At 68.5% G+C, this 56,318-nt stretch carries 62 protein-coding genes; 49 read left to right on the forward strand and 13 right to left on the reverse strand.

The window, feature by feature from the left end:
• Nucleotides 1-245 precede the first annotated feature (245 nt).
• The 13 genes from AB0A63_RS25035 (at nt 246) to AB0A63_RS25095 (ending at nt 19,360) form a co-directional block, all read left to right on the forward strand.
• Nucleotides 246-1,313: an ABC transporter ATP-binding protein gene (locus AB0A63_RS25035; protein ID WP_360395680.1), complete on the forward strand. Its 1,068-nt coding sequence runs from the start codon at nt 246-248 to the stop codon at nt 1,311-1,313.
• A complete protein-coding gene (locus AB0A63_RS25040) occupies nt 1,310-2,092 on the forward strand; it encodes an ABC transporter permease (RefSeq protein ID WP_360395681.1) in 783 nt (260 codons plus the stop codon). The genes AB0A63_RS25035 and AB0A63_RS25040 overlap by 4 nt, the downstream gene beginning before the upstream one ends.
• A complete protein-coding gene (locus AB0A63_RS25045; RefSeq protein ID WP_360395683.1) occupies nt 2,092-2,901 on the forward strand; it encodes an ABC transporter permease in 810 nt (269 codons plus the stop codon). The genes AB0A63_RS25040 and AB0A63_RS25045 overlap by 1 nt, the downstream gene beginning before the upstream one ends.
• Nucleotides 2,898-4,214 (forward strand): MCE family protein, encoded by a 1,317-nt coding sequence (locus AB0A63_RS25050; protein WP_360395685.1) that lies wholly within the window; start codon nt 2,898-2,900, stop codon nt 4,212-4,214. The genes AB0A63_RS25045 and AB0A63_RS25050 overlap by 4 nt, the downstream gene beginning before the upstream one ends.
• Nucleotides 4,211-5,242 carry an MCE family protein gene (locus AB0A63_RS25055; protein ID WP_360395687.1) on the forward strand — a complete coding sequence of 344 codons (1,032 nt, stop codon included), beginning with the start codon at nt 4,211-4,213 and terminating at the stop codon, nt 5,240-5,242. Before AB0A63_RS25050 ends, AB0A63_RS25055 begins: the two co-directional genes overlap by 4 nt.
• The gene (locus AB0A63_RS25060; RefSeq protein WP_360395689.1) at nt 5,230-6,240 is read left to right on the forward strand and encodes an MCE family protein; all 1,011 of its coding nucleotides are present in this window, start codon (nt 5,230-5,232) and stop codon (nt 6,238-6,240) included. Before AB0A63_RS25055 ends, AB0A63_RS25060 begins: the two co-directional genes overlap by 13 nt.
• Nucleotides 6,237-7,403, forward strand: coding sequence for an MCE family protein (locus tag AB0A63_RS25065; protein ID WP_360395691.1), 1,167 nt, complete (start codon nt 6,237-6,239; stop codon nt 7,401-7,403). The genes AB0A63_RS25060 and AB0A63_RS25065 overlap by 4 nt, the downstream gene beginning before the upstream one ends.
• A complete protein-coding gene (locus tag AB0A63_RS25070) occupies nt 7,400-8,542 on the forward strand; it encodes an MCE family protein (protein ID WP_360395693.1) in 1,143 nt (380 codons plus the stop codon). The genes AB0A63_RS25065 and AB0A63_RS25070 overlap by 4 nt, the downstream gene beginning before the upstream one ends.
• Nucleotides 8,539-9,765: an MCE family protein gene (locus AB0A63_RS25075; protein WP_360395695.1), complete on the forward strand. Its 1,227-nt coding sequence runs from the start codon at nt 8,539-8,541 to the stop codon at nt 9,763-9,765. Before AB0A63_RS25070 ends, AB0A63_RS25075 begins: the two co-directional genes overlap by 4 nt.
• A complete protein-coding gene (locus tag AB0A63_RS25080; RefSeq protein ID WP_360395697.1) occupies nt 9,765-10,265 on the forward strand; it encodes a hypothetical protein in 501 nt (166 codons plus the stop codon). Before AB0A63_RS25075 ends, AB0A63_RS25080 begins: the two co-directional genes overlap by 1 nt.
• A 47-nt stretch (nt 10,266-10,312) precedes the next feature.
• Nucleotides 10,313-11,218: a hypothetical protein gene (locus AB0A63_RS25085; protein ID WP_360395699.1), complete on the forward strand. Its 906-nt coding sequence runs from the start codon at nt 10,313-10,315 to the stop codon at nt 11,216-11,218.
• Between the two features lie 644 nt (nt 11,219-11,862).
• Nucleotides 11,863-15,348 carry a DNA-directed RNA polymerase subunit beta gene (locus tag AB0A63_RS25090; RefSeq protein WP_360395701.1) on the forward strand — a complete coding sequence of 1,162 codons (3,486 nt, stop codon included), beginning with the start codon at nt 11,863-11,865 and terminating at the stop codon, nt 15,346-15,348.
• A 115-nt stretch (nt 15,349-15,463) separates the two neighbouring features.
• Nucleotides 15,464-19,360, forward strand: a complete 3,897-nt coding sequence (locus AB0A63_RS25095) for a DNA-directed RNA polymerase subunit beta' (protein ID WP_360395703.1) — start codon at nt 15,464-15,466, stop codon at nt 19,358-19,360.
• Between the two features lie 60 nt (nt 19,361-19,420).
• Here the strand turns inward: AB0A63_RS25095 and AB0A63_RS25100 are convergent, their stop codons facing one another.
• The 12 genes from AB0A63_RS25100 to AB0A63_RS25155 form a co-directional block, all read right to left on the reverse strand.
• Nucleotides 19,421-19,702 carry a DUF4287 domain-containing protein gene (locus AB0A63_RS25100; protein ID WP_360395705.1) on the reverse strand — a complete coding sequence of 94 codons (282 nt, stop codon included), beginning with the start codon at nt 19,700-19,702 and terminating at the stop codon, nt 19,421-19,423.
• Nucleotides 19,703-19,777: 75 nt separating this feature from the next.
• Complete coding sequence (locus AB0A63_RS25105; RefSeq protein ID WP_360395707.1) at nt 19,778-20,344, reverse strand: histidine phosphatase family protein; 567 nt, start codon at nt 20,342-20,344, stop codon at nt 19,778-19,780.
• A 19-nt stretch (nt 20,345-20,363) separates the two neighbouring features.
• A complete protein-coding gene (locus tag AB0A63_RS25110; protein WP_360395709.1) occupies nt 20,364-20,801 on the reverse strand; it encodes a hypothetical protein in 438 nt (145 codons plus the stop codon).
• A gap of 8 nt (nt 20,802-20,809) precedes the next feature.
• On the reverse strand, nt 20,810-21,256 hold the full coding sequence (locus AB0A63_RS25115; RefSeq protein WP_360395711.1) for a hypothetical protein: 447 nt from the start codon (nt 21,254-21,256) through the stop codon (nt 20,810-20,812).
• 93 nt (nt 21,257-21,349) lie between these two features.
• Nucleotides 21,350-21,661 carry a zf-TFIIB domain-containing protein gene (locus AB0A63_RS25120; protein ID WP_360395713.1) on the reverse strand — a complete coding sequence of 104 codons (312 nt, stop codon included), beginning with the start codon at nt 21,659-21,661 and terminating at the stop codon, nt 21,350-21,352.
• A 40-nt stretch (nt 21,662-21,701) separates the two neighbouring features.
• Complete coding sequence (locus AB0A63_RS25125) at nt 21,702-22,526, reverse strand: phosphotransferase (RefSeq protein WP_360395715.1); 825 nt, start codon at nt 22,524-22,526, stop codon at nt 21,702-21,704.
• 35 nt (nt 22,527-22,561) lie between these two features.
• Nucleotides 22,562-24,082 (reverse strand): hypothetical protein, encoded by a 1,521-nt coding sequence (locus AB0A63_RS25130; protein WP_360395717.1) that lies wholly within the window; start codon nt 24,080-24,082, stop codon nt 22,562-22,564.
• A complete protein-coding gene (locus tag AB0A63_RS25135; RefSeq protein ID WP_360395719.1) occupies nt 24,079-24,771 on the reverse strand; it encodes a hypothetical protein in 693 nt (230 codons plus the stop codon). Before AB0A63_RS25135 ends, AB0A63_RS25130 begins: the two co-directional genes overlap by 4 nt.
• Nucleotides 24,768-29,345 carry a hypothetical protein gene (locus AB0A63_RS25140; RefSeq protein ID WP_360395721.1) on the reverse strand — a complete coding sequence of 1,526 codons (4,578 nt, stop codon included), beginning with the start codon at nt 29,343-29,345 and terminating at the stop codon, nt 24,768-24,770. The genes AB0A63_RS25135 and AB0A63_RS25140 overlap by 4 nt, the downstream gene beginning before the upstream one ends.
• A 21-nt stretch (nt 29,346-29,366) precedes the next feature.
• On the reverse strand, nt 29,367-29,675 hold the full coding sequence (locus AB0A63_RS25145; protein WP_360395723.1) for a WXG100 family type VII secretion target: 309 nt from the start codon (nt 29,673-29,675) through the stop codon (nt 29,367-29,369).
• Nucleotides 29,672-30,232: a YbaB/EbfC family nucleoid-associated protein gene (locus tag AB0A63_RS25150; protein ID WP_360395725.1), complete on the reverse strand. Its 561-nt coding sequence runs from the start codon at nt 30,230-30,232 to the stop codon at nt 29,672-29,674. The genes AB0A63_RS25145 and AB0A63_RS25150 overlap by 4 nt, the downstream gene beginning before the upstream one ends.
• A gap of 45 nt (nt 30,233-30,277) precedes the next feature.
• Nucleotides 30,278-30,760 (reverse strand): hypothetical protein, encoded by a 483-nt coding sequence (locus AB0A63_RS25155; RefSeq protein ID WP_360395727.1) that lies wholly within the window; start codon nt 30,758-30,760, stop codon nt 30,278-30,280.
• Between the two features lie 456 nt (nt 30,761-31,216).
• Here AB0A63_RS25155 and rpsL point away from each other — a divergent pair, with 456 nt between their 5' ends.
• From rpsL to truA, 36 genes are all read left to right on the forward strand, one after another.
• Nucleotides 31,217-31,591, forward strand: a complete 375-nt coding sequence (gene rpsL, locus AB0A63_RS25160; protein WP_030473471.1) for a 30S ribosomal protein S12 — start codon at nt 31,217-31,219, stop codon at nt 31,589-31,591.
• Complete coding sequence (gene rpsG / locus AB0A63_RS25165; RefSeq protein ID WP_030478293.1) at nt 31,591-32,061, forward strand: 30S ribosomal protein S7; 471 nt, start codon at nt 31,591-31,593, stop codon at nt 32,059-32,061. Before rpsL ends, rpsG begins: the two co-directional genes overlap by 1 nt.
• Nucleotides 32,062-32,139: 78 nt before the next feature.
• Entirely contained in the window at nt 32,140-34,242 is a 2,103-nt protein-coding gene (gene fusA, locus AB0A63_RS25170) for an elongation factor G (RefSeq protein ID WP_360395728.1), read from the forward strand.
• A 144-nt stretch (nt 34,243-34,386) separates the two neighbouring features.
• Nucleotides 34,387-35,580 carry an elongation factor Tu gene (gene tuf, locus AB0A63_RS25175; protein ID WP_360395730.1) on the forward strand — a complete coding sequence of 398 codons (1,194 nt, stop codon included), beginning with the start codon at nt 34,387-34,389 and terminating at the stop codon, nt 35,578-35,580.
• Between the two features lie 590 nt (nt 35,581-36,170).
• Nucleotides 36,171-36,476 carry a 30S ribosomal protein S10 gene (rpsJ, locus tag AB0A63_RS25180; protein ID WP_003938093.1) on the forward strand — a complete coding sequence of 102 codons (306 nt, stop codon included), beginning with the start codon at nt 36,171-36,173 and terminating at the stop codon, nt 36,474-36,476.
• Between the two features lie 27 nt (nt 36,477-36,503).
• Entirely contained in the window at nt 36,504-37,154 is a 651-nt protein-coding gene (gene rplC / locus AB0A63_RS25185) for a 50S ribosomal protein L3 (protein WP_360395731.1), read from the forward strand.
• Nucleotides 37,154-37,840 (forward strand): 50S ribosomal protein L4, encoded by a 687-nt coding sequence (rplD, locus tag AB0A63_RS25190; RefSeq protein WP_360395732.1) that lies wholly within the window; start codon nt 37,154-37,156, stop codon nt 37,838-37,840. The genes rplC and rplD overlap by 1 nt, the downstream gene beginning before the upstream one ends.
• Nucleotides 37,837-38,136 carry a 50S ribosomal protein L23 gene (gene rplW, locus AB0A63_RS25195; protein WP_065915972.1) on the forward strand — a complete coding sequence of 100 codons (300 nt, stop codon included), beginning with the start codon at nt 37,837-37,839 and terminating at the stop codon, nt 38,134-38,136. Before rplD ends, rplW begins: the two co-directional genes overlap by 4 nt.
• A gap of 19 nt (nt 38,137-38,155) precedes the next feature.
• On the forward strand, nt 38,156-38,989 hold the full coding sequence (gene rplB, locus AB0A63_RS25200) for a 50S ribosomal protein L2 (protein WP_065915973.1): 834 nt from the start codon (nt 38,156-38,158) through the stop codon (nt 38,987-38,989).
• Between the two features lie 18 nt (nt 38,990-39,007).
• Nucleotides 39,008-39,289: a 30S ribosomal protein S19 gene (gene rpsS, locus AB0A63_RS25205; protein ID WP_030478300.1), complete on the forward strand. Its 282-nt coding sequence runs from the start codon at nt 39,008-39,010 to the stop codon at nt 39,287-39,289.
• A 34-nt stretch (nt 39,290-39,323) separates the two neighbouring features.
• Complete coding sequence (rplV, locus tag AB0A63_RS25210; RefSeq protein WP_285643061.1) at nt 39,324-39,722, forward strand: 50S ribosomal protein L22; 399 nt, start codon at nt 39,324-39,326, stop codon at nt 39,720-39,722.
• Nucleotides 39,722-40,555 (forward strand): 30S ribosomal protein S3, encoded by an 834-nt coding sequence (gene rpsC / locus AB0A63_RS25215; RefSeq protein WP_360395734.1) that lies wholly within the window; start codon nt 39,722-39,724, stop codon nt 40,553-40,555. The genes rplV and rpsC overlap by 1 nt, the downstream gene beginning before the upstream one ends.
• A gap of 3 nt (nt 40,556-40,558) precedes the next feature.
• Nucleotides 40,559-40,978 (forward strand): 50S ribosomal protein L16, encoded by a 420-nt coding sequence (gene rplP / locus AB0A63_RS25220; protein WP_030473461.1) that lies wholly within the window; start codon nt 40,559-40,561, stop codon nt 40,976-40,978.
• Entirely contained in the window at nt 40,978-41,220 is a 243-nt protein-coding gene (gene rpmC, locus AB0A63_RS25225; RefSeq protein WP_053733144.1) for a 50S ribosomal protein L29, read from the forward strand. The genes rplP and rpmC overlap by 1 nt, the downstream gene beginning before the upstream one ends.
• Nucleotides 41,217-41,498 carry a 30S ribosomal protein S17 gene (gene rpsQ / locus AB0A63_RS25230; protein ID WP_089949051.1) on the forward strand — a complete coding sequence of 94 codons (282 nt, stop codon included), beginning with the start codon at nt 41,217-41,219 and terminating at the stop codon, nt 41,496-41,498. The genes rpmC and rpsQ overlap by 4 nt, the downstream gene beginning before the upstream one ends.
• A gap of 70 nt (nt 41,499-41,568) precedes the next feature.
• Nucleotides 41,569-41,937: a 50S ribosomal protein L14 gene (rplN, locus tag AB0A63_RS25235; protein ID WP_089915281.1), complete on the forward strand. Its 369-nt coding sequence runs from the start codon at nt 41,569-41,571 to the stop codon at nt 41,935-41,937.
• 2 nt (nt 41,938-41,939) lie between these two features.
• Nucleotides 41,940-42,254, forward strand: a complete 315-nt coding sequence (gene rplX, locus AB0A63_RS25240; RefSeq protein WP_045309812.1) for a 50S ribosomal protein L24 — start codon at nt 41,940-41,942, stop codon at nt 42,252-42,254.
• 2 nt (nt 42,255-42,256) lie between these two features.
• A complete protein-coding gene (gene rplE, locus AB0A63_RS25245) occupies nt 42,257-42,820 on the forward strand; it encodes a 50S ribosomal protein L5 (protein WP_360395736.1) in 564 nt (187 codons plus the stop codon).
• Nucleotides 42,821-42,824: 4 nt separating this feature from the next.
• Nucleotides 42,825-43,010, forward strand: a complete 186-nt coding sequence (locus AB0A63_RS25250; protein WP_030473455.1) for a type Z 30S ribosomal protein S14 — start codon at nt 42,825-42,827, stop codon at nt 43,008-43,010.
• 115 nt (nt 43,011-43,125) lie between these two features.
• Nucleotides 43,126-43,524: a 30S ribosomal protein S8 gene (rpsH, locus tag AB0A63_RS25255; protein ID WP_030473454.1), complete on the forward strand. Its 399-nt coding sequence runs from the start codon at nt 43,126-43,128 to the stop codon at nt 43,522-43,524.
• Nucleotides 43,525-43,536: 12 nt separating this feature from the next.
• Nucleotides 43,537-44,076 carry a 50S ribosomal protein L6 gene (gene rplF / locus AB0A63_RS25260; RefSeq protein WP_090094708.1) on the forward strand — a complete coding sequence of 180 codons (540 nt, stop codon included), beginning with the start codon at nt 43,537-43,539 and terminating at the stop codon, nt 44,074-44,076.
• Between the two features lies 1 nt (nt 44,077).
• Entirely contained in the window at nt 44,078-44,479 is a 402-nt protein-coding gene (gene rplR, locus AB0A63_RS25265; RefSeq protein WP_360395738.1) for a 50S ribosomal protein L18, read from the forward strand.
• Nucleotides 44,480-44,513: 34 nt separating this feature from the next.
• A complete protein-coding gene (gene rpsE, locus AB0A63_RS25270) occupies nt 44,514-45,122 on the forward strand; it encodes a 30S ribosomal protein S5 (protein WP_030473451.1) in 609 nt (202 codons plus the stop codon).
• Nucleotides 45,123-45,124: 2 nt separating this feature from the next.
• A complete protein-coding gene (gene rpmD / locus AB0A63_RS25275; RefSeq protein WP_045309828.1) occupies nt 45,125-45,310 on the forward strand; it encodes a 50S ribosomal protein L30 in 186 nt (61 codons plus the stop codon).
• A complete protein-coding gene (gene rplO / locus AB0A63_RS25280; protein ID WP_360395741.1) occupies nt 45,307-45,747 on the forward strand; it encodes a 50S ribosomal protein L15 in 441 nt (146 codons plus the stop codon). The genes rpmD and rplO overlap by 4 nt, the downstream gene beginning before the upstream one ends.
• Before the next feature lie 591 nt (nt 45,748-46,338).
• Nucleotides 46,339-47,652, forward strand: a complete 1,314-nt coding sequence (gene secY, locus AB0A63_RS25285; RefSeq protein WP_360396061.1) for a preprotein translocase subunit SecY — start codon at nt 46,339-46,341, stop codon at nt 47,650-47,652.
• Entirely contained in the window at nt 47,652-48,212 is a 561-nt protein-coding gene (locus AB0A63_RS25290) for an adenylate kinase (protein ID WP_360395742.1), read from the forward strand. Before secY ends, AB0A63_RS25290 begins: the two co-directional genes overlap by 1 nt.
• 53 nt (nt 48,213-48,265) lie before the next feature.
• On the forward strand, nt 48,266-49,039 hold the full coding sequence (gene map, locus AB0A63_RS25295) for a type I methionyl aminopeptidase (RefSeq protein ID WP_360395744.1): 774 nt from the start codon (nt 48,266-48,268) through the stop codon (nt 49,037-49,039).
• 342 nt (nt 49,040-49,381) lie between these two features.
• Nucleotides 49,382-49,603: a translation initiation factor IF-1 gene (infA, locus tag AB0A63_RS25300; RefSeq protein ID WP_005166804.1), complete on the forward strand. Its 222-nt coding sequence runs from the start codon at nt 49,382-49,384 to the stop codon at nt 49,601-49,603.
• A 25-nt stretch (nt 49,604-49,628) separates the two neighbouring features.
• Nucleotides 49,629-49,742, forward strand: coding sequence for a 50S ribosomal protein L36 (gene rpmJ / locus AB0A63_RS25305; protein ID WP_010148647.1), 114 nt, complete (start codon nt 49,629-49,631; stop codon nt 49,740-49,742).
• A 217-nt stretch (nt 49,743-49,959) separates the two neighbouring features.
• Nucleotides 49,960-50,340 carry a 30S ribosomal protein S13 gene (gene rpsM, locus AB0A63_RS25310; RefSeq protein WP_053733134.1) on the forward strand — a complete coding sequence of 127 codons (381 nt, stop codon included), beginning with the start codon at nt 49,960-49,962 and terminating at the stop codon, nt 50,338-50,340.
• A 37-nt stretch (nt 50,341-50,377) separates the two neighbouring features.
• Nucleotides 50,378-50,785 (forward strand): 30S ribosomal protein S11, encoded by a 408-nt coding sequence (rpsK, locus tag AB0A63_RS25315; protein WP_086669042.1) that lies wholly within the window; start codon nt 50,378-50,380, stop codon nt 50,783-50,785.
• A 23-nt stretch (nt 50,786-50,808) separates the two neighbouring features.
• A complete protein-coding gene (gene rpsD / locus AB0A63_RS25320) occupies nt 50,809-51,414 on the forward strand; it encodes a 30S ribosomal protein S4 (protein ID WP_089915251.1) in 606 nt (201 codons plus the stop codon).
• A gap of 148 nt (nt 51,415-51,562) precedes the next feature.
• A complete protein-coding gene (locus AB0A63_RS25325; protein WP_053733132.1) occupies nt 51,563-52,621 on the forward strand; it encodes a DNA-directed RNA polymerase subunit alpha in 1,059 nt (352 codons plus the stop codon).
• A 47-nt stretch (nt 52,622-52,668) separates the two neighbouring features.
• The gene (gene rplQ, locus AB0A63_RS25330) at nt 52,669-53,277 is read left to right on the forward strand and encodes a 50S ribosomal protein L17 (RefSeq protein WP_360395745.1); all 609 of its coding nucleotides are present in this window, start codon (nt 52,669-52,671) and stop codon (nt 53,275-53,277) included.
• 56 nt (nt 53,278-53,333) lie between these two features.
• Entirely contained in the window at nt 53,334-54,125 is a 792-nt protein-coding gene (gene truA, locus AB0A63_RS25335; RefSeq protein ID WP_360395747.1) for a tRNA pseudouridine(38-40) synthase TruA, read from the forward strand.
• Nucleotides 54,126-54,208: 83 nt separating this feature from the next.
• Here the strand turns inward: truA and AB0A63_RS25340 are convergent, their stop codons facing one another.
• The gene (locus AB0A63_RS25340; RefSeq protein ID WP_360395748.1) at nt 54,209-55,771 is read right to left on the reverse strand and encodes a S8 family serine peptidase; all 1,563 of its coding nucleotides are present in this window, start codon (nt 55,769-55,771) and stop codon (nt 54,209-54,211) included.
• Nucleotides 55,772-56,318: the final 547 nt, after the last annotated feature.

The raw sequence follows: 56,318 nt of genomic DNA on the forward strand, positions 1-56,318 counted from the left end.
TGACCAGGCCGACCCGGCCAGCCCGGTGGTGATCCACCCACCGGCACAGGGAAACGCGGGGCCCCCGCGTGACTTCCGGTATGCGGAAGTTGGGGTTGGGTGACCGTTTCACGAGGTCACGCTCAGTGCTGTTATCCGAACGCAACCGCCATTAACCCAACTGGTGAGTAACCTCCCGCGAACGAACTCGTTGCCCAGGTGTGACGCCGGTCCCGTCGGCGTCGTCGGGCTGTGCGGAGGTGCGGATGGGCGTCGAGGTGGTCGTCGAGGGTCTGACCAAGTCCTTCGGCAAGCAGACCATCTGGCAGGACGTCACGCTCACGTTGCCGCCGGGTGAGGTCAGCGTGATGCTCGGGCCGTCGGGCACCGGCAAGAGCGTGTTCCTGAAGTCGCTGGTGGGACTGCTCAAGCCGGAGCAGGGCAAGATCGTCATCAACGGCACGGACCTCGTGCGGTGCTCCGAGCACAAGCTCTACGAGATCCGGAAGATGTTCGGCGTGCTGTTCCAGGACGGTGCGCTGTTCGGGTCGATGAACCTGTACGACAACATCGCCTTCCCGCTGCGGGAGCACACCCGCAAGAGCGAGGCCGAGGTCCGCAGGATCGTCCTCGAGAAGATGGAGATGGTCGGTCTCGTCGGTGCGGAGAAGAAGCTCCCCGGTGAGATCTCCGGCGGCATGCGCAAGCGGGCCGGTCTGGCCCGCGCGCTGGTGCTCGACCCCGAGATCATCCTGTGCGACGAGCCGGACTCCGGGCTCGACCCGGTGCGCACGGCGTACCTGAGCCAGCTGCTGATCGACCTCAACGCGCAGATCGACGCGACGATCCTCATCGTCACGCACAACATCAACATCGCGCGGACCGTGCCGGACAACCTCGGCATGCTGTTCCGGCGGGAGCTCGTCATGTTCGGGCCGCGGGAGGTCCTGCTCACGAGCGACGAGCCGGTGGTCGAGCAGTTCCTCAACGGGCGGCGGCTCGGGCCGATCGGCATGTCCGAGGAGAAGGACCAGGCGACCATGGCCGCCGAGCAGGCGCACGCGGACGCCGGGCACTCGGACGGGTCGCCGGACGAGGACATGCGCGGGGTCGTGCCGCAGCTGGAACCGACGCCGGGGTTGCCGCACCGGGACGCGGTGCGCCGGCGCAAGGACCGGGTCATGTCGATCATCCACCGGCTGCCGCACGAGGCGCAGCAGGGCATCATCGCCAGCCTCACCACCGAGGAGCAGGTGCGGTACGGGGTGCACGTCGGGACGCCGGTCGCGGCTCCCACGCCGAGCCCGTGGCCGCGGACTGGTGGTGTGCTGTGAGCACCCAGACCTTTCCCGGCGCGGGCGCGCTGCGGGAGACCGGGAAGCTGTGCCAGCTCGGCATCGACGTGGTGCGCACGTCGTTCCGGCGGCCGTTCCAGCTGCGGGAGTTCATCCAGCAGAGCTGGTTCATCGTCAGCGTCACGGTGCTGCCGACGGCACTGGTCAGCATCCCGTTCGGCGCGGTCATCGCGTTGCAGCTGGGCAGCCTGACCAGGCAGATCGGCGCGCAGTCGTTCACCGGTGCCGCCAGCGTGCTCGCGATCATCCAGCAGGCCAGCCCGATCGTGACGGCGCTGCTCATCGCCGGTGCCGGCGGCAGTGCGATCTGCGCGGACCTCGGGTCCCGCACGATCCGCGAGGAGATCGACGCCATGGAAGTGCTCGGGGTGTCGCCGATCCACCGGCTGGTCGTGCCCAGGGTGCTGGCGGCGATGCTGGTGTCCGTGCTGCTCAACGGCATGGTCAGCGTCGTCGGCGTGCTCGGCGGCTACTTCTTCAACGTGATCATGCAGGACGGCACGCCCGGTGCCTACCTCGCGAGCTTCAGCGCGCTGGCGCAGCTGCCGGACCTGTGGATCAGCGAGCTCAAGGCGCTGATCTTCGGGTTCATCGCGGGCATCGTGGCCGCCTACCGGGGGCTCAACCCCGCGGGTGGCCCGAAGGGCGTGGGCGACGCGGTCAACCAGGCCGTGGTCATCACGTTCCTGCTGCTGTTCTTCGTCAACTTCGTCCTCACCACGATCTACCTGCAGGTCGTGCCCGCGAAGGGGAGCTGATGGCGAACAAGGTGCTGTCCACCCTGGACGGGTTCGGCGACCAGCTGTCGTTCTACCTCAAGGCGCTGGCGTGGACGCCCCGCGCGCTGAAGCGGTACTCGAAGGAGACGCTGCGGCTGCTGGCCGAGGTGAGCTTCGGGTCCGGTGCGCTCGCGGTCATCGGCGGCACGATCGGCGTGATGGTCGGGTTGTCCGTGTTCACCGGCACCGTCGTCGGTCTGCAGGGGTTCACGGCCCTCAACCAGATCGGCACGAGCGCGTTCGCCGGGTTCGTGTCCGCCTACTTCAACACGCGTGAGATCGCGCCGCTCGTCGCCGGGCTGGCGTTGAGCGCGACGGTCGGAAGTGGGTTCACCGCGCAGCTCGGCGCCATGCGGATCTCCGAGGAGATCGACGCGCTGGAGGTCATGGGCATCCCGAGCCTGCCGTTCCTGGTCACCACGCGGATCATCGCCGGGTTCGTCGCGATCATCCCGCTGTACGTGATCGGCCTGCTCACCAGCTACCTGGCGGCCAGGACGATCACCGTGGAGTTCTACGGGCAGTCGGCGGGCACGTACGACCACTACTTCAACCTGTTCCTGCCACCGGTCGACGTGCTCTGGTCGTTCGGCAAGGTGCTGGTCTTCGCGGTCGTGATCATCATGACCCACTGCTACTACGGCTACCGCGCCTCCGGCGGGCCGGCGGGGGTCGGTGTGGCCGTCGGACGGGCGGTGCGCACCGCCATCGTCACGACCGCGCTGCTCGACTTCTTCCTGAGCCTCGCGATCTGGGGCGCCACGACGACGGTGAGGATCGCCGGATGAAGAAGCGCGTGCTGGGCATCGCGTTCCTCCTCGCGATCGCCATGTTCCTGTCGCTCACGGTGGCGCTCTACAAGGACGCCTTCAGCGACTACGTGAAGGTGACGCTCAAGACCGACCACATCGGCAACCAGCTGCTGACCGCGAGCGACGTCAAGGTGCGCGGGCTGATCGTCGGCTCGGTCAAGGCCATCCGCACCACCGGCGACGGCGCCGAGCTGGAGCTCGCGCTGCTGCCGGACAAGGTCGAGCAGATCCCCGGCAACGTCTCCGCGCGCCTGCTGCCCAAGACGTTGTTCGGCGAGCGGTACGTGAACCTCGTGCTGCCGCAGCGCAAGGGCGCCGCCATCAGGGAGGGCGCGGTCATCGAGCAGGACCGCACCAGCAGCGCCATCGAGGTCGAGCGCGTGCTGAACAACCTGATGCCGGTGCTGCAGGCGATCCAGCCGGAGAAGCTCGCCACGACGCTCACGGCGTTGTCGCAGGCGCTCGACGGCCGCGGCAAGCCGCTCGGCGAGACGCTGGTGTCGCTCGACGCCTACCTCGGTGAGCTCAACCCGCAGCTGCCGGCGCTCAAGGAGAACATCTCCAGGCTCGCCGACGTCGCGAACGTCTACTCCGACGCCGCTCCCGACCTGCTCCAGGCGCTCAACGACATGACCACGACGACCAAGACCGTGGTCGACCAGCGGGACAACCTGCTCGCGCTGTACGGCTCGCTCACCACGACCTCGCAGGACCTCACGGGCTTCCTCGCGGTCAACAAGAACAACATCATCCAGCTCGCGGACACCAGCCGCCCGACGCTGGAGCTGCTGGCCAAGTACGCGCCCGAGTACCCGTGCCTGCTCAAGGGCCTCAGCGAGTTCAAGCCGGTCATCGAGAAGGCGTTCGGTGTGGGCACCAACGAGCCCGGCCTGCACATCACGCTGGAGATCACGAACACCCGCGGCAAGTACAAGCCCGGCATCGACGACCCCGAGTACCGGGACAAGCGCGGGCCACGCTGCTACGACCTGGTCCCGCGGCCGGACCCGTTCCCGCAGTACCCGCCGGAGGGTCCGGTGAAGGACGGCTCCAGCTCGCCGCCGCCCGCCCGCGTCGCCAACGACGGGATCCTGCCGCCCGCGACCGCCGGGAACGCGACCTCGCCGTCGTCGGCCACCGCGGTGAACCTCGCGAACTCGCCGGAGGAGGCCCGGATGATCGCGGCGCTGTTCGGCCCGCGGATGGGCGTGGACCCGCAGGACGTGCCGGGCTGGTCGAGCCTGCTGCTCGGACCGCTGGTGCGCGGAACGGAGGTGACGGTCGAGTGAAGGGTGTGCTCGCCCCGCTGCTGAAGCTGATCACGTTCGCCGTGGTCACGATCCTCGCCACGACCCTGCTGGCGATCACCATCGCGAACGTCAACCTGGCCGGCGCCACCGGGTACAAGGCGCGGTTCACCGACGTCACCGCCCTGAACGAGGGCGACGACATCCGCATCGCCGGCGTCCGCGTCGGGCAGGTCGACGAGATCAGGGTCGTCGACCGCAAGACCGCCGAGGTCGAGTTCTCGATCGACGGCGACCGCCGGCTGCCCGACGCGGTGACCGCGACCATCAAGTACCGCAACCTGGTGGGCCAGCGGTACATCGCGCTGGAGGCCGGCACCGGCGACACCAGCGCGGTGCTGCCCGAGGGCGGCACGATCCCGCTGGAGCGCACCAGGTCAGCGCTCGACCTCACGGTGTTGTTCAACGGCTTCAAGCCGCTCTTCCAGGCCCTGTCGCCGGACGACGTGAACAAGCTGTCGTTCGAGATCGTCCAGGTGCTGCAGGGAGAGGGCGGCACGATCGACAGCCTGCTGCGGCACACGGCGTCGCTGACCAGCACGCTCGCCGGCAAGGACAAGGTCATCGGCCAGGTCGTCGACAACCTCAACGTCGCGCTGGACACCGTGAACTCGCGCGGCGACGACCTGAACAACCTCGTCGTCACGTTGCAGCAGCTCGTCTCCGGGCTCGCGCAGGACCGCCAGCCGATCGGCGAGGCCATCACCGCGCTCGGCGACCTCACCAACGCGACCGCCGGCCTGCTGGAACAGGGCCGTGAACCGTTGCGCAACGACATCGCTCAGCTCGGCATCGTCTCGAAGACGCTGGGGGACAACGAGGTGCTCGTCGAGGGCGTGCTCCAGCGGCTGCCGAACAAGCTGGAGACGATCACCAGGACCGCGACCTACGGCTCGTGGTTCAACTTCTACCTGTGCGAGGCCAGCGGCCAGATCGCCGTGCCGCCGGTCATCACCAACCCCGTCCCCATCACGGCGTTGCCGGTGACACAGCAGAGGTGCCGCCGATGAAACAGCGCAACCCCATCGCCACCGGCGCGATCAGCCTGACGTTGATCGCACTGCTGCTGCTCGCCGCGTTCTACTCCGACGACCTGCCGATCGTGGGCGGCGGCACGAGCTACGCGGCGGACTTCAGCGAGGCCGCGGGCCTGGTGCCGGGCAACGAGGTCCGCGTCGCCGGCGTGAAGGTCGGCAAGGTCACCAAGGTCGGGCTGAACGGCGACCGGGTGCGGGTGACGTTCAAGGTCAAGGACGCCTGGGTGGGCGACCGGTCGACCGCGATGATCCGCATCAAGACGTTGCTGGGCCAGAAGTTCCTGGCGCTCGACCCGCAGGGCTCGCAGCCGCTCTCGCCCGGTGACCCGATCCCGAAGGAACGCACGCTCGCGCCGTACGACGTGAACGAGGCGTTCAACGGGCTCGCGACGACGGTCGGCCAGATCGACACCAAGCAGCTCGCGGACAGCTTCACCGTGCTGTCCGAGACGTTCAAGAACTCGCCCGAGCACGTCCGCGGCGCGCTGGACGGCCTGTCCGCGCTGTCGAAGACGATCTCCTCGCGCGACGAGCAGCTCGCGAAGCTGCTCGACAACACCCGGCAGCTGACCGGGACGCTGGCCGACCGCAACGCCGAGTTCGAGAAGCTGATCGCCGACGGCAACCTGCTGCTGGGCGAGCTGCGCAAGCGGCGGGAGGCCATCAGCGCGGTGCTCGGCGGCACGCGCGACCTGGCCAGGCAGCTCTCCGGGCTGGTCGCGGACAACCAGGACCAGCTGCGGCCGGCGCTGCAGCAGCTCGACCGGGTCACCACGATCCTGCAGCGCAACCAGGACAACCTGGACCGCAGCCTGGCGCTGCTGGCCCCGTTCTACCGGGTGTTCGCGAACACCCTGGGCAACGGGCGCTGGTTCGACACCTACATCTGCGGTCTGCTGCCGCCCTCGGTGAACCTCGGCGTCGTCGGGTTCAACGAGGAAGGCTGCCTGCCTCCGGGGGTGGCGCGATGACGACTGTGGTGCACAGCAGGGCCGGCCGGTTCATCGCGATCGCGTGCGTGCTCGCGCTCGTGCTGACCGCCGCGCTCTGGTGGGTGTTCAACGGCATGAACGGGCGCAAGGTCACCGCGCACTTCGCGGCGGCCGTCGGCGTCTACCCCGGCGGTGACGTGCGGGTGCTGGGCGTGAAGGTCGGCACGATCGACGAGGTCACGCCGGAGGGCAAGACGGTGAAGGTGGTGTTCACCGTCGACCGCGACGTGCGGGTACCGGCGAACGCGCAGGCCGTCGTGGTCTCGCCGAGCGTGGTCAGCGACCGGTACGTGCAGCTCTCGCCCGCCTACACCGGCGGGCCGGCGATGGCCGACGACGCCGTGATCCCGCGCGAGCGCACCGCGACACCGGTCGAGCTCGACGAGCTGTACTCGTCGCTGGACAAGCTCACGACCGCGCTGGGCCCCAACGGCGCGAACGCCGACGGCGCGCTCGCGGACCTGCTGAACTCCGCGGCGAAGAACCTGGAGGGCAACGGCCAGGCGCTCAACGACACGCTGAAGAACCTCGGCCAGGCCACCCGCACGCTGTCGGGGTCGAAGGAGGACCTCTTCGCGACCGTCGACAACCTGCAGAAGTTCACGGCGATGCTGGCCGCGAACGACAGCCAGGTGCGGGACCTCAACAAGCAGCTGGCTGACGTGGCGAAGCTGCTCGCCGACGAACGCGGCGACCTCGGTGCCGCGCTGAGCGAGCTGGCGACCGCGCTGGGGCAGGTGCAGGGGTTCGTCAAGGACAACCGCGCCGGGCTGAAGTCCAACGTGGACAAGCTGGCGTCGATCACGCAGGTGCTCGTGAACCAGCGGGCGGCACTGGCCGAGACGCTGGACGTGGCACCGCTGGCGCTGGGCAACCTGCAGAACTCCTACAACGCGGCGTCCGGCACGCTCGACACCCGCGCGAACATCAACGAGCTCAACCAGCCGCCGATCGTGCTGATCTGCAAGCTGGTGCAGCAGGCGACGCCGAACAACGTGCCGCCGGTGCTCGCGAACACGTGCAAGCAGCTGGAGCCGCTGCTGAGCGGTGCGATCCCGTTGAAGTCGCCCGCAGAGGTGCTCGGCGACCTCAACGCGGGCAAGCTGCCGCTGCCCCTGCCGCTCGCGGGGGTGCCCCGGTGAAGAAGCTCGTCGTGGGTCTCGCGGCGGTGTTGCTGGTCTCCGGCTGCGGTTCCGGTGGCTTCGACGGCGTCTACAACATGCCGCTGCCCGGTGGCGCGGACGTGGGCGACCACCCGTACCGGGTGAAGGCGCACTTCAAGGACGTGCTCGACCTGGTGCCCCAGGCGGGCGTGAAGGTCAACGACGTGCCGGTCGGCCGGGTGGAGCGGATCGACCTCGCTCCCGGCGGCTGGACCGCCGAGGTCACGCTGCTCGTCAACGGCGACGTGCAGCTCCCGGCCAACGCGTACGCGAACCTGCGCCAGTCGGCGTTGCTCGGTGAGAAGTTCATCGAGCTGGGCAAGCCGAAGGACGCGAGCGGCAAACTCGCGGACAACGCGACCATCCCGATCGAGAAGACCAACCGCAACCCCGAGGTCGAAGAGGTCTTCGGCGCGTTGTCGTTACTGCTCAACGGTGGCGGTGTCGCGCAGCTGCAGAACATCACCAAGGAGCTCAACGCGACGTTCGAGGGCAACGAGCAGGAGATCAGGTCGCTGCTCGGCAACCTCGACACGTTCGTCGGGCAGCTGGACGAGCACAAGGCGGAGATCGTCCGCGCGCTCGACTCGATGAACCGGCTCGCCGCCACCCTCGCGCAGCAGCGGGACCGGATCACCGTGGCGCTGACCGACCTGGAACCCGGCCTGAAGGTGCTGGCCGAGCAGCGCACGCAGCTGGTGACGTTGTTGCAGTCGCTGACCAGGCTGTCCGACGTCGCCGTGGACACGGTCAACCGCAGCCGCGACGACATCGTGGCCGACCTCAAGGCGTTGCAGCCGACGCTGACGAAGCTCGCCGAGTCGGGGCAGAACCTGCCGAACGCGTTCGAGCTGCTGCTGACCTACCCGTTCCCGGACGCGGCGGTCGACGGCATCAAGGGCGACTACACCAACGCGTTCATCGACCTGGACCTCAACCTGGGCAACGTCCTCGACAACCTGGGCCGGTCGCGGCAGACCCCGCTCGAAGGCGTTCTGCCGCCGAGCCAGGGCACTCCGCTGCCGCTGCCGAACCTCCCGCTGCCCGGCATCGGCCAGGGCACCGGGTCGGGCCTCGGCGACATCCTCGGCGGTCTGCTGGGAGGGGGGCGCAAGTGATCACGCGGGGCACGAAGCTCAAGGTCGTGGCGTTCGTCCTGGTGGCGTTGCTGGGCATCTCCTACGTCAGCGCGAACTACGTCGGGCTCTTCCGCTCGTCGTCGACCGTCGTGACGATGCAGCTCGCCGACTCCGGCGGCATCTTCTCCAACGCCGAGGTCACCTACCGCGGTGTCACGATCGGCCGGGTCGGGCAGCTGCGGCTGACCGCCGACGGCGTCGAGGCCGACCTGGAGCTCGACGCCGACGCACCGCGGGTGCCGGCGTCGGCCGAGGCCGTCGTCGCCAACCGGTCGGCGGTCGGCGAGCAGTACGTGGACCTGCGGCCGAAGACCGACGGCGGCCCGTTCCTGGAGGCCGGGTCGGTGATCCCGCGGTCGGCGACGAAGACACCGCCGCCGGTGGACGGGCTGCTGACGAACCTCGACGCGTTCGCCACCTCGGTGCCGACGGACTCGCTGAAGATCGTGGTCGACGAGCTGCACACGGCCTTCAACGGCACGGGCGGCGACCTCCAGGTGCTGATCGACAACACCGCGGCGTTCACGGCAGCGGCGCGCGAGCACCTGCCGCAGACCACGCGGCTGCTGCAGGACGGGCGGATCGTGCTGGCCACGCAGGCCGCGTCCGGCGGCGCCATCCGGTCGTTCAGCGGTGACCTGCGGTTGCTCGCCGAGCAGCTGAAGGCCTCCGACGGCGACCTGCGGCGGCTCATCGTCGCGGTGCCGCCGGCGTCCGAGCAGGTGTCGGCGCTGCTCAGGGAGAGCGGGCCGAACCTGGGCGTGGTGTTCGCGAACCTGCTGACCACCTCGAACATCCTGGTGACGCGGCGCGACGGCCTGGAGCAGATCGCCGTCACCTACCCGATCGCCGTGGGCGGTGGCTTCACCGTGGCGCCGGGCGACGGGTCGGCGCACTTCGGGCTGGCGCTGAACGTGTTCGACCCGATGCCGTGCACGGTCGGGTACGAGGGCACGCGCATCCGCACCGGTGCCGACACCGCGCCCGTGCCGCTGAACACGCAGGCCTACTGCGCGCTCGCGCCCGGAAGTGCCACCTCGGTGCGCGGGTCGCAGAATGCTCCGTACGGCGGGACACCGGTGGGCACCGCGGTGACCCAGCCCGGCCAGGAGCCCACCACCGGGTCGCAGACCACCGTGCCCGAGGTGCCGTTGCTGACGTCGCTGGGCCAGCTGCTGGGCCTGCCAGAGGGGAAGAAGTAGTGCGGACCTTCACCACCGTCGCCGCCGTCCTCGCGGTCCTGACCTTCGGCTTCGCCGCGTACGCGGGCGTGACCTGGTACGCGGCGGCCCATTCCTCCGAGTCGTCGTTCGCCTCCGCGCGCGACGAGGCCCGGCGCGCGGGTGAGGTCGGCATCACGAACTTCCTGACGCTCGACTACCGCAAGGTCGACGAGGACCTGCAGCGCTGGCTGAGCTCGTCGACCGGCGAGCTGCGCGCGGAGATCGACAAGGACAAGGACGCGCGCAAGAAGCAGCTGGTCGACGCGAAGTCCGTGACGACGTCAAAGGTCCTCGACGCCGCCGTGTCCGAGCTGGACGACCGCGCGGGCACCGCCGAGATGATCGCCGTGGTCGAGAGCACCGTGACGCCCGACGGCGGCCAGCAGGTCACCAAGATCAACCGGTACCTGACCAAGCTCACCCGCACGGACGACGGCTGGAAGCTGAGCCAGCTGGGCCCGCTGCGGGCGGGCGTCTGACCCGGTCCCGGTCCCGGCTTCGGCCAGAGTTGATTGGACGAGAGCACGTGCCCCCACCCCGCCGCCGCCCCATCCCCACGCCGCCCGCCGGTGGCCGCCCGCGCGTGGCCGGTCTGAACCGCCGTGCCGCCGCGCCCGAGGCCGGTGAGGCGACCGAGGTGGTGACGCCGGAGACCGCCGCTGCGAAGCGGGCCGAGGCGACTGAGGCCGTCGAGCGGGCCGAGGCGGCCGGTGCGGGTGAGGTCGTCGAGGCTCCGGATGCCGGGCAGTCCGCCGAGACCGTCGAGCCGGAGGAGTCCGGGCTCAAGGCGCCCGAGGCGGTGGACTGGACGCCGTCGGCCGCTCCGAAGCCCGCGAAGTCAGAGCCTGCGGAGGCCGAGCCGGAGGGGCTCCCGGTCGAGGTCGCCGGTACGAGGTCAGCGTCCGGGGGCTGGGTGCTGCCGGTCGCGCTGGTCGTGGTCGCGCTGCTGTTCGCGGGCCTCGGCACGTTCTTCCTGGTCAAGTCCAGGTCGGGTGGCTACGACTCGGCGCTGGTCGACTCCGCCACCACGTCCTCGGTGAACGGCCAGGTCCGCGAGGCCGTGGAGAAGTCGTTCTCGTACAACTTCGCCGACGTCACCGCCACCGAGAAAGCCGCGAAGGAGCTCCTGACCGGCAAGGCGCTCTGCCAGTACAACGCGGTCTTCGGCCCGGTCCGCGAGATCGCCCCGCAGCAGAAGCTCGTGGTCAGCGTCCGCGTCGTCTCCTCCGCCGTGTCGTCCCTGCGCGACGGCCGCGCCACCGTCTTGGTCTTCGCCGACCAGGTCACCACCCGCACCACCGACAACCAGACCGGCGGCGGCACCGCCATGCTCCAGGTCGGCGCCGTGGAGGACGGCGGCCGCTGGAAGGTCGACAACCTGAGGATGTTCGGCGCGACCGCCGACCAGGACCGCCAACTCCAGTCCTGCTGACCGGCACGCGGGCCCCCCGCGTGCCCTCCTGGGGGTACGCGGGGACCCCGCGTGCGGTCCTGGAGTACGAAAGCTCCCCGCGTGCACTTGCCGAGGGGGTGCGGACGTTCGGTTCGGGCTGCCTCGCTGCCCTTCGCCGGGAGCCACATACCCGGTGGATGGTCGGTGCCAAACGCTTCGGCGGGGTCGAGTAAGATCAACAACCTCGTCCAAGGCCCGCAAAGGGCTTGGAAGCACCCCAAAGGGCCCCTTCGCCAGACCCGACACGCGTGATCTCGGTCACACGGTTTCTTGTGGCGCTCTGTAAGAGCGCTTGAGGCCGTCAACTTCCCACCAAACCGGGCGTACACGTGTTTGTGCAGGTCAACTGGATGACGGTCGGTGAACGGCGCTCCATCCAGAGAGTGGATAAGCGCTCGACATCTTGACTGCGCGCTCATGCAGGGTCACTCTGTCGGTGAGCAAGAGGAGGGTCCTTCCAGGTGCCTCTCGACAGTCGCCGTGCGTGTGGCTAGACTGCCCCTTTGCGCTGCCCATTTTCCGCTTGCCCTTCGCCGAGAGCGTGGATTAGTCGAGCAGCGCCGCACCCTAGACAGCCGTGCTAGTTCGCTCTAGCCAGCTATTTGTCCCTGGAAGGACGCATCTTGGCGATCTCTCGCGCGACCAAGGCCACTGCTGCGACCAACTCCACGTCGGGGATCCCTGGAGCGCCGAAGCGAGTTTCCTTCGCGAAGATTCACGAGCCGCTTCAGACGCCCAACCTGCTCGACCTGCAGATCCAGTCCTTCGAATGGCTCACCGGTGACGAGGCGTGGTTCCAGCGCCGCGTCGACGCCGGCGACGAGACCCCGACGGGCGGCCTCGAAGAGGTCCTCAACGAGATCTCGCCGATCGAGGACTTCTCCGGCTCCATGTCACTGTCCTTCTCCGACCCGCGCTTCGACGAGGTCAAGGCCTCGACCGAGGAGTGCAAGGACAAGGACATGACGTACGCGGCACCGCTGTTCGTCACGGCGGAGTTCACCAACCACACCACTGGCGAGATCAAGAGCCAGACGGTGTTCATGGGTGACTTCCCGATGATGACGAACAAGGGCACGTTCATCATCAACGGCACCGAGCGCGTGGTTGTCTCGCAGCTCGTTCGCTCGCCTGGTGTCTACTACGACACCGCGGTCGACAAGACGACGGACAAGGACGTCTTCAGCGTCAAGATCATCCCGTCCCGGGGTGCCTGGCTGGAGTTCGACGTCGACAAGCGCGACACCGTGGGTGTCCGCATCGACCGCAAGCGTCGCCAGCCGGTGACGGTGCTGTTGAAGGCCCTGGGCTGGAGCACGGAGCAGATCCGCGAGCGGTTCGCGTTCAGCGAGACGTTGCTGACCACGCTCGAGAAGGACCACACCGCGGGTACCGACGAGGCGTTGCTCGACATCTACCGCAAGCTGCGTCCGGGCGAGCCGCCCACGAAGGAGTCCGCGCAGGCCCTGCTGGAGAACCTGTTCTTCAAGGACAAGCGCTACGACCTGGCGAAGGTTGGTCGCTACAAGATCAACAAGAAGCTGGGCCTGGACACCGAGATCAACACCGGTGTGCTGACCGAGGACGACATCGTCACGACGATCGAGTACCTCGTCCGCCTGCACGCCGGTGAGACGATGATGGACGCCGCCGCCGGTGGCGACGTGCCGGTCGAGGTCGACGACATCGACCACTTCGGCAACCGCCGCCTGCGCACGGTCGGCGAGCTGATCCAGAACCAGATCCGCGTCGGTCTGTCCCGCATGGAGCGCGTCGTCCGCGAGCGCATGACCACGCAGGACGTTGAGGCCATCACGCCGCAGACCCTGATCAACATCCGTCCCGTCGTGGCGGCGATCAAGGAGTTCTTCGGCACCTCGCAGCTGTCGCAGTTCATGGACCAGACCAACCCGCTCGCGGGTCTGACCCACAAGCGCCGCCTGTCGGCGCTGGGTCCCGGTGGTCTGTCCCGTGAGCGGGCCGGCATGGAGGTCCGCGACGTCCACCCGTCGCACTACGGCCGCATGTGCCCGATCGAGACGCCGGAAGGCCCGAACATCGGCCTGATCGGTTCGCTCTCGTCCTACGCGCGGGTCAACCCGTTCGGCTTCATCGAGACGCCGTACCGCAAGGTCGTCGACGGCCGGGTCACCGACCAGATCGACTACCTGACCGCGGACGAGGAGGACCGCTTCGTCAAGGCGCAGGCGAACTCGCCGACCGACGACGAGGGCAACTTCACCGACGACCGCGTCCTGGTCCGCAAGAAGGGCGGCGAGGTCGAGTTCATCGACCCGACCGACGTCGACTACATGGACGTCTCGCCGCGCCAGATGGTGTCGGCCGCGACCGCCATGATCCCGTTCCTCGAGCACGACGACGCCAACCGCGCCCTGATGGGTGCGAACATGCAGCGCCAGGCCGTGCCGCTGCTCCGCTCCGAGTCGCCGCTCGTCGGCACCGGCATGGAGCTGCGCGCCGCGGTCGACGCCGGTGACGTCGTCGTCGCGAAGAAGACCGGTGTGGTCGAGGAGGTCTCCGCCGACTACATCACCGTCATGGCTGACGACGGTGCGCGCAACACCTACGCGCTGCACAAGTTCCGCCGGTCGAACCAGGGCACCTGCATCAACCAGAAGCCCATCGTCAACGAGGGCGACCGGGTCGAGCAGGGCCAGGTCCTGGCCGACGGTCCGTGCACCGAGAACGCCGAGATGGCGCTCGGCAAGAACCTGCTCGTGGCGATCATGCCGTGGGAAGGCCACAACTACGAGGACGCGATCATCCTGTCGCAGCGCCTCGTGCAGGACGACGTTCTCACCTCGATCCACATCGAGGAGCACGAGATCGACGCCCGCGACACGAAGCTCGGCGCCGAGGAGATCACCCGGGACATCCCGAACGTCTCCGAGGAGGTCCTCGCCGACCTCGACGAGCGCGGCATCATCCGCATCGGTGCCGAGGTCCAGCCGGGCGACATCCTCGTCGGCAAGGTCACGCCCAAGGGCGAGACCGAGCTGACGCCGGAGGAGCGCCTGCTCCGCGCGATCTTCGGTGAGAAGGCGCGCGAGGTCCGCGACACCTCCCTCAAGGTGCCGCACGGCGAGTACGGCAAGGTCATCGGCATCCGCGTGTTCTCGCGCGAGGACGACGACGAGCTGCCTCCGGGCGTGAACGAGCTCGTGCGCGTCTACGTGGCCCAGAAGCGCAAGATCCAGGACGGTGACAAGCTCGCCGGCCGCCACGGCAACAAGGGCGTCATCGGCAAGATCCTCCCCGTCGAGGACATGCCGTTCCTCGAGGACGGCACGCCGGTCGACATCATCCTGAACACGCACGGTGTTCCGCGTCGTATGAACATCGGCCAGGTGCTGGAGACCCACCTCGGGTGGATCGCCAAGCAGGGCTGGAGCATCAACGGCGACCCGGACTGGGCGAAGAACCTCTCCGAGGACCTGCTGGAGGTCGAGCCCGGTACCAAGACCGCGACCCCCGTGTTCGACGGCGCGAAGGAAGAGGAGATCACGGGCCTGCTCGGCTCGACGATCCCGAACCGCGACGGCGAGCGCATGGTCAAGGAGAACGGGAAGGCGCAGCTCTTCGACGGCCGCTCCGGCGAGCCGTACCCGTTCCCCGTGTCGGTCGGCTACATGTACATCCTGAAGCTGCTGCACCTGGTGGACGACAAGATCCACGCGCGTTCGACCGGCCCGTACTCGATGATCACGCAGCAGCCGCTGGGTGGTAAGGCGCAGTTCGGTGGTCAGCGCTTCGGTGAGATGGAGTGCTGGGCGATGCAGGCGTACGGCGCCGCGTACACCCTGCAGGAGCTGCTCACCATCAAGTCCGACGACGTGCTCGGCCGCGTGAAGGTCTACGAGGCCATCGTCAAGGGCGAGAACATCCCGGAACCCGGTATCCCGGAGTCCTTCAAGGTGCTGCTCAAGGAGCTGCAGTCGCTCTGCCTCAACGTCGAGGTCCTGTCTTCGGACGGTGCCGCGATCGAGATGCGCGACGGCGACGACGAGGACCTGGAGCGCGCGGCCGCGAACCTCGGCATCAACCTGTCGAGGTCCGAGTCGCCCTCCGTGGACGACGTCGTCAACTAGTCACCTCGCCGGCTGGTGATGGGGCTGCCTCCGAGCCAAGAAATCGGACGCAGTCCCTCACCGGCCCTCCGACCAGCTCCTTTGCCACCGATCTAAAAAGGGGAAGAGAGTAGACGTGCTCGACGTCAACTTCTTCGATGAGCTCCGCATCGGTCTCGCGACCGCGGACGACATCCGCCAGTGGTCCTACGGCGAGGTCAAGAAGCCCGAAACCATCAACTACCGCACGCTCAAGCCCGAGAAGGACGGCTTGTTCTGCGAGAAGATCTTCGGTCCCACCCGGGACTGGGAGTGCTACTGCGGCAAGTACAAGCGCGTGCGCTTCAAGGGCATCATCTGCGAGCGCTGCGGCGTCGAGGTGACCCGCGCGAAGGTGCGTCGTGAGCGCATGGGCCACATCGAGCTCGCCGCTCCGGTCACGCACATCTGGTACTTCAAGGGCGTCCCCAGCCGGTTGGGCTACCTGCTCGACCTGGCCCCCAAGGACCTCGAGAAGATCATCTACTTCGCCGCCTACGTCATCGTGGGCGTGAACGCGGAGCTGCGCCACAACGACCTGCCGACGCTCGAGAGCGAGATGCAGGTCGAGCGCAAGCGCGTCGAGAACCGCCGCGACGCCGACGTGGAGGCCCGCGCCCAGAAGCTCGAGGCCGACCTGGCCGAGCTCGAGGCCGAGGGCGCCAAGTCCGACGTGCGCCGCAAGGTCAAGGAGGGTGGCGAACGTGAGATGCGTCAGCTCCGCGACCGCGCCCAGCGCGAGCTGGACCGCCTCGACGAGATCTGGTCCACCTTCACCAAGCTCGAGCGCGCCCAGCTGATCGCGGACGAGCTGCTCTACCGCGAGCTGTACGACCGCTACGGCGACTACTTCACCGGTGCCATGGGCGCCGAGGCCATCCAGAAGCTCCTGGGTGACTACGACGTGGACGCCGAGGCCGAGGTCCTGCGCGAGACGATCCGCAGCGGCAAGGGCCAGAAGAAGCTGCGTGCGCTCAAGCGCCTCAAGGTCGTCGCCGCGTTCCAGGCGACCCGCAACAACCCGCAGGGCATGGTCCTGGACTGCGTCCCGGTCATCCCGCCGGACCTGCGCCCGATGGTGCAGCTCGACGGTGGCCGCTTCGCGACCTCGGACCTGAACGACCTGTACCGCCGCGTGATCAACCGCAACAACCGCCTCAAGCGACTGATCGACCTCGGCGCGCCCGAGATCATCGTCAACAACGAGAAGCGGATGCTGCAGGAGGCCGTCGACGCGCTGTTCGACAACGGCCGCCGCGGCCGCCCGGTCACCGGGCCCGGCAACCGCCCGCTCAAGTCGCTGTCCGACCTGCTGAAGGGCAAGCAGGGCCGGTTCCGCCAGAACCTGCTCGGCAAGCGCGTCGACTACTCCGGCCGTTCGGTCATCGTGGTCGGCCCGCAGCTCAAGCTGCACCAGTGCGGTCTGCCCAAGCAGATGGCGCTGGAGCTGTTCAAGCCGTTCGTGATGAAGCGGCTCGTGGACCTCAACCACGCGCAGAACATCAAGTCCGCCAAGCGGATGGTCGAGCGTGCGCGCCCGGCCGTGTGGGACGTGCTGGAAGAGGTCATCACCGAGCACCCGGTGCTGCTCAACCGCGCACCCACGCTGCACCGCCTCGGCATCCAGGCCTTCGAGCCGCAGCTGGTCGAGGGCAAGGCCATCCAGCTGCACCCGCTGGTCTGTGAGGCGTTCAACGCCGACTTCGACGGTGACCAGATGGCGGTCCACCTGCCGCTGAGCGCCGAGGCGCAGGCCGAGGCCCGCGTCCTGATGCTGTCGTCGAACAACATCCTGTCCCCGGCGTCCGGCAAGCCGCTGGCCATGCCGCGTCTGGACATGGTGACGGGTCTGTACCACCTGACCCGGCACAAGCCCGGCGACATCGGCGAGGGCCACTTCTACTCGTCGCCCGCCGAGGCCCTGATGGCGTTCGACCGCAAGGTCCTGGGCCTGCAGTCGATGGTGAAGATCCGCGTCTCCGACAAGAACCCGCCCAAGGGCCAGGAGCCCGAGGGCTGGGAGCCCGGTCAGCCGTGGCTCGCGGAGACCACGCTGGGTCGCGTGCTGTTCAACGAGATCCTGCCGCAGGACTACGCCTTCATCAACGAGGTCATGCCCAAGAAGCGGCAGGCCATCATCATCAACGACCTGGCCGAGCGGTACCCGATGGTCACCGTCGCCCGGACGCTGGACAAGCTGAAGGACGCCGGTTTCCACTGGGCCACCCGTTCCGGTGTGACCGTCGCGATCTCGGACGTCCTCGTCCCCGCCGCGAAGCAGGACATCCTCGAGGAGCACGAGCGCCTCGCGGACGCGGTGGAGAAGCGCTACCAGCGCGGTCAGCTCTCCCACGAGGAGCGCAACTCCGAGCTGGTCAAGGTGTGGACCAAGGCCACCGAGCAGGTCCACGAGATCATGGAAGACAACTTCCCCGAGGACAACTCGATCCGCGTCATCGTGCAGTCCGGCGCCGCCGGCAACATGACGCAGGTCCGTTCGCTCGCGGGTATGCGTGGTCTCGTCACCAACCCGAAGGGTGAGTACATCCCGCGCCCGATCAAGAACTCGTTCCGCGAGGGCTTGTCGGTGCTGGAGTACTTCATCGCGACGCACGGTGCCCGCAAGGGTCTGGCCGACACCGCGCTGCGCACCGCCGACTCGGGTTACCTGACCCGTCGTCTGGTGGACGTCTCGCAGGACGTCATCATCCGCGAGGTCGACTGCGGCACCACCCGTGGTGTCCAGATGACCGTCGGCGAGCAGCTGGGCGACAAGGTCGGCCTGCACGAGTTCGCGCAGACCTCGGTCTACGCCCGCACCGTCGCGGACGACATCCTCGACGCGCAGGGCAACCTGGTCCTGAACCGCGGTGACGACCTCGGCGACCCGGCGCTCCAGTCGCTGGTCGACGCGGGCATCATCCGCGTGAAGGTGCGCTCGGTCCTGACCTGCGAGTCCGCGGTCGGTGTGTGCGCGTCCTGCTACGGCCGCTCGATGGCGACCGGTCAGCTGGTCGACGTCGGCGAGGCCGTCGGCATCGTCGCCGCCCAGTCGATCGGTGAGCCGGGCACGCAGCTGACGATGCGCACGTTCCACCAGGGTGGTGTGGCCGGTGACGACATCACGACCGGTCTGCCCCGTGTCCAGGAGCTCTTCGAGGCCCGCGTCCCGAAGGGCAAGGCGCCGATCGCCGACGTCGACGGCCGCGTCCGCATCGAGGACGGCGACCGCTTCTGGAAGATCACGCTGATCCCGGACGACGGTTCCGAGGAGATCGTGTTCGAGAAGCTGTCGAAGCGTCAGCGCCTCGCGAACACGGCGACCGGCCCGCTGCAGGACGGCGACCACGTGGCCGTCGGTCAGCAGCTGCTGGAAGGTACCCCGGACCCGCACGAGGTCCTGCGCGTCATGGGCCCGCGCGAGGCCCAGCTGCACCTGGTGCAGGAAGTGCAGAAGGTGTACCGCGCCCAGGGTGTGGCCATCCACGACAAGCACATCGAGGTCATCGTCCGGCAGATGCTCCGCCGGGTCACGATCATCGACTCGGGTGCGACGGAGTTCCTCCCGGGCTCGCTGGTCGAGCGCGCGGACTTCGAGTCGGGCAACCGCGCCGTCGTCGCCGAGGGTGGCGAGCCGGCGGCCGGACGTCCGGTGCTGATGGGCATCACGAAGGCCTCGCTGGCAACGGACTCGTGGCTGTCCGCCGCGTCGTTCCAGGAGACCACGCGTGTGCTGACCGACGCCGCCATCAACGGGCGTTCGGACAAGCTCATCGGTCTGAAGGAGAACGTCATCATCGGTAAGTTGATCCCGGCCGGTACGGGCATCAACCGCTACCGCAACATCCAGGTCCAGCCGACCGAGGAGGCGCGCGCTGCCGCGTACGCCATCCCCTCGTACGACGACGGGTACTACACCCCGGACGTCTTCGGCACGGGCACTGGTGCCGCGGTGCCGCTGGACGACTACGACTTCGGTCGCGACTACCGCTGAACGCGCTAGTGGAGAACGGCCCCCGGAGCTTCTGCTCCGGGGGCCGTTCCGTTTGTGCCGTCAGCGGTGGGCGAGGCCGTCCAGCCGCAGCGCGGTGGAGTCGTCCCGGTGGCTGCCGGTGCTGCCGACGTGCTTGGCGCTGATCTCCGCGCCGTTCTTGAGCACGTGGTAGAGCGCCATCCCGTGCCCGCGGCCCAGGTCGTAGTCCGTCTTCAGCCATTCCAGGAAGACGCCCGCCTTCGTGCTGCCGTCGTAGCCCTGCTCGGCGGCGGCCGCCAGCAGCTCGGCCGGGGTCTTGCCGGTCTTCTTCTCCGCGCCGTCGAGGTAGGCCTGGAAGGACATCGCCGTCTCCGTTCGTCGTGATGCCGCAAGCCTAGGACAACTCAAGCTGTCTTGACAACTTTTATTGTCGGTGAGTCACAGCCCCGGCCCGGAGACCTCGACACCGTGGTCGGTGAAGCGGAGCCGGTAGATCGCCGGCATCGGCATGGCCTGCGAGAACGAGTGGTCCACGGTGCCGGCGCCGAAGCCGACGAGCGCGCGGGACACGAACGTGCCGTGGCTGCCGATGACCACGGGGCCGTCCCGGTGCTCGCGGGCGAGCGAGGTCAGGACCGCCGTGGCGCGGGCCGTGAGCTGGTGCAGGCTCTCCGCGCCGGGGCGGGCGAAGTGCGGGTTGGCCCAGCTCTCGGCGTAGTGGCGCGCGTAGTCCGGCGTGGGGTCGATGCCGGAGTCCCACTCCCGCAGGTCGTGGCCGGTGCGCACGGGCAGGCCCAGCGCGCGGGCGAACGGTTCGACGGTCTGCACCGCCCGCAGGTACGGGCTGGAGGCGATGAGGCTGGGCTCGATCCCGGCGAGGTGCGCGACGAGGTGTTCGGCCTGCGCCAGGCCCTCCGTGGTCAGCGGCCTGCGGTACTCGTCAGGGCCGCCGCGGCGGGGAGGCGTCGACCGGGCATGCCGGACCAGGACAACTTCGGCGCGCATCAGCCGAGTGTGGCAGCGATCAGCGGCGACGGGCACGGGCCAGCGCGCGGGCCCGCAGGACGAGGTCGTCGACCAGCTGCTCGTCCACCAGCGGCGGCACGCCGGACTCGTCGGTGCAGCACCGCGGTTTCGTGCGCTTCTCCGACAACCGCGGGCGGACGCCGGCCATCTCGTACAGCACCTCGTAGAGGTCGAGGCCGGGATCGTCGTCGTGCGGGCCGACCAGCAGCACCCACACGACGTCGGGGGAGGGGAAGGCGACGACGACCCGGTCGGCACCGCGCAGGTGCTTCACGCACAGGCGGGGCAGCGGTTCGGGGCCGGTGACGCGGTAGCCGAGGGCGGCGCAGCCGGAGTGGGCGAGCTCGTCGAGGAAGCGCTCGTAGGCGACGCGGGCGCGGCCGCGGAGGCCGGCTGCCTGGGCGTGGGCGGTGTGGGTTTCTACGACCTGGAGCAAAGGGGATCTCAGACCGGGCGGACCACGCGTCCCCTGCCGCTGCGCATCTCGTCGAGGGAGGCGGCGAGGTCGCTGCGTTCGAGCAGTGACTGGTCGCTGAGGCGGCGGTGGACTTCGTCGAGGAGGCCGCGGGTCTTGCCGGCGCGGCGGAGGTCGGACACGAGGTGCAGCACCTCGTGCAGGCGCACGGTGTCGAGCAGCATGCGCGGTTCCTGGCTGTGGATGGCCAGTACGCCCTCGCGGGCCCAGGCCTTCACGGTCTTCTCGGTGAGGTCGAGCAGCTCACCGGCCACCACCGGGCGCACCGGCGGGGCCTGGCGCAGGGTCTTCGCCACCACGCCGTCCAGCCGGTGGCGGCGTTCGTCGTCCTCCGCCAGGGAAGACGCGACGGACTCGAGCTCTTCGATGGTGTCGAACAGGTCGCGGATCTGGGCGGCCTCGGTTGCGACGGACATCGCTCCTCCTCCCGTTGACTACCGATTATCGCCCTGATTCTCGGTAGTCGTCAACGGCCCCGGAGTCGGGGGTCCGGGGCCGTCGCGCGGGCGTCAGGAGGAGAAGAACAGGCCGGAGAGGCCGTGGTGCTTGCGGTGGCCGTAGCCATAACCGTGGTGGCCGCCGTGGTGGTGGTGGACCTGCTGCGGCGCGGCGCCCCAACCGGGCTGGACCGGCTGCGGGTAGGCGACGGGCGGCGGGGCCGGAGCGGCCGGCGGCGGCGTGTGCATCTGGGCCTCGAGGCGGGTGATGGACTCGAGCTCGCCGTAGTCGAGGAAGACGCCGCGGCAGCCGTCGCACTGCTCGATGTGAACGCCCATGCGGTCGAACGTGCGCATGTTCGCATGACACTTGGGACACTGCATCGTGGTGAGCCTCCTGCGGTGGGACCGGACAAAAACGATATTAGCCGCGGTCCTCGTGCTCATGCGCCGCAGCGATCCGACGACAAGCCTCGACCAGCGGTTCCATGGCCTGCAGACCGGTCACGAGTGCCCGCGCTGCCATTTGCACAACGTACGCCTGGGCCGGGATGTTGAGCGCTTCCCATTCTGATGTCGGCAGCGCCACACCCCCCGTTTCACGGTAGGTGTTCAGGAACCGCGCCCACAGGTCCGCCGGCAGGATGCCCGCCGCGAACAACGCCGCAGGTCGGGCCAGGTCCCACACCGGGTCGCCCACCCCCAGGTCGTCCACGTCGATCAACCGCCACGCCCCCCGGTGCACCAGCTGCCCGAGGTGCCAGTCGCCGTGGATCAACGCCCGCGTCGACATGCCCAGCGGCGGCAGCACCGCGAACGCCGCCAGCACCACGTCCGCGTGCGGCAGCTCCGGCGGCAACGCCCTGATCGCCCGCACGATCCGCTCCGGCGCCCCCGCCACGGGCCCCCGTGCCGGCAGCGCGTGCAGCTGGGCCAGCAGCTGCGCGCTCTCCTCCCACGGCGCCGCGTCCGGGTCCGCCTGGCTCACCGGCGTCCCGTACGGCCACACCGTCACCGGCCGGTCGTCCACGAACTGCACCGGCCGCAACGGCGGCAGCATCAGCTCCGGGTGCGCGGCCGCGATCTCCAGCCGCTGCGCCAGCGCCTCGACGTCGGTGTCCGCCGAGTGCGCCTTGGCCACCACATCACCGACCCGCACCACCACGACGTCACCGCGGTCGCCGCCCAGCACCTCCGGGTCGCCGGAAGAGCCGGTCAACGAGGCCATCGCCGCGATCAGGTCGTCCACGCCGCACAGTGAACCAGGTGGCCACCGCGTGGGGATCACGCTCGTTGCAGCGATCCCGCGTAGGAGTAGAAGAACCCGATCAGGTAGGTCGCCGCGTCTCCCGGGCTGTCGAACTCGGCGTAGAACCGCCGCTCGTCCTCGTTCACCCAGTACACGGCGTAGCGGTCACCGACCCGCACCAGGCACAGCGCGCCGTCGACCTGCTCGCCCACCGAGTAGCGCGCGGGGTCCAGGCCGAGGTGGGCGGCGATGTCCAGGGCGGCGCTCGCCGCCTGCTCGAACTCCTCCTGCAGCCCCGGTTCCTCCTCGGCGCTGCCGGTGGCCGTCGCGAGTGCCCGCGCCCTGACCGCGGAGGGCAGCCGGTCGGGCGGGCGGTACCGGTTGGCCCTGATGTGCGCGAGCAGGGCTGTGTCCGGCGCGATGTCGTGGTGTTCGAGGTAGTGCGGTACCGAACCGGACCAGACCCACCTGCCGTCGGTGTGGAACACCATCGGCACCGTTTCCGGGTGCTCGGGGTCGACCAGGTCGGGTGCGAGACCGCGGGAGGACAGCACGACCGGTGCGCCGCGCAGGTAGTCGAGCACCGCCTGCTTCTCGAACCGCACGACCGGGGTGCGGTAGGTGAGCGCCACGCCGTCCGCGGACATGCCGTCGACCGCCCGCGCCAGGAGCAGCTCCGGCCGGTGCGGTGCCTTCGCCCGCGGCTCGGGCTTCAGCGTGCCGGTCGTGCTCAGCGCCGCGTTGAGCCAGCCCGGCACGTACCGGGGGTTGCGCGGGTAGAACGTCGGCTCGTGCCGCAGGGCCTGGGCCGCGAAGTCCGCGAGGTCGCTGAAGTACGGCCGCCAGGCGGGTTCGGCCTCGGTGTCGAAGGCCAGCGTCGGCTGACCGCCGTCCTCCAGCACGTAGCGGGCGGTGAACCACGCCCCGAACGGGTAGGAGTAGCCCGCGGCCCTGAGCCGGTGGAACCACTGGCTCACCACCGCCGACGGCAGCCAGTGCACCTCCTCGCCGTCCGCCGTCGTCACCGTGGTCGTGAGGACCTGCCACCCGGCCGTCGCGTCGCACTCGACGCTGATCCGCGTCCACCCCTCGGGTGCGGACGAGGCGAGCTCCGCCGTGATCGCGTCGACGATCGCGTCGAGGTCCGGTTCCCCCGGCGGTCCCCACGCCAGCGAGACGCCGTGCGCCGCGGGCGGTTCGTCCAGGAAGGACAGGTGGTCGACCCGCACCTGGCAGAGCCGGTCGAACTCGCCGGCGGGCCCGCGCAGCCGCCAGCTCCGGGGAACCCGCAGGGAGAGCGGGCTGGTGACGAGGTCCGCACCGTCGGCGGCGACAACCTCGGCGGCGGTCTCACCGGCCAGGGCAACGGTGATGAGCGTGAACCACGACTCGACGAGGCTGCGCTGCAACGGCGTGCCCGCGATGTCGTCGTCGGGGTCGGGATCGACGACGACGTACTGGCGCGCACCGTCCTGCCCCGCACGCGCGACGCAGAGCTGGTCGGACCAGACCGCGTGCGTGGTCCTGCCCAGCGGACCGGACAAGATCGCCTTCACTGCTGTCCTCCCGGCATCGCGGTGCCCATCGGCGTCGGCGTCGCGGGAAGCGGCCCGACGCGCATGAGGTCGTTGACTCGTTCGCTCTCGGCCCGGTGCAGCTCGGCCAGCGTCTGCGCCGGTATCCGCAGCTTCGGCTTGGACGACCGGTTGAGCTGCAGGCCGACGTGGTGGCGGCCGTGGCCGAGGTGCCTGATCAGGTCGATGCCGCGCACCGACGTCCAGTGCGGCCAGGTGCTCGGCACCCGCACGAACGAGGTGCAGACGTCGAGCGTGCGGTCGCCGTGCTCGTTCGGCCGGAGCACCAGCTCCTCGCCCTCGTCGCACATGGCCATGAGCTCCGCTTCCGCGAACGCCCGCGCGAACGGCCCGAGCCGCACGAACCCGTTGATCGTGCGCCACAGCTCCAGTTCGAAGTCCGTGTGGAACCTGGTGCCCGCGGTGTCCGGGTGCGGCACGAAACCGGGGTTGCGCCACTCCTCACCGGTGAACGCACCGTCCGGGCCGACCTCGCGGAGCCCCTTCAGGGTCCGGGTGTCGTCGCGCTTCTCCCGCGGCTGGTGGAGGTCGTAGTAGCCGACCTGACCACCGGGGTTGCGGGCGGCCAGGGCAATGCCCTCGTCGTCGACGTCGGGCAGGGGGGACCTGCCCAGGTACCAGTCGACGTGCACCTCTGGCACCCCGCTCATAGCTCTGCCTCCAGCTCCTGCATTTCCGCGAGCCACTTGAAGTTCTCGTTCACCTGGGGGTTGCCGACGCTGGTGTCGTGGATGTCGCCGTTGTCGTCGAAGTAGGTGACGCGTTCCCAGGTCCGGTAGACGTACTCGTTGCCCATGCCGCCGGGGAACACGTACTCCGACTCCCCGTGCGTGCCGTTCTGGCCCGCGTCGTGGTAGGTGAAGTCGACGTTGACGCCGTTCGGGTGGTACGCCTCCGTGATCCGCTCCACCCTCTTGTTGAGTCCGCTCTCCGTCTTCACGTCCGTGTCGGCGTTGAACCTCATGTTCGTCTCGAACCGGCCGGGCGCGTGGTCGACGTCCATCGTGAACGACACGTGCGCGGAGCCCGTGACGATCTTGTCGCCGAACCCGGACATCGCGCCGCCCGCCACGTGGTTGTTGATGCTCAGCGCCTCGGGGTTGCGCGGCGCGATGCCCTGACCGGCGTGGATGTCGGCCGCACTGCCGCCGTCGATGCGCAGCAGCGGCTGGCTGAGCATCTGCCGCAGGCCCTGGACGTCGCGGTAGACCGGCTTCTCCGGGATGGCCGAGACGTCCACCCGGACCGGAGCGCCGTCGAGCATCCCGGGCGGTGCCTGGCGGGTGTGGCCGGGCGGCAGCTCCCCACCGGGGGTGAAGGTCGGCTTCTCGTCGTTGCGCCCGCCGGTGATCTCCCCCTTGTTCTTGAACACCCGGTCGACGTACTCCGTCGCGGCCTTGTTCAACCTGCGCTGCATCGCGTCCTGCGCCGACTCGCGGGGTGCGGTCGAGGCCGCGTCCGGCTCGATGAACCTGCCGTCGGGACCGACCTCGAGGCCCGCCGTCCGGATCCACACCTCGGCCATGGACAGCTCGGGGTGCTCCAGCGCGTAGAGCTTGACGGCGTGCTGCTCCAGCTCCGCCTGGCTCATGTCCTCCAGCGACCGCTGCCGTCGAGGAGCTTCCGGTTCCGTGCTCCTGGGCTGCGGTGCGTCGGCCCTGGTGGGGACCGTGTGCTGGACCGGGGCCGGCTGGTGCCGTGCCGGATCGGCCGGTCGGTTCCACGGCTGGTCCTGGGTGCTGCCCGGGGGCATCGGCCGGCGAGGTGGCTGCGGGCCCTGTGCCGGGTGCACCGGGCGAGGAGGACCGGCGTTCGGCGGCGCGGTGTGCCGTGCCTGCCGGGGGTGGTGGCCGGCGGGAGGCGCCATCGGGCGCCGCAGCTGGTCGGGGTGCTGCGGGTGGCTGCGGTGCTGTGGGTGGCTGTGGTGTTGCGGGTAGCCGTTGTGCTGCGGGTGACCGTGGTGCTGCGGGGGCTGGCCCTGCTGTGGTGCGGCCCTGCCCTGTTGTGGGTGCTGGCCGGTGTGCGGACGTGGTCCGGCCTGTGGGTGTTGCCAGGCCTGTGGGTGTTGCCCAGCCGGCGGGTGTGACCTGGCCTGCGGGTGATGGCCGGTGTGCGGACGTGGCGCGGGCTGCGGGTGCTGACCGGTCTGCGGGTGCTGACCAGGCTGTGGATGTTGTCCGGCTTGCGGGCGAGGCCCGGCCTGCGGAGGTGGTCCGGCCTGCGGGCGTGGTCCGGCCTGCTGCGGACGCGGTCCCGCCTGGGGGTGCTGCCCTGCTTGCGGGTGTCGGCCGACCGGTGGCTGGAGCGGGCGTTGCTGCTGGTGCCACGTGCGCGGGTCGGCTCCGTGCTGCGGGCGTTGCTGCCCTGCCCACGGCTGGCCGGGACCGTGGGCGGGGCGCTGCGGAACCCCACCCGGAGGCATCCCGCCCACGGGCGTCCCACTGCGAGGCGGCAGCCCCGGTGGAGGTCCCTGCCGCCGCGGTGGCTGCCGGTCCGACCAGCCCGGTGGTGGTGCGCCGGGGTGGACCGGTCGCTGGTGGCCGTCCGGCTGCACCGGGTGCCACTCGCCGGACGCGTCGCGCACCCAGTCCGTCGGTTCGCCGCGGCGCCATGCGCGCGGACGGTGCTCCGGTGTCGCGCCGCCCCACGTGGGGGTCGTGCCGGGCGGGGTCGGGCGGTCGTGCCGGGTGCTGGTGCCGTCCGGCTTGAAGGTGACCCAGTCGCCGTTCGGCGGCCAGCCGGGGGAGAAGTCGCCGCGGACGTGGTCGAAGTGCGACGAGCTCGCGAAGACGTTGCCCATGTCGTCGACCCACGCGTCCTTGGTGGGGGAGACGACGTCGACTCCGAGCTCCTGGCTCAGCCGGGCCGCGAACCCGTCCGACCTCGTGCCGGTCTGGCAGGAGACCAGGCGGATCGGCTGCCTGCCGTCCCAGTCGCCGCTCGACCTGATGATGTCGGCGAGGTCCTCCGGCGTCAGCCTGGTGCCGCCCACCCGGACGTCGTCGGTGGAACCGTGCAGGTCAACGGTGTAGCGGTGCGGGTCGGGGGCGACCATCGCCGCCGACTGCGAGTAGGCCTTGAACTCGTCGTCGTGCAGCGACAGGCCGGACCGGGTGTGCCTGACGTCGTCCCGCAGGTGCTCGAAGCGGTCCGGCAGCGGCACCGGGCTCCGCAGCCTCTTGTGCTCCTCCCACGGCGTGCGCGCGGGCCGTTCGTGCGGCGAGGCGGCGTCGGCAGGCGGCTGTGGTGCGTGCGCGGGGTACGGGGACGGCCCGGCCGGTGGCAACGGACGGGCGTGCGGTGACGGGCCCGCGGGGTGGGCCGGCCGGTGCGGGGACGGGGGAGGCTGGGGAGCGCGGTGCGGTGCCGGAGCGGCTGCCGGTGGAGCGGAGCGGTGCTGCGGCGGTGGCACCTGGCCGTGCTGCGGCGGGGAGGTCTGGGCGTGCTGTGGCGGCACGTGGGCAGGCTGGTGCTGGGGGACGTCGTTGGCAGTGCGGTGCGTCGGCGGGAGCAGAGGTGCCGACGTCGCCGCCTGGTGCACGCCGTCCGCCGGCGGTGTGCGCGGAGCGGTCGGCGGTGGGGCCGAGGTCGTCGGTGCCGGCTGGAAGGGGGCGGAGGCGTTCGGCGCGTGGTTGCCGTGGGAGGCGGGGCCGGACGGGACCGGGCCGGTTGGCGCCTGACTGCCGGGGGCAGGTGCCGACGGTGCCGGGCCGGTGTGGCCGTGGGGTGCGGACGTGCTGCTGCCGACGGGCACGGGCTGGTGGCTGCTGCCGGACGGGTGAGGACCGGCGTTGGTCGGCGAGGTGCCGGCGTGCCCACCCGGCGTCGAGACGGGTGCGCTGCTCGGCGAGAAGGTCGAGGGGGCCGTCGTCGGCACCGAGCGAGCCGCGGCGGGTGAGCCCTGCTGGCCCGGACTCTGCTGGCCCGGACCCTGCGGCGCTGGACCGGTCTGTGCGGGAGCGTGCTGGAAGCCCTGCGGTTGCTGCGGAGCAGCCGCCGCGGAGGACGGGGCAGCGGAGGACGGGGCCGCTTCGGGCGTGGCCGGGCGGTGCGCCGGCTGGTCGGTGGGTGGGCCCGCGAACGACGTGTTCACCGCGTCCGCGGCACGCGGCGGGGGAGGGCTGTCCGACCCGGACGGCGCGGTCGAAGCCGCCGCAGGAGGGGTGATCGGGGGAGCGGACGGCGCCGCAGGAGGTGCGACTGCGGGAGCGGAAGACGCCGCAGGAGGGGCGACCGGGGGAGCGGACGGCGCAGCGGGCGGACCGTCGGGGCGTGCCGTGGGCATGTCGCCGGCCGCAGGGGCGTCGAAGTCGGCGTTCACGCCCTCCATGCCCGACTTGAGGCCGGAAACGCTGCCGCTCACCGCCCCCGACGTGGCGCCGAAGAGGACGTCCCCGGCCTGGATGCCCTCCTCGGACAGGGCGCCCTCGGCCAGTGCGGAGCCGGCGCCGATGAGGGCTTCCTCGGCGGCGTTGCGGCCGATGGAGCGGCCGATCGAGTCGCCTACGCCGTCGCCGAGGGCCTTGCCCGCGCCGGCGCCCACGCCGAAGCCGACGGCGCCGGAGATGAGGCCCGACTTGGCGGCGTCGAGGGTGAGCTTGCCGTCGAGCTCGGAACGGGTGCCCTTGGCCAGCTGGATGCCCTGGACGGCGAGGTCGGTGGCCACGGAGGTGGCCACCTCGATGCCCACCTGCACGGCGAGCTTTCCGATGAGGTTGCGGCCGACCTGCTGCATCAGCCGTTGCACCAGTTGCCGGAACACGATCTGCACGCCGGCGCGGGTGGCCAGCTGGGCGGGGACGATGCCTGCGGTCGAGGCGCCGAAGGACGCCACCGCGGAGGCGATCATCGCGGCGATCTGGATGGCCAGGATCACCAGCGCGATGATGATCGAGAGCTTGGCGTACTCGATCTGCATGGCGCAGTTGCGGCAGGCGGTGGCGAGCTTCTCGGAGACGTTCTTCATCTTGGGCAAGGTGGCTTCCTCGCCCTTGACGAACTTCTCCCAGTACTTCTTGAACGCCTCCGCGGCCTCGCCGTCCATGTGGGACGTGGCCTGCGCCACGGCGTCGTCGGCCTCGCGCATGGCGTTGTCGATGTCGGTCGCGGCGGTCTGCCACACCTCGGCGAGGCGTTGCAGTGCCGTCTCGTCGCCTTCCGGCCAGCTGTCGCCCACCACGATCGGGATGAGCCAGCGGACCTCGGCGGGCATCTCGATGCCCATTGCGGCAATCCCCCCAGACTGCTAACCGCTGATGCCGCGTGCGTTGAAGTCGTCCTGCTGTTCCATCAGGTTCGCGGACTCTTCGAGGTTCTTCCCGATGTCCTGCAACGTCTGCGCGACCTTCGCCATCACCTCGCGCACGGCCTGCGCGGCGGGGGCGTAGTCGGTGCCGAACTTCTGGCCGGCCTCGTCGTTGCCCCAGCACTGGCCCTCGGCGTCGAGACCGCGGGCCAGCGCCGCCGCGTGCGTGCCCATCTCCTCGCCCGCGTGGCCCATCTTCGCCGCGGCCGAGCGCACGCCGGCCGCTTCCATCCACGTGTGCCCGCTCACCAGCGGTGGCCCCTGCCCATGATCGAGTCGCCGCCGAAGTCCTCGTCGTCGGACTCGGCGGAACCGGCGCGCTGCACCGGGCGGGCCTCGCGGCGCAGCACCGAGGAGCCGAAGTCCTCATCGGACGGTGGTGGCGGAGCGGCGGGCTCCTCGCGCTGCTCGACCTTGAAGAAGTCCTTCAGCGACGGTGCGCCCGGCACGACGTCCGGCAGGTCGACCATGCCCTCTTCCGAGGTGAGCGGGGCCATCTCGGCGTTGACCTGCTCGCGCACGTTCATCGCGGCACGGCGGGCCACCTGCGTGATCGTCTGCGCCAGCTGTTCGGGGGTCACCCGGTCGAACGCCCGCGGGCCCAGCTCCAGCTCGTCCAGCACACCGGTCGCGTCCACGGTCACCACGACGTTGCCGTCCGGTGAGGACGCGACACCCGACATCGCCGCGATAGCCGCCTGTGCGTCCCGCAACCCGTCCGTGCGCTCCTTGAGCTCGCGCATCAGGGTGTCGAGCGTGCCGCGCAACTCTGCGTTACGAGCCGCTAGCTGTTCGTCATCGAGCACTGCGGCAACGTACCGAACGCCCCTGCGGCCTGTCGGGCGTATGGATCATTTGGTGATGCAGATCGTCGTCGGCGGCCGGTCGTAGGTCCTGGTGTCGTCGTCGGGACCGCACAACGACCGGTCCGACCTGCCGTCGACCACCTTGGTGACCCTGCGGGTGCCGGTGCCGCAGGCGAGCTTGGTGTCGAAGTCGCCGACCTGCTGGAGGCAGTCGCCCTGGCGCACGTTCAGCGAGTAGCACTCCCGCGTCTTGCGCTTGGTCTTGCGGTTGCGCGCCGACGCCTCCTCCACGTAGTCGCCGCCGGGGCAGGGCGCGGTGACGCCGCGCTCGATGGACACCAGCCGGTAGGTGGCGTCCTGCGCGGCGCAGTCCACCTTCGTCAGCTCGGCCTTGTCGCGGGACAGGTCCACGACCTTGGCGCACTCGCCGACGCCGGGCTGCTCGGTCCAGAGCGAGCAGCCGGAGACGACCAGCGCCAACGCGGTGACCGCGACGAGCTTCCGCACGGCGAAGTGGTGCTTCGACATGGCCTCACACCTCCGGGATGCGGACGTCGGACAGCTGCTGTGGCGAAAGTCGCACCGCCCGCGGCCGGGAGCCGGCGTCCGCGGCCGGACCACCGGGTCCTGCGGCGGCGCTGACCGCACGGTCGGGTGACGAGGCGGCGGTGGGCTGTGACAAAACCGCTTCCCCCAGGTAGAGCTTGATGTGCGGACCATGTCTACTGCACGGGCGGGAGCGGTACCCCCGTTTTGACCCAGGTAGACGTGGGCGGGTATCTTTGCTACTCGTGCCCGACCCATGTCGGGCCGCTCCGCGTGCCCGTGAGGCCGCGGTGTCCTCCACTCGCGGTGGCAGTCGAACTGTTGCTTGCGGACCTGAGTAGCGGGCGACACGCCCGACCTCGGGTGCAGAGAGGGATCAAGAAACACGAGGGTGAACCGCAAGGGGAACCCGCAGAAGACGGAAGAAGCAGCCGGCGAATGCCAACGATCCAGCAGCTGGTCCGCAAGGGCCGCCAGGACAAGGTGGCCAAGCAGAAGACGGCGGCCCTCAAGGGCTCGCCGCAGCGGCGCGGTGTGTGCACCCGCGTTTACACCACCACCCCCAAGAAGCCGAACTCCGCACTGCGCAAGGTCGCTCGCGTGAAGCTGACCAGCGGTATCGAGGTCACGGCCTACATCCCCGGTGAGGGTCACAACCTCCAGGAGCACTCGATGGTGCTCGTGCGCGGTGGTCGTGTGAAGGACCTGCCGGGTGTTCGCTACAAGATCATCCGTGGCTCTCTCGACACGCAGGGTGTCAAGAACCGCAAGCAGGCTCGCAGCCGCTACGGCGCGAAGAAGGAGAAGAGCTGATGCCCCGCAAGGGACCGGCCCCGAAGCGGCCGCTTATCTCTGACCCGGTCTACAGCTCGCCGCTCGTGACCCAGCTCATCAACAAGGTGCTGGTGGACGGCAAGCGCTCCGTGGCCGAGAAGATCGTCTACGAAGCCCTCGAGGGTGCTCGCGAGAAGACCGGCACCGACCCGGTCGTCACGCTGAAGCGCGCGCTGGACAACGTGAAGCCCTCGCTGGAGGTCAAGAGCCGCCGCGTCGGTGGTGCGACCTACCAGGTGCCGATCGAGGTCAAGCCCGGCCGCTCCACCACGCTGGCGCTGCGCTGGCTGATCACCTTCTCCCGGCAGCGCCGTGAGAAGACCATGGTCGAGCGTCTGATGAACGAGCTGCTCGATGCGAGCAACGGTCTCGGTGCGAGCGTCAAGCGCCGTGAGGACACTCACAAGATGGCCGAGTCCAACAAGGCCTTCGCCCACTACCGCTGGTGATGTGCCGCCCGGCCTGCCGGTCAGGCCGGGCGCTCCCAGCCCTAGTGAGCCCACAAGCTCAAGACAGGGGAAAGACCCGTGGCACAGGACGTGCTCACTGATCTTGCCAAGGTCCGCAACATCGGGATCATGGCCCACATCGACGCGGGCAAGACCACGACGACTGAGCGGATCCTGTTCTACACCGGGATCAGCTACAAGATCGGCGAGGTCCACGACGGCGCTGCCGTGATGGACTGGATGGAGCAGGAGCAGGAGCGCGGCATCACGATCACGTCGGCCGCGACGACCTGCTACTGGAAGAACCACCAGATCAACCTGATCGACACGCCCGGCCACGTCGACTTCACCGTCGAGGTCGAGCGCAACCTGCGCGTCCTCGACGGCGCCGTTGCCGTCTTCGACGGCAAGGAGGGCGTCGAGCCGCAGTCCGAGCAGGTCTGGCGGCAGGCGACCAAGTACGACGTCCCGCGCATCTGCTTCGTCAACAAGATGGACAAGCTCGGCGCGGACTTCTACTTCACCATCCGCACCATCTCCGAGCGCCTGGGCGCCAAGCCCCTCCCGATCCAGATCCCGATCGGTGCCGAGAGCGACTTCATCGGCGTCGTCGACCTGATCGAGATGCGCGCTCTGACCTGGCGCGGCGAGGTCCAGAAGGGCGAGGACTACGCGATCGAGGAGATCCCCGCGGATCTCGTCGAGAAGGCGCAGGAGTTCCGCGAGGCGCTGCTCGAGGCCGTCGCCGAGACCGACGACGACCTGACCGAGAAGTACTTCGAGCAGGGCGACCTGTCCGTCGAGGAGATCAAGGCCGGCCTCCGCAAGATCGTTGCCGAGGGCACCGCCTACCCGATCCTCTGCGGCTCCGCGTTCAAGAACAAGGGCGTCCAGCCCATGCTCGACGCGGTGATCGACTTCCTGCCGTCGCCGCTGGACCTCCCGCCGGTCGAGGGCACGCTGCAGGACGGCGAGACCGTCGTGTCGCGCAAGGCCTCGTCCGACGAGCCGTTCTCCGCGCTCGCGTTCAAGATCGCCGTGCACCCGTTCTTCGGCAAGCTGACCTACATCCGGGTCTACTCGGGCAAGGTCGCCTCCGGCACCCAGGTCGTCAACGCGACCAAGGACCGCAAGGAGCGCATCGGGAAGATCTTCCAGATGCACGCCAACAAGGAGAACCCGGTCACCGAGGCCATCGCCGGTCACATCTACGCCGTGATCGGTCTGAAGGACACGACGACCGGTGAGACCCTCGCCGACCCGGCGAACCCCATCGTCCTCGAGTCGATGACGTTCCCCGAGCCGGTCATCCAGGTCGCCATCGAGCCCAAGACGAAGGCCGACCAGGAGAAGCTGGGCACCGCGATCCAGAAGCTGGCCGAGGAGGACCCGACGTTCCGGGTCAACCTCGACCAGGAGACGGGCCAGACCATCATCGCCGGCATGGGCGAGCTCCACCTGGACATCCTGGTGGACCGCATGCGCCGCGAGTTCAAGGTCGAGGCCAACATCGGCAAGCCTCAGGTGGCGTACCGGGAGACCATCCGCAAGGCGGTGGAGAAGTACTCCTACACCCACAAGAAGCAGACCGGTGGCTCCGGCCAGTTCGCGAAGGTGCTCGTCACCGTCGAGCCGCTGGAGAAGAAGGAAGACGGCGCGCTCTACGAGTTCGTCAACGCCGTCACCGGTGGTCGCATCCCCCGCGAGTACATCCCGTCGGTCGACGCGGGTGCGCAGGACGCGCTGCAGTACGGCGTGCTGGCGGGCTACCCGCTGGTCGGCGTGAAGGTGACGCTGCTCGACGGCGCCTACCACGAGGTCGACTCCTCGGAGATGGCGTTCAAGATCGCTGGTTCGATGGCCCTCAAGGAAGCCGCCCGTCAGGCGTCTCCCGCGATCCTCGAGCCGCTGATGGCCGTCGAGGTCACGACGCCCGAGGAGTACATGGGCGACGTGATCGGCGACCTGAACTCCCGCCGTGGCCAGATCCAGGCCATGGAGGAGCGCAGCGGTATCCGCGTCGTCAAGGCGCTGGTCCCGCTGTCGGAAATGTTCGGGTACGTGGGTGACCTGCGGTCCAAGACCCAGGGTCGTGCCAACTACTCGATGGTGTTCGACTCCTACGCAGAGGTTCCCGCGAACGTCTCGAAGGAGATCATCGCGAAGGCGACTGGGGAATAACCCCACACCGGAGCACCGCAGTTCCACCGCGGGCTCTCCGGGGTTGATTCCCTGGGGTCCGCTACTTTTTGACCCTGACGTGTAAGTCCGGCCGGCCGCCCCTAGCCGGCCGGACCAGCAAAAGAAGTCCAGGAGGACAATCCAGTGGCGAAGGCGAAGTTCGAGCGGACGAAGCCGCACGTCAACATCGGCACCATCGGTCACATCGACCATGGCAAGACCACGCTGACCGCGGCGATCTCCAAGGTTCTGCACGACGCGTACCCCGATGTCAACGCTTCGTTCGCGTTCGACCAGATCGACAAGGCGCCGGAAGAGAAGCAGCGCGGCATCACGATCTCGATCGCGCACATCGAGTACCAGACGGAGAACCGTCACTACGCGCACGTCGACTGCCCCGGTCACGCCGACTACATCAAGAACATGATCACCGGTGCGGCGCAGATGGACGGCGCCATCCTGGTGGTCGCGGCGACCGACGGCCCGATGCCGCAGACGAAGGAGCACGTCCTCCTGGCCCGCCAGGTCGGCGTCCCCTACATCGTCGTCGCGCTGAACAAGGCCGACATGGTCGACGACGAGGAGATCCTGGAGCTCGTCGAGCTCGAGGTCCGCGAGCTGCTCTCCGAGTACGAGTTCCCGGGCGACGACCTGCCGGTCGTGCGCGTTTCGGCGCTGAAGGCGCTGGAGGGTGACGAGACCTGGGGCAAGTCCGTGCTGGAGCTCATGGCCGCCGTCGACTCGGCGATCCCGGAGCCGGAGCGCGAGACCGACAAGCCGTTCCTCATGCCCGTCGAGGACGTCTTCACGATCACCGGCCGCGGCACCGTCGTGACCGGTCGCATCGAGCGCGGCATCATCAACGTGAACTCCGAGATCGAGATCGTCGGCATCAAGGAGCAGTCGAAGAAGACGACTGTCACCTCGATCGAGATGTTCAAGAAGTTCCTCGACGAGGGTCGCGCCGGTGACAACGCCGCGCTGCTGCTCCGCGGCATCAAGCGCGAGGAGGTGGAGCGCGGCATGGTCATCGTCAAGCCGGGCACCACGACCCCGCACACCGAGTTCGAGGCGCAGGTCTACATCCTGTCGAAGGACGAGGGTGGCCGCCACACGCCGTTCTTCAACAACTACCGTCCGCAGTTCTACTTCCGGACGACGGACGTGACCGGCGTCGTGACCCTGCCCGAGGGCACCGAGATGGTCATGCCCGGTGACACCACCGGCATGTCGGTCAAGCTGATCCAGCCGATCGCCATGGACGAGGGCCTCCGCTTCGCGATCCGCGAGGGTGGCCGCACCGTCGGCGCCGGCTCGGTCACCAAGATCGTCAAGTGACCTGGCTCTAGCTGTTAGTTCGGCGTCAGGCCGGGCCAACGTTCGCGTTGGCCCGGCCTTCGTCGTAGCAGGACCAGGCGTGTGCGACAGCTCACGCCGGAAATGTTTCGCGGCGCGCGAGGTAGATCCGCCGCGGGGATCTCGTTGCCGGGCAACGGGTCCGTTTCGCTCGTCGGTCCACACGCGACCGATCGGGCGGCTCGTCGGACAAGATCCGCACGTGATCTGCCTCCAACTGACCCACCCCGATTTGGAGTGCCCCGCGACCGTGTGGCATCCTTTATGGGTTGCTCGACGAAGGCCGGGTCGCATCCGTGCGTGCCCATCTCCTTCGACCGAGCGTCCGCGCCCTGTTAGTGAACGCCTCCTTGCGGAGATGGGCATCAGGGTGCATGGGCTGTGGTAGGCCCAATCCCACCGGGGAGACCTTGCGTGGGACCGGTATGCGTACCGGGCGCGACACGCCCGACCGCGTGGACCGGGCACCATGACACTTCAACAGGGGCGGAGCGCGCCAAGAGGCTGTAACAGGCCTCATCCGAGGCACCGCACCGCAGCGGTTACGAGAAGCAGAGGAACGGCAAGCCATCATGGCGGGACAAAAGATCCGCATCCGGCTCAAGGCCTACGACCACGAGGCGATCGACGCGTCTGCGCGCAAGATCGTTGAGACCGTGACGCGCACCGGCGCTCGGGTTGTCGGGCCCGTGCCGCTGCCCACTGAGAAGAACGTGTACTGCGTCATCCGCTCGCCGCACAAGTACAAGGACTCGCGCGAGCACTTCGAGATGCGCACGCACAAGCGGCTGATCGACATCCTCGACCCGACGCCGAAGACGGTTGACGCGCTCATGCGCATCGACCTGCCGGCCAGCGTCGACGTCAACATCCAGTAAGCGTTGGGCGCGGAGAGTAACGGACCAATGTCTGACAGGCAGATGAAGGGCATCCTGGGCACCAAGCTCGGCATGACTCAGGTCTTCGACGAGAACAACCGGGTCGTCCCGGTGACCGTCGTCAAGGCTGAGCCCAATGTCGTGACCCAGGTTCGCACCGAAGAGAAGGACGGCTACACCGCCGTCCAGCTGGCGGCCGGCGCGATCGACCCGCGCAAGGTCAACAAGCCCGTCGCGGGCCACTTCGCCAAGGCCGGGGTCACGCCCCGTCGCCACCTGGTGGAGCTGCGCACGGCGGACGCCGGCGAGTACACGGTCGGCCAGGAGATCACCGCTGAGGTGTTCGAGGCCGGCGCTGTTGTCGACATCACCGGCACCAGCAAGGGCAAGGGCACCGCGGGTGTCATGAAGCGCCACAACTTCCGGGGTCTCGGCTCCAGCCACGGCACCCAGCGCAAGCACCGCTCGCCGGGTTCCATCGGCGGCTGCGCCACCCCGGGTCGCGTCTTCAAGGGTCTGCGCATGGCCGGCCGCATGGGCCACGAGCGCGTGACGACCCAGAACCTGAAGGTGCACAAGATCGACGTGGAGAACGGCCTGCTGCTCATCAAGGGCGCGGTTCCCGGTCCCAAGGGCGGTCTGGTGTTCGTCAAGACTGCTGCGAAGGGTGGTGCCTGATGTCGACGGTTGAGATCCGTACGCCGGACGGCAAGTCCGCCGGCACGGTCGAGCTCCCCTCGGCTGTTTTCGACGCGCAGGCGAACGTCGCGCTGCTGCACCAGGTCGTCGTGGCCCAGCAGGCCGCCGCGCGCCAGGGCACGCACTCGACGAAGACCCGCGGCGAGGTGTCCGGTGGTGGCAAGAAGCCGTACCGCCAGAAGGGCACCGGTCGTGCCCGCCAGGGTTCGACGCGTGCGCCGCAGTTCGCCGGCGGTGGCGTCGTCCACGGCCCGCAGCCGCGCGACTACTCGCAGCGGACGCCCAAGAAGATGAAGGCCGCCGCTCTGCGCGGTGCCCTCTCCGACCGGGCCCGCGCCAACCAGGTGCACGTCGTGTCCGGCCTGGTGGACGGGGACACCCCGTCGACCAAGTCCGCGCGCAAGGTCCTGGAGTCGGTCACCCAGGCCCGTCGCGTCCTCGTGGTGCTCAACCGCACCGACGAGGTCTCGTGGGTCAGCGTGCGCAACCTGCAGCACGTGCACGTGATCGCGCCCGACCAGCTCAACACCTACGACGTGCTCGTCAACGACGACGTGGTGTTCACCAAGGACTCGCTCGACGTGTTCCTCGCCAGCAAGGCCCAGTCGGGTTCTGGCTCGGCTGAGGCCACGGCGACCGTGGTGGACGAGGAGGCCTCGAAGTGATCCCCGACCACAGGGACATCTTGCTCGCGCCGGTGATCTCCGAGAAGTCCTACGGACTGCTCGAGGAGAACAAGTACACCTTCCTGGTGGCGCCGGGTTCGAACAAGACCCAGATCAAGATCGCCGTGGAGAAGGTCTTCGGCGTGAAGGTCGTCAGCGTCAACACCATCAACCGGCAGGGCAAGCGCAAGCGCACCCGCACCGGGTTCGGCAAGCGCAAGGACACGAAGCGCGCGATCGTGACGCTGTCGGCTGACAGCAAGGCGATCGAGATCTTCGGCGGCCCTGCCGCCTGATGACGAGGACTGCGTAGAGATGGGCATTCGCAAGTACAAGCCGACGACTCCCGGTCGTCGCGGTGCGAGCGTCTCCGACTTCGCCGAGATCACTCGGTCGACTCCGGAGAAGTCGCTGATCCGCCCGCTGCACAAGCTGGGTGGCCGCAACGCCTCGGGCAAGATCACCACGCGGCACAAGGGTGGCGGTCACAAGCGGGCTTACCGCCTGATCGACTTCCGCCGCAACGACAAGGACGGCATCCCGGCCAAGGTCGCTCACATCGAGTACGACCCCAACCGCACCGCCCGCATCGCGCTTCTGCACTACGCCGACGGCGAGAAGCGCTACATCATCGCCCCGGAGAAGCTCAAGCAGGGTGACACGGTTGAGAACGGCCCCAAGGCCGACATCAAGCCGGGCAACAACCTGCCGCTGCGCAACATCCCGGTCGGTTCCGTGATCCACGCGATCGAGCTCCGCCCCGGCGGCGGCGCGAAGATGGCGCGCTCGGCCGGTGCCTCGGTTCAGCTCGTGGCCAAGGACGGTCCGTACGCCCAGCTGCGCCTCCCCTCGGGTGAGATCCGCAACGTGGACGTGCGCTGCCGCGCCACGCTCGGCGAGGTCGGCAACAAGGACCACCAGAACATCAACTGGGGCAAGGCCGGCCGCATGCGGTGGAAGGGCAAGAAGCCCACCGTCCGCGGTGTCGCGATGAACCCGGTCGACCACCCGCACGGTGGTGGTGAGGGCAAGACCTCCGGTGGTCGCCACCCGGTCAACCCGGCTGGTAAGCCCGAGGGTCGTACCCGCCGCCGCAAGCCAAGCGACAAGCTCATCGTCCGGCGTCGTCGCACCGGTAAGAAGCGCTGAGCAGGGAGGGAGTGAAGGATGCCTCGCAGCCTTAAGAAGGGTCCCTTCGTCGACGACCACCTGCTCAAGAAGGTGGACGTTCAGAACGAAGCGGGCAAGAAGACCGTCATCAAGACGTGGTCCCGCCGGTCCACGATCATCCCGGACATGCTGGGTCACACCATCGCGGTGCACGACGGCCGCAAGCACGTCCCGGTGTTCGTGACCGAGGCCATGGTCGGGCACAAGCTGGGCGAGTTCGCCCCGACCCGGACCTTCAAGGGCCACATCAAGGACGACCGGAAGTCTCGTCGCCGCTAGGCGCCGAACTGAGAAGAGCAAGGGAAAAGCAGCGATGAACGCCCGTAAGGACGCTGAGGCGCAGGAGTTTCCGCGCGCCGTGGCTCGGGCTCGTTACGTTCGCGACACCCCCATGAAGGTGCGTCGCGTCATCGAGCTCATCAAGGGTCGTAACGCCAGCGAGGCCCTGGCCGTGCTCCAGTTCGCGCCCCAGGCCGCCTCTGAGCCGGTCGCGAAGGTGCTCGCCAGCGCCATGGCCAACGCCGAGAACAACCTGTCCCTGGACCCGTCCACCCTCTGGGTGTCGGTGGCCTACGTGGACGAGGGTCCGACCCTCAAGCGTTTCCGCCCGCGTGCCCAGGGCCGCGCGTACCGGATCCGCAAGCGGACGTCGCACATCACCATCGAGGTGGAGTCGCGTCCGAAGAAGACCAGCGCGAAGGGAACCCGGTAGTGGGCCAGAAGATCAACCCGCACGGCTTCCGGCTGGGGATCACCACCGACTGGAAGTCCCGCTGGTACGCCGACAAGCAGTACGCCGAGTACGTGGCGGAGGACGTCAAGATCCGCCGCCTGCTCGGCAAGGGCATGGAGCGTGCCGGCATCTCCAAGGTGGAGATCGAGCGGACCCGTGACCGGGTGCGCGTCGACATCCACACCGCCCGGCCGGGCATCGTCATCGGCCGCCGCGGTGCCGAGGCGGACCGCATCCGCGGTGAGCTGGAGAAGCTCACCAAGAAGCAGGTCCAGCTGAACATCCTCGAGGTCAAGAGCCCCGAGTCGGACGCGCAGCTCGTGGCACAGGGTGTCGCCGAGCAGCTGTCCAACCGCGTCGCCTTCCGGCGCGCGATGCGCAAGGCCATCCAGTCGGCCATGCGTTCGCCGCAGGTCAAGGGCATCCGCGTGCAGTGCGGCGGTCGCCTCGGCGGCGCCGAGATGTCCCGCTCGGAGCACTACCGCGACGGCCGCGTGCCGCTGCACACGCTCCGCGCCAACATCGACTACGGCTTCTTCGAGGCCCGCACCACGTTCGGCCGCATCGGCGTGAAGGTGTGGATCTACAAGGGCGACATCGTCGGTGGCATCTCGGCCAAGCGCGCGCTCGACGCGGCCCCGGCTCAGGGAGCCGACCGCGCCCCGCGCCGCGACCGCGGCGAGCGTCCGAACCGGGCCCGTCGCTCGGGTGCCAGCGGCACCACCGCGACGAGCACCGAGGCCGGCCGTGCCGCAGCTGACGCCACGGCGTCGGCCGAGGCCCCGGCTGCTGCAGAGAAGACGGAGAGCTGAGTCATGCTCATCCCTCGTAGGGTCAAGCACCGCAAGCAGCACCACCCCAAGCGGTCGGGTGCTGCCAAGGGCGGCACGAAGGTCACCTTCGGTGAGTACGGCATCCAGGCTCTCGAGCCGGCCTACGTCACCAACAGGCAGATCGAGTCCGCTCGTATCGCCATCACGCGCCACATCCGTCGTGGCGGCAAGGTCTGGATCAACATCTTCCCGGACCGTCCGCTGACGAAGAAGCCGGCCGAGACCCGCATGGGTTCCGGTAAGGGTTCGCCGGAGTGGTGGGTGGCCAACGTCAAGCCGGGTCGCGTCCTCTTCGAGATGGCCTTCCCGAACGAGCAGGTGGCCCGCGAGGCTCTTCGCCGCGCGATCCACAAGCTCCCGATGAAGTGCCGCATCGTTACGCGTGAGGGTGGTGAGTTCTGATGGCAGCGGGTACCACCGCTTCTGAGCTGCGTGAGCTCACCGAGGAAGAGCTCGTGCTGCGTCTGAAGGAGTCGAAGGAAGAACTCTTCAACCTTCGCTTCCAGATGGCCACGGGCCAGCTCGACAACAACCGGCGGCTGCGCACGGTCCGGCACGAGATCGCCCGGATCTACACCGTGATGCGGGAGCGGGAGCTCGGGCTCTCCGTCACGCCGGATTCCACTGGTGAGGGTGCGGCATGACCGAAAGCAACGAAGTCCAGACCGAGAAGCGCAACGACCGCAAGGTCCGCGAGGGCCTCGTCGTGTCCGACAAGATGGACAAGACGATCGTCGTGGCGCTCGAGGACCGCAAGAAGCACCCGCGTTACTCCAAGATCATGCGCTCCACCACCAAGGTGAAGGTGCACGACGAGGAGAACGCGGCGGGCGTCGGCGACCGCGTCCTGCTCATGGAGACCCGGCCTCTGTCGGCGACCAAGCGCTGGCGGCTCGTCGAGATCCTCGAGAAGGCCAAGTAAGTCCTTTCTAGACAGACCGAGCCCGTCGGGTCGGAAATCCGGCGGGCCAGGAATGGTCAGGAGCAGGTAAGTGATTCAGCAGGAGTCGCGGCTTCGTGTCGCCGACAACACCGGTGCGAAGGAGATCCTTTGCATCCGTGTTCTCGGTGGTTCGGGCCGCCGCTACGCGGGCATCGGCGACATCATCGTCGCGACCGTCAAGGACGCGATCCCCGGTGCCGGCGTGAAGAAGGGTGACGTCGTCAAGGCCGTCATCGTCCGCACCGTCAAGGAGCGCCGTCGCGCGGATGGCTCGTACATCCGCTTCGACGAGAACGCCGCCGTGCTCATCAAGAACGACAACGAGCCGCGCGGTACCCGCATCTTCGGCCCGGTCGGCCGCGAGCTGCGCGACAAGAGGTTCATGAAGATCATCTCGCTGGCTCCGGAGGTGCTCTGACCATGAAGGTGAAGAAGGGCGACACGGTCGTCGTAATCGCCGGCAAGGACAAGGGCGCGAAGGGCAAGGTCATCCAGGCCTACCCGGAGACCGGCAAGGTCCTGGTCGAGGGCGTCAACCGGATCAAGAAGCACACCAAGATCACGCAGACCCAGCGGGGCGCGCAGTCGGGTGGCATCGTGACCCAGGAAGCCCCGATCAACGTCTCCAACGTGATGGTGGTCGACTCGGACGGCAAGCCGACCCGCGTTGGTTACCGTACGAACGACGAGGGCAAGCGGGTCCGCATTTCCCGTCGTAACGGGAAGGACATCTGATCATGACTACCGCAGAGAAGATCATCCCGCGGCTCAAGACGCGCTACCGCGACGAGGTCAAGGGCGAGCTGCAGAAGCAGTTCTCCTTCGCCAACGTGATGCAGATCCCCGGCGTCGTCAAGGTCGTCGTCAACATGGGTGTCGGCGACGCCGCCCGTGACGGCAAGCTGATCGACGGTGCCGTCAAGGACCTGTCGATCATCACCGGCCAGCGTCCCGAGATCCGTCGGGCCCGCAAGTCCATCGCGCAGTTCAAGCTGCGCGAGGGCATGCCGATCGGCGCGCGCGTCACGCTGCGCGGCGACCGCATGTGGGAGTTCCTCGACCGCCTGCTGACGATCGCTCTCCCGCGCATCCGCGACTTCCGCGGACTCTCGGGCAAGCAGTTCGACGGCAACGGCAACTACACGTTCGGTCTGAACGAGCAGTCGATGTTCCACGAGATCGACCCCGACTCGATCGACCGTCCCCGCGGCATGGACATCACCGTCGTCACCACCGCCACGAACGACGAGGAGGGCCGGGCGCTGCTGAAGCTCCTGGGCTTCCCGTTCAAGGAGAACTGAGTCGATGGCCAAGAAGGCGTTGATCAACAAGGCCGCGAAGAAGCCGAAGTTCAAGGTCCGGGGCTACACCCGGTGCCAGCGTTGCGGCCGCCCCCACGCGGTGTTCCGCAAGTTCGGCCTCTGCCGGATCTGCCTGCGCGAGATGGCTCACCGCGGTGAGCTGCCTGGCGTGAGCAAGTCCAGCTGGTAATTCAGAGCACCATTACTTCGCTGTAGGCCCGCACGCGACCGTCCTGGCCCCTTCACGGGGGCCAGGTCTGGACCCCGAGCGGTGAACCGCAGCGAGAAAGGTTGACCAGGTCACCATGACGATGACCGACCCGATCGCAGACATGCTCACTCGTCTGCGCAACGCGAACTCGGCTTACCACGACAAGGTCGTGATGCCGCACTCGAAGCTGAAGGCCAACATCGCCGAGATCCTCAAGCGCGAGGGCTACATCGCCTCGTACCGCGACGAGGAGGGCGAGGTCGCGAAGAACCTCGTCGTCGAGCTGAAGTACGGCCCGAACCGGGAGCGCAGCATCGCCGGCCTCCGCCGCGTGTCGAAGCCCGGCCTGCGCGTGTACGCGAAGTCCACCGGTCTGCCCCGAGTTCTCGGTGGCCTCGGTGTGGCGATCATTTCGACCTCTGGTGGTCTCATGACCGACCGCCAGGCCAACAAGGCAGGCGTGGGCGGAGAAGTCCTCGCCTACGTTTGGTAAGGGGGAGTAGACATGTCGCGCATCGGTAAGCAGCCGATCATTGTCCCCTCCGGGGTCGACGTGAACATCGCCGGTCAGGACGTGAGCATCAAGGGCCCCAAGGGCACCCTGACGCTGACGATCGCTGAGCCGATCAGCCTGGAGAAGGCTGAGGACGGCACTCTCGAGGTCAAGCGCCCGAACGACGAGCGCCGCAACCGCGCGCTCCACGGCTTGTCGCGCACGCTGGTGCACAACATGGTCGTCGGTGTGACCCAGGGTTACGAAAAGAAGATGGAAATCCACGGCGTCGGTTACCGCGTCGCGCTCAAGGGCTCTGAGCTCGAGTTCGCGCTCGGTTACTCCCACCCCGTCAAGGTCGAGGCCCCCGCGGGCATCACCTTCGCGGTGGAGACCCCGACCCGCTTCTCCGTCTCGGGTATCGACAAGCAGCTGGTCGGTGAGGTCGCCGCCAACATCCGCAAGCTGCGCAAGCCCGACCCGTACAAGGGCAAGGGCGTCCGCTACTCGGGCGAGAAGATCCGTCGCAAGGTCGGAAAGACGGGTAAGTGACATGAGCGAGTCGACTGTTACGAAGCGCAAGCCGGTGGGCAAGGACATCTCCACCAGGCGTCGTGTTGCCAAGGCCCGTCGCCACTTCCGCCTCCGCAAGAAGGTCAACGGAACGGCCGAGCGCCCGCGCCTGGTCGTGCACCGTTCGTCGAAGCACATCACCGTGCAGATCATCGACGACCTGAAGGGCCACACGGTCGCGTCCGCTTCCTCCATGGAGGCCGACGTCCGTGCCCTGGAGGGCGACAAGAAGGCCCGCGCGGCCAAGGTCGGCCAGCTGGCCGCGGCCCGTGCCAAGGACGCCGGTGTCACGGCGGTCGTGTTCGACCGCGGCGGCAACGCGTACCACGGCCGGATCGCTGCTCTGGCGGATGCCGCTCGCGAGGCGGGGCTGGAGTTCTGACAATGATCATCACTGGAATTGAGAGGGACGCCTGATGCCAGGACGTACGCGTCGCGAAGGCGGCGGGGGCGAGCGCGGAGAGCGCCGCGACCGTCGTGACGGCGGCCGCGGCGGCGCGGCCCAGGAGAAGACCCCGCACCTCGAGCGCGTGGTTGCGATCAACCGCGTGTCCAAGGTGGTCAAGGGTGGTCGTCGCTTCAGCTTCACCGCCCTCGTGGTGGTGGGCGACGGCGACGGCATGGTCGGCGTCGGCTACGGCAAGGCCAAGGAAGTTCCCGCGGCCATCGCCAAGGGTGTCGAGGAAGCGAAGAAGAACTTCTTCCGCGTGCCTCGCATCGCCGGCACCATCCCGCACCCGGTGCAGGGTGAGAAGGCCGCCGGTGTGGTCCTGCTGCGTCCGGCCTCGGCCGGTACCGGTGTCATCGCGGGTGGCGCCGTCCGCGCCGTCCTCGAGTGCGCCGGCGTGCACGACGTGCTGTCGAAGTCGCTCGGCTCCGACAACGCGATCAACATCGTGCACGCGACCGTGGCGGCCCTCAAGGGCCTGCAGCGTCCCGAAGAGGTCGCGGCCCGTCGTGGCCTGCCCCTCGAGGACGTCGCCCCCGCCGGCATGATCCGCGCTCGCGCGGGCCAGGGGGTGTGATCATGGCTCAGCTGAAGATCACGCAGGTTCGCAGCACCATCGGTACCAAGCACAACCACCGCGAGTCGATGCGCACCCTCGGGCTGCGCAAGATCCGCCAGTCGGTCGTGCGTGAGGACACCCCCCAGGTGCTCGGCCTGATCCACGCCGTGCGCCACCTGGTGGTTGTTGAGGAGGTCCAGTCGTGACCATCAAGATTCACGACCTGCGTCCTGCCCCCGGGGCCAAGACCGCCAAGACCCGCGTCGGTCGTGGTGAGGGCTCCAAGGGCAAGACCGCCGGCCGCGGTACGAAGGGCACGGGCGCTCGCAAGAACGTCTCGCCGCGCTTCGAAGGTGGCCAGATGCCGCTCCAGATGCGGCTGCCCAAGATGAAGGGCTTCAAGAACCCGTTCCGCACCGAGTACCAGGTCGTGAACGTCTCCGACATCGCTGCCTCGTTCCCCGAGGGCGGTTCGGTCGACGTCGCCGCGCTGGTGCTGGCCGGGCTGGTCCGCAAGGGCTCGCTCGTCAAGGTGCTGGGTGACGGTGAGGTCAGCGTCAAGCTCGACATCACCGCGAACAAGTTCTCCAAGACCGCTGTGGAGAAGATCGCTGCTGCGGGTGGGACGACCACGGTCGCCTGATCCGCGGGACTGTCCGAAGGGCCTCGGGGCGTTGCCCCGGGGCCCTTCGGCGTTTCCGGGGGACGTGGCCGCGAGCGCGGTGGCGGTGACGGCGACGTCGGCGCGGAACCGCTCGCGGAGGGCCTTGACGCCTCGCCTTCGGCGTCGGCTGGGCCGGTGCGGCCCGATCGTGCTGCGGCGCGACTCCGCGGCCCGACCGTGGTGCAACCCGACCGTGGTGCGGTGCGGCTCGGCAGCGCGACGCGGTGCGGCGCGATTCGGCGCGCGTGCGGGGTTCTGCGAACAGCTGAACTTTCCGCCCGATCGGAGGGAACACGAAGAGTGGTGTGGACGTTCCGCCGGGTCTGTTCTGGCTGCTGGTAGCACGGATTGTCCGGGTTCGGTACCCCGAAAGGACCAGTGGACCGGGCAGAGATCAACCGAGTTGAACCTGTGATTGGCCACTGGGTACGACCAGGTGGTGGGGGGCTGTTAGTGTTGCGGGCTGAACCCGGATGTCCTCCGGGTTGCTTGGTCGTGGCTACCTACCTCGGCCCTGCCATCTACCGCATGCGCCGGTCCCTGGGGGTCGGCAACGCTCAGGAGGTTCGCGTGCTCGGCGCATTCCGCTCGGCTCTCGCGACGCCGGATCTACGCAAGAAGATCCTCTTCACGCTCGGGATCATCATTGTGTACCGGCTTGGTGCGACCATGCCCGCGCCGGGCGTGTCCTTCAAGAACGTGCGGGCGTGTGCCGAGCAGCTCGAAGGCCAGAACATCTACTCGCTGATCAACCTGTTCAGCGGTGGTGCGTTGCTCAACCTGTCGGTGTTCGCGCTGGGGATCATGCCCTACATCACCGCGAGCATCATCATCCAGCTGCTCACCGTGGTCATCCCGCGGTTCGAGCAGCTGAAGAAGGAAGGGCAGGCCGGGCAGGGCAAGCTCACGCAGTACACCCGCTACCTCACGATCGGGCTGGCGATCCTGCAGTCCACCGGTCTGGTGGCGCTGGCGGTGCGCGGGCAGCTGTTCGGTGAGTGCGACCAGGACGTCATCCCCGGCAAGGACAGCATCTTCACGCTGATCGTGCTGGTCATCACGATGACGGCCGGTACCTCGGTCATCATGTGGCTGGGTGAGCTGATCACCGAGAAGGGCATCGGCAACGGCATGTCGTTGCTGATCTTCACCGGCATCGCCGCCCGCATCCCGGCCGAGGGCAAGAACATCTGGGACAAGGACCAGTCGCGGATCACCTTCGTCCTCGTCATCATCGCCGCTCTGATCATCATCGCGAGCGTCATCTACGTCGAGCAGGCGCAGCGCCGCATCCCGGTGCAGTACGCCAAGCGCATGATCGGTCGCCGCATGTACGGCGGCACCTCGACCTACCTTCCGTTGAAGGTGAACCAGGCCGGCGTCATCCCGGTCATCTTCGCCTCGTCGCTGCTCTACCTGCCGGACCTGATCGTCCGCCTCACGAACTCCACGGGTGAGCCCAACTGGTTCACCACGTTCGTGCAGACCTACCTGGTCAAGCAGTCGAGCTGGGTGCACATCAGCGCGTACTTCCTGCTGATCGTCTTCTTCACCTACTTCTACGTCGGCATCACGTTCAACCCGGACGAGCGCGCTGACGAGATGAAGAAGTTCGGTGGCTTCATCCCCGGCATCCGTCCCGGTCGCCCGACCGCCGAGTACCTCAAGTTCGTCCTGGGCCGCATCACGCTGCCCGGTTCGCTCTACCTCGGCATCGTGGCGATCCTGCCGAACCTGTTCCTCGACATCACCAGCGAGGGCCAGAACCAGAACTTCCCGTTCGGCGGTACCGCGGTTCTGATCATGGTCGGTGTCGGTCTCGACACCGTGAAGCAGATCGAGAGCCAGCTCATGCAGCGCAATTACGAAGGGTTCCTCCGCTAGTGCGACTTGTTCTCGTTGGCCCGCCGGGTGCGGGCAAGGGCACTCAGGCCGAGGTGCTGAGCACCAAGCTCGGCGTGCCGCACATCTCGACGGGCGACCTCTTCCGGTCACACATCAGCAACCAGACCGAGCTCGGGCTGGAGGTGCAGAGCATCCTCGACGAGGGCGCTCTCGTACCGGACAGCATCACGAACGAGATGGTGCGCAAGCGCTTGGCCGAGTCCGACGCCACGGACGGGTTCCTGCTCGACGGGTTCCCGCGCAACGTGGCGCAGGCCGACAAGCTCGCTGAGTTCCTCTCGGTCGACGGACACGGGCTCGACGCGGTGCTGGAGTTCCGGGTCGACGAGGACGTCGTGGTGGAGCGGTTGCTGGCGCGCGGGCGCACGGACGACAAGGAAGAGGTCATCCGGCACCGGCAGCAGGTGTACCGCAACGAGACCGCGCCGCTGCTCGACTACTACGCGGACAAGGTCATCACCATCGACGCCGTCGGTGAGATCGACGAAATCAGTGAGCGGGCCCTCGCTGCGCTGCACGCGCTGCGCGGCGAGAAGTGACCGGTGGACTGCTCGACCGACTCCGGTCTCTAGTTTCCCCAGGCAGTGAACGCATGATCGAGATCAAGACCCGCGGCCAGCTGGAGGCCATGCGCGCCTCCGGCCTGGTCGTGGCCAGGGCCCTGCGCAACGTCGTCGACGCGGTCAAGGTCGGTGTCTCCACGCAGGAGCTCGACGAGATCGCGGAGCAGACGATCCGCGACGCCGGCGCCGTCCCGTCGTTCAAGGGCTACCACGGGTTCCCCGCGAGCATCTGCGCCTCCGTGAACGAGCAGATCGTCCACGGCATCCCCAGCAGCAAGCAGGTGCTGGCCGAGGGCGACCTCATCTCCATCGACTGCGGTGCCATCCTCGACGGCTGGCACGGCGACTCGGCGGTCACCGTGGGCGTCGGCGAGCTCTCGCCGGCCGACCACCGGCTCTCCGAGGCGACCAGGCTGTCGATGCTCGCGGGCATCGAGGCCGCGGTGCCCGGCGGGAAGCTCACCGACATCTCGTTCGCCATCGAGTCCTCGGCGATCGAGTCCGGTGAGCGCGACGGCATCGAGTACGGCATCGTCGCGGACTACGGCGGCCACGGCATCGGCACCAAGATGCACATGGACCCGTTCCTGCCGAACTACGGCAAGCCCGGCAAGGGCCCGCGCCTGAAGGTCGGCATGGCCATCGCGATCGAACCGATGCTCACGCTCGGCTCCGACGACTCCCAGGAGCTGGACGACGGCTGGACCGTCGTCACGCTCGACGGGACGCGGGCCGCGCACTGGGAGCACTCGGTCGCCATCACCGAGGACGGCCCCTGGGTGCTCACCGCGCCCGAGAAGTGACCCGGCAGCACCACGAACGTCTCCGGCACGGCCCCCGCCTCCACGCGAGGCGGGGGCCGTGCCGTTGTCGCGCCCCGAGTGGCGAGCGGGCCGCCGTCGGACCTGAGCTCCGGTCCCGCGCTCGTCGACGCAGCTCAGCGGTGTTCCAGCGACACCGCGCACAGGCGGCGCGGCACTGTTCAGCGGGGCGCACGGGGCCCGATTTGGGTTGCCGGGGTGAACTGCGTACACTGGTCAGGTGGCGCACCCGTAGCGCCGGTTCTGTCGTGCCCTTCAAGGTGAGATCGAGCCGGGCCGAAACGCGTCCAAAGGTTATTATCACCGTCACGAAACGCGGAGGACATGGGCAAGAAGGACGGGGCCATTGAGGTCGAGGGCCGCGTAGTCGAGCCGCTCCCCAACGCGATGTTCCGCGTCGAGTTGGAGAACGGTCACAAGGTACTCGCGCACATCAGCGGCAAGATGCGTCAGCACTACATCCGCATCCTCCCTGAGGACCGGGTTGTCGTGGAGCTCTCGCCCTACGACCTGTCCCGCGGGCGCATCGTCTACCGCTACAAGTGACCTCCAATAGCAGGAGACTTCAGGCGTGAAGGTCCAGCCGAGCGTCAAGAAGATCTGCGACAAGTGCAAGGTGATCCGCCGTCACGGCCGGGTCATGGTGATCTGCGAGAACCTGCGCCACAAGCAGCGCCAGGGCTGAGCAGCTCCACCACGCGCTCGTCGAGACCTTCGATGACGCAGTAACGAGAAACTCCTCGCACCTGCCGCACGCAGGGCTTCAAGCGTGCGGACACCCCCGGATTCCAGGCCGGGGCCGGGACACCGGCTGTGAGAGCAGCCGGAACGACACAGCGAGTCAGTCGCCGGAACTGGGCGAGGAGCAGACCTGGAAGTAATCGACAGGAGTTAACCGCCACATGGCACGACTCGCTGGCGTCGACCTCCCCCGCGAAAAGCGGATGGAGATCGCGCTCACCTACATCTTCGGCATCGGCCGCACCCGTTCCAAGGAGGTGCTGGCCGCCACGTCGATCTCGCCCGACCTCCGGGTGAAGGATCTGACGGACGACGACGTCGCCACCCTGCGGGACTACATCGAGAACAACTTCAAGGTCGAGGGTGACCTCCGTCGCGAGGTCGCGGCCGACATCCGTCGCAAGATGGAGATCGGTTGCTACGCGGGTCTTCGGCACCGTCGCGGCCTGCCCGTTCGCGGGCAGCGCACCAAGACGAACGCTCGTACCCGCAAGGGTCCGAAGAAGACCGTGGCCGGCAAGAAGAAGGCCGGCAAGAAGTAAGACCTCGGGTCTGCTGCCCTCAACTTAGGAGTTTGTTTTGCCACCGAAGTCCCGCACGGGCGCCGGGGTCAAGAAGATCCGGCGCAAGGAAAAGAAGAACGTCTCGCACGGCCAGGCGCACATCAAGAGCACGTTCAACAACACCATCGTGTCCATCACGGACCCGATGGGCAACGTGATCTCGTGGGCGTCCGCCGGCCACGTCGGCTTCAAGGGTTCTCGCAAGTCCACGCCGTTCGCGGCGCAGATGGCTGCCGAGAACGCCGCCCGCAAGGCCGCAGAGCACGGCATGCGCAAGGTGGACGTGTTCGTCAAGGGTCCCGGCTCCGGCCGTGAGACCGCGATCCGTTCGCTGCAGGCCGCCGGTCTCGAGGTCGGCACCATCCAGGACGTGACCCCGCAGCCCCACAACGGCTGCCGCCCGCCCAAGCGGCGCCGGGTCTGAGGCACGGGGAGGAGTAAGAACTAATGGCTCGTTACACGGGACCCGCGACGCGCATCTCGCGTCGCCTGAAGGTCGACCTCGTTGGTGGGGACCAGGCCTTCGAGCGCCGTCCGTACCCGCCCGGCCAGCACGGCCGCGGCCGGGTCAAGGAGTCCGAGTACCTGCTGCAGCTCCAGGAGAAGCAGAAGGCTCGCTACACCTACGGCGTTCTTGAGCGGCAGTTCGTCCGCTACTACAAGGAAGCGGTTCGCCGCCCCGGCAAGACCGGCGAGAACCTGCTCCAGATCCTCGAGGCCCGCCTCGACAACGTGGTGTACCGCGCGGGCCTCGCCCGCACGCGTCGCCAGGCTCGTCAGCTGGTCGCTCACGGTCACTTCCTGGTCAACGGCCACAAGGTGAACATCCCGAGCTACCAGGTGTCGAAGTTCGACATCATCGACGTGAAGCCGAAGTCCATGCCGACGCTGCCCTTCGAGGCTGCTCGCGCGTCCTTCGGTGACCGCCCGATCCCGGCTTGGCTGCAGGTCGTCCCCTCGAACCTGCGCATCCTCGTGCACCAGCTGCCCGAGCGCGCGCAGATCGACACGCCTGTCACCGAGCAGCTCATCGTCGAGCTCTACTCGAAGTGATCCTCTCCGGGCGGCTGTCCTTCGTGGACGGTCGCTCGGGTCGGGTCCCGCATCGGCGCGAAGGGTGTGCCGAGTGCGTTTGCCGGTCTCCGCACCGGCGTCGTGACGGCGTCAAATAGCGGGCGTCGTTGTAGAAAGGTTGAACCCAGTGCTGATTTCCCAGCGCCCCTCGCTCGGCGAGGAAGCGGTCTCCGAGACCCGTTCCCGGTTCGTCATCGAACCGCTGGAGCCGGGCTTCGGCTACACGCTCGGCAACTCGATCCGCCGCACGCTGCTCTCGTCGATCCCCGGTGCTGCTGTCACGAGCATCCGCATCGACGGCGTGCTGCACGAGTTCACCACGGTTCCCGGGGTGAAGGAGGACGTCACCGACGTCATCCTGAACCTGAAGGAGCTCGTCGTCTCGTCCGAGGAGGACGAGCCGGTGACCATGTACCTGCGCAAGCAGGGCCCCGGTGTGGTGACCGCGGGCGACATCGTGCCTCCGGCCGGTGTCACCGTGCACAACCCCGACCTGCACATCGCGACCCTGAACGGCAAGGGGAAGCTGGAGATCGAGCTCGTCGTCGAGCGCGGTCGCGGCTACGTCCCGGCTGTCCAGAACAAGCAGGCGGGCGCCGAGATCGGCCGCATCCCCGTCGACTCGATCTACTCGCCGGTTCTCAAGGTGACGTACAAGGTCGAGGCGACGCGTGTTGAGCAGCGGACGGACTTCGACAAGCTGATCCTCGACGTGGAGACCAAGCCCTCGATCACCCCGAGGGACGCGGTTGCCTCCGCGGGCAAGACCCTGGTGGAGCTGTTCGGCCTCGCTCGCGAGCTGAACATCGACGCCGAGGGCATCGAGATCGGCCCGTCGCCGGCCGAGGCCGACACCATCGCCGCGTTCGCGATGCCGATCGAGGACCTGGACCTCACCGTCCGGTCCTACAACTGCCTCAAGCGGGAAGGCATCCACACCGTCGGCGAGCTGGTTTCGCGCAGCGAAGCGGACCTGCTGGACATCCGCAACTTCGGTGCGAAGTCGATCGACGAGGTCAAGATGAAGCTCGTCGGCCTCGGCCTCGCGCTGAAGGACTCGCCTCCTGGGTTCGACCCGTCCGCCGCCGCGTCGGACTACCACCCGTCCGACACGGGCTGGGGTGCCGGCGCAGGCCTGGACCCCCACGACGACGGCCAGGACTACGCGGAGACCGAGCAGCTCTGAGGCTCTGAACCAGAGCTAGAGGATCGCAACAGTTACAGGAGTAAGCGATGCCCACCCCTACCAAGGGCCCCCGGCTCGGTGGGTCCCCGGCGCACGAGCGGCTGCTGCTCGCCAACCTGGCGACTGCGCTGTTCGAGCACGGCCGGATCAAGACCACTGAGGCGAAGGCGAAGCGGCTGCGTCCGTACGCCGAGAAGCTCATCAGCAAGGCCAAGGTCGGCGACCTGCACAACCGCCGCGAGATCATGAAGTTGATCCGCGACAAGGACGTCGTGCACAAGCTGATCGCCGAGATCGGTCCGTTCTTCAGCGACCGTTCCGGTGGTTACACCCGCATCACCAAGACGCTGGCGCGCAAGGGCGACAACGCCCCCATGGCCATCATCGAGCTGGTGCAGCAGAAGCTCGTCTCCACGGAGGCCGAGGCTGCGCGCAAGACCAAGTTCGCCAAGGACGAGAAGCCGGCCGCCGCCGAGGCCCCGGTCGTCGAGGCGGACGACGAGGTGAAGGACCAGGACGCCGACGCGCCCGAGTCCGCCACCAAGGACGCCGCCGAGGAGCCCGCTGAGGGTGCCGTCGAGGTTGACGGCGAGCCGTCGGCCGAGGACGTCAAGGCGGAAGAGGCCAAGGACGAGTCCGCCAAGGACAAGTCCTGAGTCTGACCGCTGACGAGCCCGCCGTTCCCGCTTCCGGGGACGGCGGGCTCGTTCGTGTGCGCCTTGATCTCGGTTACGACGGCACCGAGTTCTCCGGCTGGGCCCGCCAGCCCTCCCGCCGGACGGTGTGCGGTGTCCTGGAAGACACCATGTCGATGGTGCTGCGCGAGGACGTCGTCCTGACCGTCGCGGGCCGCACCGACGCCGGTGTGCACGCCTCCGGGCAGGTCGCCCACGCCGACCTGCCCGCGTCCCTGGACGTCGCCGCTTTCCCGAAGCGCCTGGCGCGTGCGCTGCCTTCGGACGTGCGGGTCTTCTCCGCCAGGGTCGTGCCCGCCGCGTTCGACGCGCGGTTCTCGGCCCTGCGCCGCCACTACGAGTACCGCGTGACCGACGCGCCGTTCGGTGCGCACCCGTTGCGCCGCCTGGACACGCTGGCCTGGCCACGCCCCCTGGACGTCGGCGCGATGAACGCCGCCGCGACGTTGTTGCTGGGGGAGCACGACTTCTGCGCGTTCTGCAAACGCCGCGAGGGCGCCACGACGATCCGCGAGCTGCAACGGCTCGAACTGGTCCGTGCCGGGAACGACGGTGTGATCACCGCGTTCGTGTCCGCCGACGCCTTCTGCCACTCGATGGTCCGGTCGCTCATCGGGGCGCTGCTGGCCGTCGGGGAGGGGCGGAAGCCGGTGGAGTGGCCCGGTGGGCTGCTGTCGCTGCACGGGCGGGCCAGCGGGGTCACCGTGGCGCCGGCGCACGGCTTGTCGTTGGTGCGGGTGGACTTCCCGGCCGACGAGGAGCTGGCCGCGCGGGCCGAGGCGACCCGCCGGGTGCGCACCCTGTCCTGAGCTGTCACCGGCCGTGTCCTCCTCCCGCGCAAAGGGGAGGAGCCCCCGGTGGTGCACCGGGGGCTCCGGGAGCGGGATGAGCGTCAGAGCTTCAGGGTCCACGAGTCGATGTGGCCCGTGTCCTGGCTGTAGGCGTCGCGGACCCGCAGGTGCCAGGTGCCGTTGGCGTTCTCGGTGGAGACGTTGACGGAGTAGGTGGCGTTGACGTCGTCGGCGCTGTCACCGCTGGTGGCGACCTTCAGCAGCTTCACGGCGCCCGAGGGGGTGACCAGGGCGAGCTCCAGGTCACCGCGGTAGGTGTGCTTGATGGCGACCTTCACCGAGGCGGTGGCGGTGGCCTTGCCGTTGCACCCGGCGATGGTGATCGGGGAGGTCACCGAGCCCGCGTCGGGGATGGCCGTGTCGGTGTCGTTGGTGACTGCCGGGCACTGGCCGGGCGGGTTGCCGGGGGTGGTGCCGGTGATGTGCAGCAGCTTGTTCGGGGAGCCGGTGCCGGGGTTGGTGACGACGTCGGAGGTGGCGTTCTCCACCAGGGCGTCGCGGACCTGCTGCGGGGTGGCGGCGGGGGAGGAGCCGAGGAACACCGCTGCCGCGCCCACCACGTGCGGGGTCGCCATCGAGGTGCCGGAGATGGTGTTCGTGGCGTTGTCGTCGGTCAGCCAGGCGCTGGTGATGCCGGTGCCGGGGGCGAAGATGTCGAGGCACGTGCCGATGTTCGAGAAGCTCGAACGGACGTCGGTGCGCTCGGTGGAGCCGACCGTGATGGCCTCCGGCGTGCGGGCCGGGGAGGTGTTGCAGGCGTTGGAGCCGCTGTCGTTGCCCGCGGCCAAGCCGTAGGTGACGCCGGCGGCGATGGAGCGCTTCACGGCGTCGTCGACGGTCTGGTTCGCGCCGCCGCCGAGGGACATGTTGGCGACCGCGGGCTTGCGGGCCGGGTTGCCCTGCACGTCGGCGGTGACCCAGTCGATGCCGGCGATGACGCCCGCGAACGTGCCGGAGCCCGCGCAGTTGAGGACGCGGACGGCGACGAGCTTCACGTCCTTGGCCACGCCGAAGCGGGTGCCGCCGACCGTGCCGGCGACGTGGGTGCCGTGGCCGTTGCAGTCGGTGGCGTCGTTGTCGTTGTCGACGGTGTCGCGGCCGTGGGAGGCGCGGCCGCCGAAGTCGCTGTGGGTGGTGCGGATGCCGGTGTCGATGATGTAGGCGGTGACGCCGGAGCCCGCGTTCGGGTACGTGTAACTGTTGTCCAGCGGGAGCGCGCGCTGGTCGATGCGGTCGATGCCCCACGACGGGGTCGGCGTCTGCGTGTCGGAGATGCGGACCTCGGCGTCCTGCTCGACGTACGCGACGCTCGGGTCAGCCGCGAGGCGCTTGGCCTGGGACTCGGACATCGTCGCGGAGAAACCCCGCAAAGCGGACTTGTAGGTGTGTTTCACCTGAGCGTCGTACTTGGCGCTGAGGCTTTCGACACTGGTGGTGCTGAAGTCCTTCAGCACCACGACGTAGCTGTCCTTGACCGCGTTGGACGCACCGAGGTTGCGAATCTCCCCCTCGGGCGCAGCGGTGGCGGAGACGGACGTCAACGCGAGCGCGGTGCCCGCAACCAGTCCGATTCCAGCCGCTCGTCTGAGCCACGATTCACCCATAGCAGCGTTCTCCCTCGTCGCCTGGTCCTGCAGGTGAAGTTTTTCCTAGTGGCGTGGACGGATTGCGCACAAGAAGTTTCACGGATTAAGACGCGTTCGGCCATTCCACAGATTTCGCGCCCGTGTGAATTAGTTGGTGCAGCGGGTCTATGGACAGAACAATGCGGCTTTGGGGAAGCGGACGGCTCGCGCGGCCCGGCCGGCGGTGCCCTCGCCGGTCCTGGAGTCGGTCCAGGTCGGGCCGGTGCGCACGCTCACGGCCGCCACGCAGGGAGAGTGGGCGGTCACGTGGGGCGTTCAAGTGTGGTTGAACATGTTTCACCCGTGCTCTACGTTCAGTTGTGGGAACACAAGTTCTTCTGGGGTTGTTCCCGGAGTTTCGGAACATGGGGCTGGGGGGCTCAGATCGTGCTTCCGCGCGTCGAGAAGATCGATGTCGAATGGCCGGGAAGTGGTCTGTTTTGCCTGGTGAACCGCGTTCGCGGGCGGTGACAGGTCGTCTCGTCAGCGCGTCCCCGGCTTGATTGCGCAATCGAACAACGCACGA

Source organism: Lentzea sp. NPDC042327, from assembly GCF_040647275.1.
GTDB lineage: Bacteria > Actinomycetota > Actinomycetes > Mycobacteriales > Pseudonocardiaceae > Lentzea.

Bases quoted from the DNA above. Each gene is read 5' to 3' on its own strand.
- AB0A63_RS25120 (WP_360395713.1), bottom strand. From the start codon at position 21,661: ATGCAGTGTCCCAAGTGTCATGCGAACATGCGCACGTTCGACCGCATG.
- rpsS (WP_030478300.1), top strand. From the start codon at position 39,008: ATGCCTCGCAGCCTTAAGAAGGGTCCCTTCGTCGACGACCACCTGCTC.
- rpmC (WP_053733144.1), top strand. From the start codon at position 40,978: ATGGCAGCGGGTACCACCGCTTCTGAGCTGCGTGAGCTCACCGAGGAA.
- AB0A63_RS25140 (WP_360395721.1), bottom strand. From the start codon at position 29,345: ATGGGCATCGAGATGCCCGCCGAGGTCCGCTGGCTCATCCCGATCGTG.
- rplQ (WP_360395745.1), top strand. From the start codon at position 52,669: ATGCCCACCCCTACCAAGGGCCCCCGGCTCGGTGGGTCCCCGGCGCAC.
- AB0A63_RS25155 (WP_360395727.1), bottom strand. From the start codon at position 30,760: ATGTCGAAGCACCACTTCGCCGTGCGGAAGCTCGTCGCGGTCACCGCG.
- rplC (WP_360395731.1), top strand. From the start codon at position 36,504: ATGTCTGACAGGCAGATGAAGGGCATCCTGGGCACCAAGCTCGGCATG.
- rpsM (WP_053733134.1), top strand. From the start codon at position 49,960: ATGGCACGACTCGCTGGCGTCGACCTCCCCCGCGAAAAGCGGATGGAG.
- AB0A63_RS25045 (WP_360395683.1), top strand. From the start codon at position 2,092: ATGGCGAACAAGGTGCTGTCCACCCTGGACGGGTTCGGCGACCAGCTG.
- rpsE (WP_030473451.1), top strand. From the start codon at position 44,514: ATGCCAGGACGTACGCGTCGCGAAGGCGGCGGGGGCGAGCGCGGAGAG.
- AB0A63_RS25065 (WP_360395691.1), top strand. From the start codon at position 6,237: ATGACGACTGTGGTGCACAGCAGGGCCGGCCGGTTCATCGCGATCGCG.
- rplP (WP_030473461.1), top strand. From the start codon at position 40,559: ATGCTCATCCCTCGTAGGGTCAAGCACCGCAAGCAGCACCACCCCAAG.
- AB0A63_RS25250 (WP_030473455.1), top strand. From the start codon at position 42,825: ATGGCCAAGAAGGCGTTGATCAACAAGGCCGCGAAGAAGCCGAAGTTC.
- rpsQ (WP_089949051.1), top strand. From the start codon at position 41,217: ATGACCGAAAGCAACGAAGTCCAGACCGAGAAGCGCAACGACCGCAAG.
- rplE (WP_360395736.1), top strand. From the start codon at position 42,257: ATGACTACCGCAGAGAAGATCATCCCGCGGCTCAAGACGCGCTACCGC.
- infA (WP_005166804.1), top strand. From the start codon at position 49,382: ATGGGCAAGAAGGACGGGGCCATTGAGGTCGAGGGCCGCGTAGTCGAG.
- rplB (WP_065915973.1), top strand. From the start codon at position 38,156: ATGGGCATTCGCAAGTACAAGCCGACGACTCCCGGTCGTCGCGGTGCG.
- map (WP_360395744.1), top strand. From the start codon at position 48,266: ATGATCGAGATCAAGACCCGCGGCCAGCTGGAGGCCATGCGCGCCTCC.
- rplV (WP_285643061.1), top strand. From the start codon at position 39,324: ATGAACGCCCGTAAGGACGCTGAGGCGCAGGAGTTTCCGCGCGCCGTG.
- rpsD (WP_089915251.1), top strand. From the start codon at position 50,809: ATGGCTCGTTACACGGGACCCGCGACGCGCATCTCGCGTCGCCTGAAG.
- AB0A63_RS25050 (WP_360395685.1), top strand. From the start codon at position 2,898: ATGAAGAAGCGCGTGCTGGGCATCGCGTTCCTCCTCGCGATCGCCATG.
- AB0A63_RS25340 (WP_360395748.1), bottom strand. From the start codon at position 55,771: ATGGGTGAATCGTGGCTCAGACGAGCGGCTGGAATCGGACTGGTTGCG.
- AB0A63_RS25035 (WP_360395680.1), top strand. From the start codon at position 246: ATGGGCGTCGAGGTGGTCGTCGAGGGTCTGACCAAGTCCTTCGGCAAG.
- rplR (WP_360395738.1), top strand. From the start codon at position 44,078: ATGAGCGAGTCGACTGTTACGAAGCGCAAGCCGGTGGGCAAGGACATC.
- rpsJ (WP_003938093.1), top strand. From the start codon at position 36,171: ATGGCGGGACAAAAGATCCGCATCCGGCTCAAGGCCTACGACCACGAG.
- rpmD (WP_045309828.1), top strand. From the start codon at position 45,125: ATGGCTCAGCTGAAGATCACGCAGGTTCGCAGCACCATCGGTACCAAG.
- AB0A63_RS25115 (WP_360395711.1), bottom strand. From the start codon at position 21,256: ATGTCCGTCGCAACCGAGGCCGCCCAGATCCGCGACCTGTTCGACACC.
- rpsH (WP_030473454.1), top strand. From the start codon at position 43,126: ATGACGATGACCGACCCGATCGCAGACATGCTCACTCGTCTGCGCAAC.
- AB0A63_RS25100 (WP_360395705.1), bottom strand. From the start codon at position 19,702: ATGTCCTTCCAGGCCTACCTCGACGGCGCGGAGAAGAAGACCGGCAAG.
- rplD (WP_360395732.1), top strand. From the start codon at position 37,154: ATGTCGACGGTTGAGATCCGTACGCCGGACGGCAAGTCCGCCGGCACG.
- rplF (WP_090094708.1), top strand. From the start codon at position 43,537: ATGTCGCGCATCGGTAAGCAGCCGATCATTGTCCCCTCCGGGGTCGAC.
- rpsL (WP_030473471.1), top strand. From the start codon at position 31,217: ATGCCAACGATCCAGCAGCTGGTCCGCAAGGGCCGCCAGGACAAGGTG.
- AB0A63_RS25105 (WP_360395707.1), bottom strand. From the start codon at position 20,344: ATGCGCGCCGAAGTTGTCCTGGTCCGGCATGCCCGGTCGACGCCTCCC.
- rpsG (WP_030478293.1), top strand. From the start codon at position 31,591: ATGCCCCGCAAGGGACCGGCCCCGAAGCGGCCGCTTATCTCTGACCCG.
- AB0A63_RS25135 (WP_360395719.1), bottom strand. From the start codon at position 24,771: ATGAGCGGGGTGCCAGAGGTGCACGTCGACTGGTACCTGGGCAGGTCC.
- rplX (WP_045309812.1), top strand. From the start codon at position 41,940: ATGAAGGTGAAGAAGGGCGACACGGTCGTCGTAATCGCCGGCAAGGAC.